Annotated in this window: 51 protein-coding genes (1 of these 51 only partly in view); 22 read left to right on the top strand and 29 right to left on the bottom strand. The window is 64.9% G+C overall.

Annotated features, from left to right (window positions below; genetic code table 11):
* Window positions 1-213, bottom strand: partial view of a DUF1285 domain-containing protein gene (locus tag HZZ16_RS15615; RefSeq protein WP_197949334.1) — the 5' end (the start) only. The gene continues 399 nt to the left of window position 1, outside the view; the window shows 213 of its 612 coding nt (coding positions 1-213); the start codon lies at window positions 211-213; its stop codon lies beyond the left edge, outside the window.
* Window positions 214-479: 266 nt separating this feature from the next.
* Between HZZ16_RS15615 and HZZ16_RS15610 the strand changes: the two genes are divergently transcribed.
* The 10 genes from HZZ16_RS15610 (at window position 480) to HZZ16_RS38145 (ending at window position 13,893) form a co-directional block, all read left to right on the top strand.
* A complete protein-coding gene (locus tag HZZ16_RS15610; RefSeq protein WP_197949333.1) occupies window positions 480-1,478 on the top strand; it encodes an AAA family ATPase in 999 nt (332 codons plus the stop codon).
* Window positions 1,478-2,422: a DUF58 domain-containing protein gene (locus HZZ16_RS15605; protein WP_197949332.1), complete on the top strand. Its 945-nt coding sequence runs from the start codon at window positions 1,478-1,480 to the stop codon at window positions 2,420-2,422. The genes HZZ16_RS15610 and HZZ16_RS15605 overlap by 1 nt, the downstream gene beginning before the upstream one ends.
* The gene (locus tag HZZ16_RS15600; protein ID WP_197949331.1) at window positions 2,419-5,229 is read left to right on the top strand and encodes a DUF4159 domain-containing protein; all 2,811 of its coding nucleotides are present in this window, start codon (window positions 2,419-2,421) and stop codon (window positions 5,227-5,229) included. The genes HZZ16_RS15605 and HZZ16_RS15600 overlap by 4 nt, the downstream gene beginning before the upstream one ends.
* Window positions 5,230-5,236: 7 nt before the next feature.
* Window positions 5,237-7,300, top strand: a complete 2,064-nt coding sequence (locus HZZ16_RS15595; protein ID WP_197949330.1) for a hypothetical protein — start codon at window positions 5,237-5,239, stop codon at window positions 7,298-7,300.
* Window positions 7,301-7,568: 268 nt separating this feature from the next.
* Window positions 7,569-8,018: a globin family protein gene (locus tag HZZ16_RS15590; protein ID WP_197949329.1), complete on the top strand. Its 450-nt coding sequence runs from the start codon at window positions 7,569-7,571 to the stop codon at window positions 8,016-8,018.
* A gap of 151 nt (window positions 8,019-8,169) precedes the next feature.
* Window positions 8,170-8,574 (top strand): DUF2946 domain-containing protein, encoded by a 405-nt coding sequence (locus tag HZZ16_RS15585; protein WP_197949328.1) that lies wholly within the window; start codon window positions 8,170-8,172, stop codon window positions 8,572-8,574.
* Between the two features lie 142 nt (window positions 8,575-8,716).
* Window positions 8,717-11,107, top strand: coding sequence for a TonB-dependent receptor (locus tag HZZ16_RS15580; RefSeq protein WP_197949327.1), 2,391 nt, complete (start codon window positions 8,717-8,719; stop codon window positions 11,105-11,107).
* 622 nt (window positions 11,108-11,729) lie between these two features.
* Entirely contained in the window at window positions 11,730-12,560 is an 831-nt protein-coding gene (locus tag HZZ16_RS15575) for a sulfite exporter TauE/SafE family protein (RefSeq protein ID WP_197949326.1), read from the top strand.
* 16 nt (window positions 12,561-12,576) lie between these two features.
* On the top strand, window positions 12,577-12,756 hold the full coding sequence (locus tag HZZ16_RS15570) for a hypothetical protein (protein WP_197949325.1): 180 nt from the start codon (window positions 12,577-12,579) through the stop codon (window positions 12,754-12,756).
* A gap of 24 nt (window positions 12,757-12,780) precedes the next feature.
* A complete protein-coding gene (locus HZZ16_RS38145) occupies window positions 12,781-13,893 on the top strand; it encodes a helix-turn-helix transcriptional regulator (RefSeq protein WP_197949324.1) in 1,113 nt (370 codons plus the stop codon).
* A 116-nt stretch (window positions 13,894-14,009) separates the two neighbouring features.
* Here the strand turns inward: HZZ16_RS38145 and HZZ16_RS15560 are convergent, their stop codons facing one another.
* The 3 genes from HZZ16_RS15560 to HZZ16_RS15550 form a co-directional block, all read right to left on the bottom strand.
* Window positions 14,010-14,525, bottom strand: coding sequence for a GNAT family N-acetyltransferase (locus tag HZZ16_RS15560; RefSeq protein ID WP_197949323.1), 516 nt, complete (start codon window positions 14,523-14,525; stop codon window positions 14,010-14,012).
* A gap of 96 nt (window positions 14,526-14,621) precedes the next feature.
* The gene (locus HZZ16_RS15555; RefSeq protein ID WP_197949322.1) at window positions 14,622-15,563 is read right to left on the bottom strand and encodes a glycosyltransferase family 2 protein; all 942 of its coding nucleotides are present in this window, start codon (window positions 15,561-15,563) and stop codon (window positions 14,622-14,624) included.
* A 187-nt stretch (window positions 15,564-15,750) separates the two neighbouring features.
* Window positions 15,751-16,242 (bottom strand): NUDIX domain-containing protein, encoded by a 492-nt coding sequence (locus tag HZZ16_RS15550; protein ID WP_197949321.1) that lies wholly within the window; start codon window positions 16,240-16,242, stop codon window positions 15,751-15,753.
* Window positions 16,243-16,351: 109 nt separating this feature from the next.
* Here HZZ16_RS15550 and HZZ16_RS15545 point away from each other — a divergent pair, with 109 nt between their 5' ends.
* A complete protein-coding gene (locus tag HZZ16_RS15545; protein ID WP_197949473.1) occupies window positions 16,352-17,236 on the top strand; it encodes a metallophosphoesterase family protein in 885 nt (294 codons plus the stop codon).
* A gap of 111 nt (window positions 17,237-17,347) precedes the next feature.
* Here HZZ16_RS15545 and HZZ16_RS15540 read toward each other — a convergent pair whose 3' ends face one another.
* The 3 genes from HZZ16_RS15540 to HZZ16_RS15530 form a co-directional block, all read right to left on the bottom strand.
* On the bottom strand, window positions 17,348-17,902 hold the full coding sequence (locus HZZ16_RS15540) for a hypothetical protein (protein WP_197949320.1): 555 nt from the start codon (window positions 17,900-17,902) through the stop codon (window positions 17,348-17,350).
* A gap of 194 nt (window positions 17,903-18,096) precedes the next feature.
* On the bottom strand, window positions 18,097-18,309 hold the full coding sequence (locus tag HZZ16_RS15535) for a DUF4170 domain-containing protein (RefSeq protein WP_197949319.1): 213 nt from the start codon (window positions 18,307-18,309) through the stop codon (window positions 18,097-18,099).
* Between the two features lie 31 nt (window positions 18,310-18,340).
* Complete coding sequence (locus HZZ16_RS15530; RefSeq protein ID WP_197949318.1) at window positions 18,341-19,975, bottom strand: isocitrate lyase; 1,635 nt, start codon at window positions 19,973-19,975, stop codon at window positions 18,341-18,343.
* A gap of 229 nt (window positions 19,976-20,204) precedes the next feature.
* Between HZZ16_RS15530 and HZZ16_RS15525 the strand changes: the two genes are divergently transcribed.
* A complete protein-coding gene (locus HZZ16_RS15525; RefSeq protein WP_197949317.1) occupies window positions 20,205-21,650 on the top strand; it encodes a helix-turn-helix domain-containing protein in 1,446 nt (481 codons plus the stop codon).
* 145 nt (window positions 21,651-21,795) lie between these two features.
* On the opposite strand, the gene HZZ16_RS15520 is transcribed toward HZZ16_RS15525, so the two are convergent.
* Window positions 21,796-22,089, bottom strand: a complete 294-nt coding sequence (locus HZZ16_RS15520) for an antibiotic biosynthesis monooxygenase (protein WP_018648871.1) — start codon at window positions 22,087-22,089, stop codon at window positions 21,796-21,798.
* Between the two features lie 234 nt (window positions 22,090-22,323).
* Between HZZ16_RS15520 and HZZ16_RS15515 the strand changes: the two genes are divergently transcribed.
* Window positions 22,324-23,124, top strand: a complete 801-nt coding sequence (locus HZZ16_RS15515) for a hypothetical protein (RefSeq protein ID WP_197949316.1) — start codon at window positions 22,324-22,326, stop codon at window positions 23,122-23,124.
* Window positions 23,125-23,287: 163 nt separating this feature from the next.
* On the top strand, window positions 23,288-23,632 hold the full coding sequence (locus HZZ16_RS15510) for a hypothetical protein (protein WP_197949315.1): 345 nt from the start codon (window positions 23,288-23,290) through the stop codon (window positions 23,630-23,632).
* Between the two features lie 39 nt (window positions 23,633-23,671).
* Here HZZ16_RS15510 and HZZ16_RS37925 read toward each other — a convergent pair whose 3' ends face one another.
* The 3 genes from HZZ16_RS37925 to htpX form a co-directional block, all read right to left on the bottom strand.
* Window positions 23,672-24,046, bottom strand: coding sequence for a DUF3551 domain-containing protein (locus HZZ16_RS37925; RefSeq protein WP_311974142.1), 375 nt, complete (start codon window positions 24,044-24,046; stop codon window positions 23,672-23,674).
* Between the two features lie 226 nt (window positions 24,047-24,272).
* A complete protein-coding gene (locus HZZ16_RS15500) occupies window positions 24,273-24,914 on the bottom strand; it encodes a tetratricopeptide repeat protein (protein WP_197949313.1) in 642 nt (213 codons plus the stop codon).
* Between the two features lie 134 nt (window positions 24,915-25,048).
* A complete protein-coding gene (gene htpX / locus HZZ16_RS15495) occupies window positions 25,049-25,987 on the bottom strand; it encodes a zinc metalloprotease HtpX (RefSeq protein WP_197949312.1) in 939 nt (312 codons plus the stop codon).
* Between the two features lie 286 nt (window positions 25,988-26,273).
* On the opposite strand from htpX, the gene HZZ16_RS15490 reads away from it, so the two are divergent.
* From HZZ16_RS15490 to HZZ16_RS15470, 5 genes are all read left to right on the top strand, one after another.
* Window positions 26,274-27,614, top strand: coding sequence for an HlyD family secretion protein (locus HZZ16_RS15490; protein ID WP_197949311.1), 1,341 nt, complete (start codon window positions 26,274-26,276; stop codon window positions 27,612-27,614).
* Window positions 27,611-29,551 carry a glycosyltransferase gene (locus HZZ16_RS15485; protein ID WP_197949310.1) on the top strand — a complete coding sequence of 647 codons (1,941 nt, stop codon included), beginning with the start codon at window positions 27,611-27,613 and terminating at the stop codon, window positions 29,549-29,551. The genes HZZ16_RS15490 and HZZ16_RS15485 overlap by 4 nt, the downstream gene beginning before the upstream one ends.
* Window positions 29,552-29,643: 92 nt before the next feature.
* Window positions 29,644-30,945, top strand: a complete 1,302-nt coding sequence (locus tag HZZ16_RS15480; RefSeq protein WP_197949309.1) for a lytic murein transglycosylase — start codon at window positions 29,644-29,646, stop codon at window positions 30,943-30,945.
* Between the two features lie 111 nt (window positions 30,946-31,056).
* On the top strand, window positions 31,057-31,560 hold the full coding sequence (locus HZZ16_RS15475) for a DUF1993 domain-containing protein (RefSeq protein ID WP_197949308.1): 504 nt from the start codon (window positions 31,057-31,059) through the stop codon (window positions 31,558-31,560).
* Window positions 31,561-31,739: 179 nt separating this feature from the next.
* Entirely contained in the window at window positions 31,740-32,840 is a 1,101-nt protein-coding gene (locus HZZ16_RS15470) for an alkene reductase (RefSeq protein ID WP_197949307.1), read from the top strand.
* 176 nt (window positions 32,841-33,016) lie between these two features.
* On the opposite strand, the gene HZZ16_RS15465 is transcribed toward HZZ16_RS15470, so the two are convergent.
* From HZZ16_RS15465 to glpD, 7 genes are all read right to left on the bottom strand, one after another.
* Window positions 33,017-34,759, bottom strand: coding sequence for an ABC transporter substrate-binding protein (locus HZZ16_RS15465; protein ID WP_197949471.1), 1,743 nt, complete (start codon window positions 34,757-34,759; stop codon window positions 33,017-33,019).
* 130 nt (window positions 34,760-34,889) lie between these two features.
* Window positions 34,890-35,219, bottom strand: a complete 330-nt coding sequence (locus HZZ16_RS15460; RefSeq protein WP_197949306.1) for a DUF2160 domain-containing protein — start codon at window positions 35,217-35,219, stop codon at window positions 34,890-34,892.
* A gap of 10 nt (window positions 35,220-35,229) precedes the next feature.
* Entirely contained in the window at window positions 35,230-36,036 is an 807-nt protein-coding gene (locus HZZ16_RS15455; protein WP_197949305.1) for a carbohydrate ABC transporter permease, read from the bottom strand.
* On the bottom strand, window positions 36,036-37,010 hold the full coding sequence (locus HZZ16_RS15450) for a carbohydrate ABC transporter permease (RefSeq protein WP_197949304.1): 975 nt from the start codon (window positions 37,008-37,010) through the stop codon (window positions 36,036-36,038). Before HZZ16_RS15450 ends, HZZ16_RS15455 begins: the two co-directional genes overlap by 1 nt.
* Window positions 37,010-38,095 (bottom strand): ABC transporter ATP-binding protein, encoded by a 1,086-nt coding sequence (locus tag HZZ16_RS15445; RefSeq protein WP_197949303.1) that lies wholly within the window; start codon window positions 38,093-38,095, stop codon window positions 37,010-37,012. Before HZZ16_RS15445 ends, HZZ16_RS15450 begins: the two co-directional genes overlap by 1 nt.
* A gap of 12 nt (window positions 38,096-38,107) precedes the next feature.
* Window positions 38,108-39,247: an ABC transporter ATP-binding protein gene (locus tag HZZ16_RS15440; RefSeq protein WP_197949302.1), complete on the bottom strand. Its 1,140-nt coding sequence runs from the start codon at window positions 39,245-39,247 to the stop codon at window positions 38,108-38,110.
* A complete protein-coding gene (gene glpD, locus HZZ16_RS15435) occupies window positions 39,244-40,794 on the bottom strand; it encodes a glycerol-3-phosphate dehydrogenase (RefSeq protein WP_197949301.1) in 1,551 nt (516 codons plus the stop codon). The genes HZZ16_RS15440 and glpD overlap by 4 nt, the downstream gene beginning before the upstream one ends.
* 277 nt (window positions 40,795-41,071) lie before the next feature.
* Between glpD and HZZ16_RS15430 the strand changes: the two genes are divergently transcribed.
* Both HZZ16_RS15430 and HZZ16_RS15425 read left to right on the top strand, forming a co-directional pair.
* Entirely contained in the window at window positions 41,072-41,323 is a 252-nt protein-coding gene (locus tag HZZ16_RS15430) for a type II toxin-antitoxin system prevent-host-death family antitoxin (protein ID WP_197949300.1), read from the top strand.
* Window positions 41,323-41,739 (top strand): type II toxin-antitoxin system VapC family toxin, encoded by a 417-nt coding sequence (locus HZZ16_RS15425; protein WP_197949299.1) that lies wholly within the window; start codon window positions 41,323-41,325, stop codon window positions 41,737-41,739. The genes HZZ16_RS15430 and HZZ16_RS15425 overlap by 1 nt, the downstream gene beginning before the upstream one ends.
* A 3-nt stretch (window positions 41,740-41,742) precedes the next feature.
* Here the strand turns inward: HZZ16_RS15425 and HZZ16_RS15420 are convergent, their stop codons facing one another.
* Both HZZ16_RS15420 and HZZ16_RS15415 read right to left on the bottom strand, forming a co-directional pair.
* Complete coding sequence (locus HZZ16_RS15420) at window positions 41,743-42,588, bottom strand: DeoR/GlpR family DNA-binding transcription regulator (RefSeq protein ID WP_145667733.1); 846 nt, start codon at window positions 42,586-42,588, stop codon at window positions 41,743-41,745.
* Between the two features lie 90 nt (window positions 42,589-42,678).
* Entirely contained in the window at window positions 42,679-43,365 is a 687-nt protein-coding gene (locus HZZ16_RS15415; RefSeq protein WP_197949298.1) for an HAD family hydrolase, read from the bottom strand.
* 154 nt (window positions 43,366-43,519) lie between these two features.
* Between HZZ16_RS15415 and HZZ16_RS15410 the strand changes: the two genes are divergently transcribed.
* Entirely contained in the window at window positions 43,520-43,972 is a 453-nt protein-coding gene (locus HZZ16_RS15410) for a nuclear transport factor 2 family protein (RefSeq protein WP_197949297.1), read from the top strand.
* Window positions 43,973-44,283: 311 nt separating this feature from the next.
* Here HZZ16_RS15410 and HZZ16_RS15405 read toward each other — a convergent pair whose 3' ends face one another.
* From HZZ16_RS15405 to HZZ16_RS15365, 9 genes are all read right to left on the bottom strand, one after another.
* Window positions 44,284-44,475, bottom strand: a complete 192-nt coding sequence (locus HZZ16_RS15405; RefSeq protein WP_197949296.1) for a hypothetical protein — start codon at window positions 44,473-44,475, stop codon at window positions 44,284-44,286.
* A gap of 223 nt (window positions 44,476-44,698) precedes the next feature.
* Window positions 44,699-45,109: an acyl-CoA thioesterase gene (locus HZZ16_RS15400; protein ID WP_197949295.1), complete on the bottom strand. Its 411-nt coding sequence runs from the start codon at window positions 45,107-45,109 to the stop codon at window positions 44,699-44,701.
* Window positions 45,110-45,128: 19 nt separating this feature from the next.
* Window positions 45,129-47,225, bottom strand: a complete 2,097-nt coding sequence (locus tag HZZ16_RS15395) for a 3-hydroxyacyl-CoA dehydrogenase NAD-binding domain-containing protein (protein ID WP_197949294.1) — start codon at window positions 47,223-47,225, stop codon at window positions 45,129-45,131.
* A gap of 2 nt (window positions 47,226-47,227) precedes the next feature.
* Entirely contained in the window at window positions 47,228-48,511 is a 1,284-nt protein-coding gene (locus HZZ16_RS15390; protein WP_197949293.1) for an acetyl-CoA C-acetyltransferase, read from the bottom strand.
* On the bottom strand, window positions 48,511-50,778 hold the full coding sequence (locus HZZ16_RS15385) for an acyl-CoA dehydrogenase (RefSeq protein ID WP_197949292.1): 2,268 nt from the start codon (window positions 50,776-50,778) through the stop codon (window positions 48,511-48,513). Before HZZ16_RS15385 ends, HZZ16_RS15390 begins: the two co-directional genes overlap by 1 nt.
* Before the next feature lie 311 nt (window positions 50,779-51,089).
* On the bottom strand, window positions 51,090-51,713 hold the full coding sequence (locus HZZ16_RS15380) for a flavin reductase family protein (protein WP_197949291.1): 624 nt from the start codon (window positions 51,711-51,713) through the stop codon (window positions 51,090-51,092).
* Window positions 51,714-51,895: 182 nt separating this feature from the next.
* The gene (locus HZZ16_RS15375) at window positions 51,896-52,495 is read right to left on the bottom strand and encodes a TetR/AcrR family transcriptional regulator (RefSeq protein ID WP_197949290.1); all 600 of its coding nucleotides are present in this window, start codon (window positions 52,493-52,495) and stop codon (window positions 51,896-51,898) included.
* 33 nt (window positions 52,496-52,528) lie between these two features.
* On the bottom strand, window positions 52,529-55,666 hold the full coding sequence (locus tag HZZ16_RS15370) for an efflux RND transporter permease subunit (RefSeq protein WP_197949289.1): 3,138 nt from the start codon (window positions 55,664-55,666) through the stop codon (window positions 52,529-52,531).
* 259 nt (window positions 55,667-55,925) lie between these two features.
* Window positions 55,926-56,775, bottom strand: an 850-nt coding sequence (locus HZZ16_RS15365; protein WP_197949288.1) for an efflux RND transporter periplasmic adaptor subunit, incomplete at its 5' end; no start/stop codon positions are given.

The following is a 56,775-nucleotide window of genomic DNA, read 5'->3' as shown; positions in this document are numbered from 1 at the left end:
CAGCCGCACCAGGGCGGGACGCCCGATTGGCGTCCCCATGTAGAACCAAGTACCATCGGAGGCGATTCGGATGTCGAGATCGCCGCAAAACGGCGGATTCCACAGATGCACCGGAGGCAGGCCCTTTTTGGCGCCTTCGGTACTGGCAGCGCTTTTGGCGGCGGCAGTCAGCCCCTCAAGACCGCGATCGGCGCTCTGCCCTTGGTTCGCCATGGTTTGCCCTGACTTTGTGATTGGCACGATTGGTGCAGGTCTACGTTGTACTTAGGTGCGCGGTTCCATCCGGAAAAGTCCGGTGTGGAGGTCGCCACTTCGTGATGCCGTACATAACCCGAAGCCGATAAGGTGGGGATAGGTTAATTCAACGAATACATGGCCTTCCTGCAAGTCTAGCATGGGGCCCATGATCTGGCGTGATGACCTGACGTGACGTGCTGACGATGCAAGCAAGCCGCGTGGCAGGCTGAAGGAGCAAGCGAATGGCGGAGAGTGTCGAGAAACTCGAGGACGGGATCGTCCGTTCGGCCGAGCAGGTGTCGAGCCAGGTTCGCGCAGCCAAGGACGCGATCGCCTCGGTCATCTTCGGCCAGGATCGCGTGATCGAGAACACGCTGGTCACCATCCTCTCCGGCGGCCATGCGCTCCTGATCGGCGTACCGGGCCTTGCCAAGACCAAGCTGGTCGAGACGCTCGGCGTCACGCTCGGTCTCGACGCCAAGCGCATCCAGTTCACGCCCGATTTGATGCCGTCGGACATTCTCGGCGCCGAAGTGCTGGACGAGAGCACCGCGGGAAAGCGCGCCTTTCGCTTCATTGCCGGTCCCGTGTTCGCGCAGCTGTTGATGGCCGACGAGATCAACCGCGCCAGCCCGCGCACGCAATCGGCGCTGTTGCAGGCGATGCAGGAGCAGCACATCACCGTCGCCGGCGCGCGTCATGATCTGCCGAAACCCTTCCACGTGCTCGCGACGCAAAACCCGCTGGAGCAGGAAGGCACCTATCCGCTGCCCGAAGCCCAGCTCGACCGCTTCCTGATGGAAATCGACGTCGACTATCCCGATCGCGATGCCGAGCGCCGCATCCTGTTCGAGACCACGGGCGCGGAGGAGACGCTGGCCAAGGGCGCGATGACGCCCGATGCGCTGATCACCGCGCAGCGCCTGATCCGGCGCCTGCCGGTCGGCGATTCCGTGGTGGAGGCGATCCTGTCGCTGGTGCGCTCGGCCCGCCCGGGTCCCGACGCCGGCGAAGCCGGCAAGTTCATCGCCTGGGGCCCCGGCCCGCGCGCCAGCCAATCGCTGATGCTGGCGGTGCGCGCGCGTGCGCTGATCGACGGGCGCCTGGCGCCCTCGATCGACGACGTGCTCGACCTTGCCGAGCCCGTGCTGAAGCACCGCATGGCGCTGACGTTCCAGGCGCGCGCCGAAGGCCGCACGATTCCGGACGTGATCCGGCAATTGAAGACACGGATCGGTTGATGGCAGCGGAGAACGGGCGGGCAGCGAAGGAGATATTGGCGATCCGACGTGCCGATGGCGAAAGCCGCACGCTCGCCGCTTCGTTGCCGCGCCTAGTGTTGGAAGCCCGCCGCATCGCCGCCAACGTCATCCACGGCTTGCATGGACGGCGCCGCGCCGGCTCGGGCGAAAATTTCTGGCAGTACCGCCGCTTCGTGTCGGGCGAACCGTCGCAGAACGTCGATTGGCGCCGCTCGGCGCGCGACGACCATCTGTATGTGCGCGAGCTGGAATGGGAAGCCGCGCACACGGTCTGGATCTGGCCGGACCGCTCGCCCTCCATGGCGTTCGCCTCGAAGACCGCGCGCGAGTCCAAGCTCGAGCGGACGCTGATCGTCGCCTTCGCACTGGCCGAGCTGCTCGTCGCCGGCGGCGAACGCGTCGGCATTCCCGGGCTGATGGCGCCGACCGCAAGCCGCAGCGTCATCGACAGGATGGCGCAGGCGATGCTGCATGACGATGCCGACCGCCTCAGCCTGCCGCCGTCCTTCGTTCCGGCCGCGCTCGCCGAGATCATCGTGCTGTCGGATTTCTGGTCGCCGATCGCCGAGATCAGGACGATGCTCGCCGGGCTCTCCAGTTCCGGCGCGCACGGCACGCTGGTGCAGGTGGTCGATCCGGCCGAGGAGTCCTTTCCCTATTCGGGCCGCGTCGAGTTCGTCGAGCCCGAAGGCTTCGGCGTGATCACCGCCGGTCGCGCCGAGAGCTGGGCGCAGGACTACACCGCGCGGCTCGCGCTGCACCGCGACCAGATCCGCGCCGAGACCAACAAGCTCGACTGGCTTTTCACGACGCACGCGACCGACCGCTCCGCCGCCGAGCTCTTGCTGTTCCTGCATGCGGGCATGCAGGTGAGCAAGTCGGGCGCGCGCACCACGACGATCAAGGCGGGGCCGGCCGCATGATGGGATTGCCGCTCGCCTTCACGCAACCGCTGCTCCTGATCGGCCTCGTCAGCCTGCCCGTGCTGTGGTGGCTCTTGCGCGTGATGCCGCCGCGGCCGCGCCGCATCGAGTTTCCGCCGACGCGGCTGTTGTTCGACATCACGCCGCGCGAAGAGACGCCCTCGCGGACGCCTTGGTGGCTGACCGCGCTCCGCCTGCTCGCCGCCGCGCTGGTGATCTTCGCCGCCGCCGGCCCGATCTGGAATCCGCAAACGGGCGTCGCCGGCAGCAAGGCGCCGCTGATGATCATGTTCGACGACGGCTGGAGCGCCGCATCGCACTGGGACGTCAGGATCAGGACCGCCGACGAGCTGATCGCCAATGCCGATAATGACGGCCGCGGCATCGCATTGGTGCCGCTGTCCGAGCCGAACCGCGACATCACCCTGATGCCGGCGGGCGCCGCGCGCGTCGCGCTGCGGCAGCTGGCGCCCAAGCCCTATTCGATCGACCGCGTCGAGACGCTCGCCGCAATCGACCGTTTCCTCAAAGTGACCGGCGACTGCGAGATCGCCTGGCTCTCGGACGGCGTCGACACCGGCCGCGGCGAGGACTTCGTGGCCGGCCTCGGCAAGACCATCGGCGATCGCAGCCTGACCGTGTTCGACGGCGGCACCGCCTCGCCGCTGGCCCTGGCCGCCGCCGAGAACGCCGCGGCGAAGATGACGGTGAAGGTGCTGCGCACCGACAGTGGGATCGCGGTCGGCACCGTGCGCGCGCTGGACCAGAAGGCCTCGCCGATCGGGGAAGCCCGCTATACGTTCGGTCCGCAGGACAAGGAAACCGAGGCGGCGTTCGAGCTGCCGGTCGAGCTGCGCAACGACATCACGCGACTGGAAATCTCCGGCGAGCGCTCCGCCGGCGCGGTGCAGCTGCTCGACAAGCGCTGGCGCCGCCGTGCCATCGGCATCGTCTCGGGCGCGACCAGCGAGACCGCGCAGCCGCTGCTGGCGCCGACCTTCTATCTCACCCGCGCGCTGGCGCCGTTCGCCGACGTCAGGCTCGCCGACAAAGGCTCGCCGCAGCAGGGAATCACGCAGTTCCTGGACCAGAAGCTGCCGATGATCATCCTCGCCGACGTCGGCACCATCGCCCCCGAGCTGCGCGAACGCCTCAATGCCTGGGTCGACCAGGGCGGCGTGCTGGTGCGGTTCGCTGGGCCCCGGCTGGCACAGGCGGAGGACGACCTCGTGCCGGTCAAGCTGCGCAAGGGTGGCCGCACGCTCGGCGGCAGCCTGACCTGGGAGAAGCCGCAGCATCTCGCCTCTTTCGCAGCCGATGGTCCGTTCACCGGCGTCGCAGTGCCGAAGGACGTCACCGTGAGCCGCCAGGTGCTGGCCGAGCCCGACGCCGTGCTCGCCACCAAGAGCTGGGCCTCGCTGGAAGACGGCACGCCGCTCGTCACCGGCGAGCATCGCGGCAAGGGCCTCGTCAGCCTGTTCCACGTCAGCGCCGACATGCGCTGGTCGGATCTGCCGATGTCGGGCACCTTCGTCGAAATGCTGCGGCGGGTGGTCGACATGTCCGGCTACACCTCGAAGCCCGGCGCTGGCGTTGCCGGCGAAGCGACCGCCGAGACGGTGGCACCGCTGCACATCCTCGACGGATTTGGCGCGTTCGGTCCGCCGCCCGCGACTGCAAAGCCGCTTCCTGCGGATTACCGCGACCGCGCCACATCAGATCATCCGCCCGGCTTCTACGGCCCGGCAGAAGGACCGCTCGCCGTGAACACGCTTGCCAGCGCCGACCGCATCGCCGCACTGAACACCGCGAGCCTGCGCGCCCGGCACGCCACCTATACTAACGCCGAGCCGCGCGATTTGCGCGGCTGGCTGCTGTCGACGGCGCTCGCGCTGTTCCTGATCGATGCCATCATCGTCGCGGTGCTCGGCGGCGGCATTGCCGCGCTGCTACGCCGCCGCGCCGCGCCCGCGATGATCGTGCTCGCCCTGCTCGCGGGATTCGCGACGCTCTCGCCGGCGCCGTCGCGCGCCGACGGCGTCACGGACGAGTTCGCGATGAAGTCGGTGTCACAGACCCGCCTCGCCTATGTCGTCACGGGCAATGCGGACGTCGATTCGATCGTCAAGGCGGGGATGAACGGGCTGACGCTGTTCCTGGCCCAGCGCACAGCGCTCGAGGCCGGCGATCCCGTCGGCGTCGATCCCGCACGCGACGAGCTCGCCTTCTTCCCGCTGATCTACTGGCCGATCGTGCCGGGCGCGCCGAAGCCGCCGCAGGAGGCCATCAACAAGATCGACGCCTACATGAAGCAGGGCGGCACCGTGCTGTTCGACACCCGCGACGCGATCGAGGCACCGCCCGGCGCCAACGGCGCGGCGCAGACCCCGGCCATGCAGACGCTGCGCGATATCCTGTCCTCGCTCGACGTGCCCGAGCTCGAGCCGGTGCCGCGCGAGCACGTACTGACCAAGACCTTCTACCTGCTGCGCGACTTCCCCGGCCGCTTCACCGCCGGCCAGACCTGGGTCGAGACCTTGCCGCGCGAAGACGACGATGAGAGCGCGCAGCGGCCGGCCCGCGGCGGCGACGGCGTCTCGCCGATCATCATCACCTCGAACGACCTCGCCGGTGCCTGGGCGGTGCGGCCCGACGGACAGGCCATGCTGCCGGTGACCGGCGGCGACCCCCGCCAGCGCGAATTCGCCTACCGCGCCGGCGCCAACATCGTGATGTACACGCTGACCGGCAATTACAAGGCCGACCAGGTGCACGCTCCGGCGCTGATCGAACGGCTGGGGCAATAGGATCGACATGAATTACGGCATCGCGTTCACACCGCTTGTTCCCGCGATCGTGCTGTGGCTCGCGCTCGCCGCGATCGTCGTCATCGCGCTTGTGCTGCTGCTGGCGCGTGCGCGCGGCGCCGCGGTGCGCGTGGCCGCGCTGGCGCTGTTCCTGCTGGCGCTGGCCAATCCCTCCTTCACACGCGAGGACCGCGATCCCCTCACCTCGGTGGCCGCAATCGTCGTCGACAAGAGCCCCAGCCAGAATTTCGGCAGCCGCAATCGCGAAGCTGCGCAAGCGCAGGAGGCGCTGGTCGACAGCCTGAAGAAGATTAAGGGCCTCGAGGTCCGCCTCGTCGAGGCCGGCCAGGCCGACGGCGAGACCGACGGCACGAAATTGTTCGGGGCGCTGGCCTCGGCCTTGGCGGACGTCCCGGTCGACCGCGTCGCCGGCGCGTTCCTGATCACCGACGGCCGCGTCCACGACATTCCCGCGAACACCGCCGCGCTCGGCTTCCAGGCGCCGGTGCACGCGCTGATCACCGGCCAGAAGGACGAGCGCGACCGCCGCATCGCAATCACCGCCGCGCCGCGCTTCGGCATCGTCGGACAGCCCCAGACCATCTCCTACCGCCTCGACGACCAAGGCGTCTCCGGCGAGCGCGCCAGGATCACGGTGCGCCGCGACGGCGAGGTCATCAACGAGCGCACGCTCTCCAGCGGCCAGGCCGCGAGCGTCGACGTCGACATCAAGCATGCCGGGCCGAACATCGTCGAGATCGAGGCCTCGCCGCTGGAGAAGGAACTGACGCCGGTCAACAACCGCGCCGTGGTGGCGATCGACGGGGTGCGCGACAGACTGCGCGTGCTCCTGGTCTCTGGCGAGCCGCATTCCGGCGAGCGCACCTGGCGCAACCTCCTGAAGTCCGACGCCAGCGTCGACCTCGTGCATTTCACCATTCTGCGCCCGCCGGAGAAGCAGGACGGCACGCCGATCAACGAATTGTCGCTGATCGCGTTTCCGACCCGCGAATTGTTCCAGCAGAGGATCAACGACTTCCAGCTGATTATCTTCGATCGCTATGCCCGCCAGGGCGTGCTGCCGATCCCCTATTTCGAGAACATGGCGCGTTACGTGCGCGCAGGCGGCGCCGTGCTGGTCTCGGCCGGGCCCGACTATGCCTCGAACAGCAGCATCTGGCGCACGCCGCTCGATTCGGTGCTGCCGGCCGAACCCGTCGGCGTCACCGAGAAGCCGTTCTATGCGCATCTGTCCGATATCGGCAAACGTCATCCCGTCACGCGCGGGCTGGAAGGCTCCGCCAGCGAGCCGCCGCGCTGGAGCCGGTTTTTCCGCACCGTCGATACCCGCAATGCGGTCAACCCGCCCGTGATGACCGGCGTCGACGGCAAGCCGCTGCTGTTCCTGTCGCGCTTCGGCGAGGGCCGTGTTGCGCTCCTGCTGTCCGACCACATCTGGCTGTGGGCGCGCGGCTATGAGGGCGGCGGTCCGCATCTCGACCTGCTTCGTCGGATGTCGCACTGGCTGATGAAGCAGCCCGATCTCGACGAAGAGGCGCTGCGCCTCCAGGTGCAGGGCAAGGACCTCGTCGTGGTGCGTCAGACCATGGCGGACAGCGTCCAGCCTGTCAGCGTGACCTCGCCGTCTGGTGTATCGCAGGATCTGACGCTGAGCGCCGGCGATCCCGGCGAGTGGCGCGCCAGCCTGCCGGCGAACGAGCTCGGCCTGTGGCAGGCCACCGACGGCACGCTGAAGGCGCTGATCAATGTCGGCCCGACCAATCCGAAGGAATTTTCGGAAGTGACCTCCACGGTCGATACGTTGAAGCCGCTGACACAGGCGACCGGCGGCGATGCCGTGCGCGTGGCCACGGGCTCGAGCGTCGAGCTGCCGCGCATCCTGCCGGTGCGCTCGGTCGGCATGTTCCACGGCGACGGCTGGATGGGCGTGCGGATGCGCGACGCCAGCGTGGTCAAGGGCGTCGGCGTGCTGCCGATCTTCTCCGGCCTGATCGGTCTTCTGCTGCTGCTCGGCGCATTCGCGGCGACTTGGGTGCGCGAGGGGCGGTGAACGCTGCTGACGGAAGCTCTCTGAATCCGCCCGCCGTCGGATGACAATCTCATGAACATTAGTGGTGCGCGCGGTCGAGATGATCGACTGCGCGGCCCAAACTTCGTGCGCTTCGCTGCCGGTCACCCCAGCTTGCGGAATTCGGGGAATTCTCTAAAATTTCAGGCCGGTGTCATACGGACCGAATGTTGAGCTCTACGGGCAAGTGCCGTTGCCACTCAGCATCTGCGCAGCCCCTGTCGGCTAGTTTTTAAAAATGGGAATTGAGATGTTGACCGCAGAGGAGATCGTTCGCGTCAGGTCTTCCTTCGACAGGGTATTCGCGAACGCGACGGACATGACGACGACGTTCTACGATCGGATGTTTGAACTTGCGCCGGAAATCCGACCGATGTTTCCGGCCGACATGACCGACCTCAAGCATGATTTCATCTCGAAGCTCGCGGTGTTGGTTGGCAGCCTCGATGAGACGACTGGCCTATTGCCGGGTGCCGACATCCTCGGCCGCAATCACCTGCGTTATGGCGTGAGACCTGAGCACTACCCGGTCGTCGGCGAAGCTCTGATCTGGAGCTTTGCGCGCGGTCTTGGCGCGCATTGGACCGATGACGTGGAGCAGGCCTGGCGCAAGGTTTACGGCATCATTGCTCAGCGTATGATCGCTGTTGACAGCAGTTCGTCGTCGTCACCGATCACAAGCCCTCTACGGCGCACGTAACTGTCGCTAGTTGCATGGACGACACACCGTGTGACTGGCCCGCCTGCGCAGATCGGCGGCTGTTGACATCTGCCATCCGGTCGGGCGATGTTATATTATAACGTCGCGCGAACGACGGCTGATCTCTCGCGATGTTGGGGCGCGTTTTTCAATGAAGTGGTTCCGGTCGAATATCAGGCACGGTGCCCGGCTCGCGTTGTTCGCGATGCTGGTGCAGCTCGCGCTGACATTCGGCCACAGCCATTGGTTCGCGCAGGCCGCACCCCTTGCTCAATCCTCATCCCAGCAGACGGACGGCACCAAGGGCATTGCTGCGATCGACCGCGCCGCGGTGCAGAAGCAATCGCCCGGAAGCCCTGACCGCGAGCATTCGGGCGAAGACAATTGCGCCATCTGCGCCATCATTGCGATGGCGGGCACAATCGTGTCGGCGACGCCGCCCGTGCTGCTGCTGCCGCAGGCAATCGAGCTACTCCGGCGCAGCCTCGACGCCGAGTTCGCTCATCTTACATCGGCAGGCACGGCGTTCCAGCCGCGCGCCCCTCCTGCGTCCTGATCTCCAACGCTTGATCACGCCCGGCCTCGCCACACATCGGCAAGTGCCTGGGAGAAGTTGAAGTCGAATTTCGTCGCATTGCGACGGCAGGCCGCCGATCAGCAGAGCTTCATCCGGACGGCGCCTGAGTGGAACCAGGACCATGTCATTTCAATTGCGACGCGCGCAGCGCCTTGGCGGAGCAAGCCTGCTCCTGCTCGGCGCCGCCGCTACATCCGCGTTCGCCCAGGACTCGGCACAACAGCCGTCACAGGACAAATCGTCGACCGAGCTTCCCGCCGTCACCGTGACCGCGCCGAGTCCAATTGTGCGTCGAGCGGTGGTGCCGTCGCGCAACGCCGGCCGCGGCACGCGGACCGCGCGGGTGCGCAGCCGCGAGCAGACGGCGGAAGCGGCGCCGGCAGCTCCCGTGCCCGCCGCGCCCCAACAGGGCATGCTGCCTGTTGTCACCGATCAGTTCGCCACCGTCACCGTGGTGCCGAACGAGGAGATTCGGCGCAACGGCGGCGGCACGCTCGGCGATCTCCTGTTCTCGAAGCCCGGCATCACCGGCTCTGAATACGCACCCGGCGCATCCAGCCGGCCGATCATCAGGGGTCTCGACGTCAACCGCGTCGGCATTGTCGAGAACGGAACGGGCAGCAACGGCGCATCCGATCTCGGCGAGGATCACTTCGTGCCGATCGATCCGCTGGCAACCAGCCAGGTCGAGGTCATCCGCGGACCGGCGACGCTGCGCTACGGCTCCACCGCGATCGGCGGCGTGGTCAGCGCAACCAACAATCGAATTCCGGATGCCTTGCCGTCCTGCACGGCGCCGTTTCCGACCTACGGACTCCCGACCAAGGCGCCGCTGGCAAACGTGGGATCGCCGGGCTGCATCACCGCGGAAACACGGACGGCCGTAACGTCGGTCGATCGCGGGGCCGAAGGTGCCGTGCTGCTCGACGCCGGCGGCGGTAACTTTGCCTTCCACGCCGATGCCTTTGGCCGCAAGGCCGGCGACTACAACATCCCGAGCTATCCGTACTTGACCGACCCGACGCTGCCGTTCAACGGACGCCAGGCGAATTCGGCATCGCAGGCCTACGGCGGATCTGTCGGCGGCTCCTACATCTTCGACGGCGGCTACGTGGGCGCGGCGATCACGCAGCACAACGCGCTCTACCACATTCCCGGTATCGAGGGCAGCGAGTTCCTGACGCGGATCGACGGACGGCAAACAAAGTTCACGACAAAGGGCGAATATCGGCCGGACGCTGCGGCGATCGATGCGATCCGGTTCTGGGCTAGCGCCACCGACTATAAGCACGATGAGGTCGGGCTCGCCGACTCTGCCGACCTCGCCTCCCTCGGCGTGAGACAAACCTTCACCAACAAGGAACAGGAAGGCCGCGTCGAGGTGCAGCTTGCACCATTCGACGTCCGCTTTGCTGCGCTGACCACCGCTGTGGGCGTTCAGGCGTCGCACCAGAAGCTGACCGCGCCGAGTCCGGATGATCCAGGCAGCCCGATCAACGGACTGTTCGATCCGAACAAGAACACGAAGGTCGCCGGGTACGTCTTCAACGAGTTCAAGTTCAGCGAAGCGACCAAGGCCCAGATCGCCGGGCGCGTCGAGAGCGCAAGGTTGAGCGGCACGCCGCCAGCCTTCGTCCCCGATGTGTTCGACCTCGCGGTCGACCCGGCCGCGATCGGCCCCGCAACGGCGGTCAACCGCAACTTCACGCCGGTGAGCGGGAGCATCGGCCTGATCCACAACCTTCCTTGGGATCTGGTCGCGAGCATCACCGGCCAATATGTCGAGCGTGCGCCGAAACCGGCGGAGTTGTTTTCGCGCGGCGGCCACGATGCCACCACCACTTTCGACATCGGCAATCCCAATCTTGGCATCGAGACCGCCAAGTCGGTCGAAGCGGGACTGCGACGGGCAGTCGGGCCGCTTCGCTTCGAACTCACCGGCTACTACACCAAGTTCAACGGCTTCATCTACCGGCGCCTGACCGGCAACACGTGTGAGGACGGCGTTTGCCAGCTTGGCCCGGGCCTCGAACTCAATCAGGCGGTCTATTCGCAGCGCGACGCGACATTCCGTGGCGGCGAATTCCAGTTCCAGTACGACGTGATGCCGGTCTGGAACGGAATCTGGGGCATCGAGGGTCAATACGACATCGTGCGCGCGACCTTCGACGACGGCACCAACGTGCCACGCATTCCGCCCCAGCGCGTGGGCGGTGGCGTGTACTATCGCGACGCCGAGTGGTTTGCCCGGATCAACCTGCTGCACGCGTTCGCGCAAAACGACGTCGCACCGATCGCGGAGACGCCGACGCCTGGCTACAACCTGCTCAGGGCCGAGGTCAGCTACAAGACCAAGCTCGATCGAAGCTGGTTCGGCGCGCGCGAGATGCATGTTGGGCTCCTCGGCAACAACCTGCTGAACGAGAACATCCGCAACGCCGTCTCCTTCAACAAGGACCAGGTGCTGTTGCCCGGCATCGGCGTGCGGGCGTTCGCGAACTTCAAGTTCTGAGCGAGATTGGTCGACATCGAACAAGAGGTGTGCCGCGCTTTGCGGGGCTTCGGGTCTGATTGAATCTGACCCGAAGCTTGCCGCTGCACATTTTGCGGATCATTCGCCAATTCGCAACCAGATGCCTGTTGCGCATTCCCTTATGATGGCTATCGGCCGGTGGCTTTCCTGCAATCAATGCAATGCCAACGGCCAGACTGATGATCGTTGCCAAAGGTTCAGCTGGAGAAGGACGCATCTCGCTGTGGCAGCCAACAATTGCAGAGAGCATGATGTCATTTGCCAAACCTGCAACGAAACTATGACCGCCTCGATAGCTAACGCATTAGTTGCAATTTCATATAATGCATTCGGCGAACATACCTGGTTTTTGCGGTCAGACGCACAATTTCCGTGCACCGAAGTTCTGATCGACATGCGCGTGATTGATTGCCCGAGTTCCCAGATTTCTCACCCGGTCGGGTGACGCAGCGTTGCCTCGCAATCGTTAGCATCACGACAACGAGCCGAATTTTGGCTCGACGTCGTGAATTGTTTCACACGCTTTATGCGGCAGCGCGAGTAGGCTCACTTTTGGATTGATACCGCGATTGCCGCCAAAGTCTTGCTATCGGAGGTATTCATGCAGCCTGTCGATCGAAAGGCAGCTTCGGCCTTCTCCGTCGTCAGATCAGTTCAGGCCATTCCAGCGATCTGCCTGGTCATTTTCACAATCGCACTTCTCATTACGTCGGGAACAACCAAAGCAGCGTTCTGGACCGTTCTGATTTCGGCACTCGTTTCGAGCATCGCAGGCTTCGCTTTCTCGCCGATCGCCGGCGCCTTTCTCTTCCATACCTTGAGCGAACCGCTCATGATCGTCCAGATTCTCTTGGTCGCTTCGATCGCTCAGCAGATCTACTGTGTCTGGCGCTTGCGGGAATCGATCGAGATGCGCCGATGCGCGCCTTACCTCTTCGGAAGCATCTTGACCTTGCCCATCGGGCTTCATCTTCTCTTCAACAGTTCGGTGTCGACGTTGCTGCCGATGCTGGGCGTGCTGCTGATTACCTACGGCGCCTTCACGGCCCTCAAGCCGAAGCTGCAGTCCGGGACCAATCCTTTGTGGGGCCGCATCACCGTGGGAGCGCTGGGAGGCGTTACCGGAGGTCTCGCGGCATTTCCCGCCGCATTCGTTTCCATATGGTGCCATATCCAAGGATTCGACAAGCACCGCGCCCGCTCGATCGTACAGCCGTTCATACTGGTCAATCAGCTCGTGTCGCTGTCGCTGCTGACGGCCTTGAAGCCGTCACAGTCGATGTCTCTCGGACTTCTGGCCTATGCAGCGCCCGCAGTGCTCGGCGCCTATGGCGGACTGATCATCTTCGATCGCCTCGACACGTCCACGTTCAACCGCATCGTGGGGGTGCTGCTGATGTTTGCCGGAATTGGTTTCGTCAGCCCCCTCTGAGCGCTCGGAGCATCCCATGCAGAAAGTCCCGCACGACTTCAACCAATCCGAACGCCGCCTGGTGCGCAAGTGGCGGCTCGCGGTGGTCGGCTTCTACGGTTCGCTACTGGCCATCATGCTCGCGCTCGCAGTGGCGACCAGCCACGATCTGCAAATTGCAAGCACGGGGATGCATTCTTCATCCCTGAAGAAATAGCGGGCAGCTTCCTTGACTGCACCAGTGGAACGCATCCTCGATTTGATCTACGACGCCGCAGGGCGGCAGGATCTCTGGCCGGCGGCTCTCGCCGGTATCGCCGATCTCACGGGAAGCGAAGGCGGGGTACTGTTTGGGCAATCGGTCGCCGCTCAGCAGGTCTACTTCGACTTCAACGGCCGCTTGAGCCAGGAATGCAATCAGGTCTATCAGGATCGCCACATGCAGAACCTCTGGTCGATGGCGATGGAGGACAAACCGGTCGGACGAGTCGTCGTGTCGGACGACGTGGTGCCACTGCGCGAACTCGAAAGATCGGGCTTTTACGACGAGGTGCTCAGGCCGCAAGGCATCGGCCACAACGCAATGATTGCACTCGCTGCGCGAGATGACTTCCGCGTAGCCTTCAATATCTGCCGCAGCAGAAATCGCGGAGAGTTCGAGGCCAGCGATCAGAAAACCATCGAAATGTTGGCCCCCCATCTGCGGAGATCCGTGACATTGGGATTTCGCCTGACCGGATATCACGCCCTGCGGAATGCCGCGTTCGACGTGATCGATCAATTGGCGGACGGCGTCGTCGTCATGGGCCCCAGAGCACATGTCCTCTTTGCGAACCAGACGTCTTGCTCTCTCGAAGCCGAAGGAACGCTCAGGCTCAAGCCTTCGATGGCCACTTGGTCGTCACCACATTCAAGACGCCTCGGAGACCTCGTCCGGTCGGCATTGGCCGGCGGAGCCGGTGGAACGATGAGCCTGCCGGCGGTCGATGGGACGCGGCTTCTGACCATCATCATCGTCGGGCTGCGCAGCCAAGAAGTTGCCATGCTCGGCGGGGCCTTCATCCGTAACGCTGCCTGCGCCGCTTTCGTGATCGACCCACCACGAAGAGCAAGGGCGAGTTCGCATCAGCTGATGAATGCTTATGGCTTGACCAAGGCGGAAGCGCGCGTGGCAGTTGCGGCATCGTCTGGCGGTACGACGTCGGAAGCGGCCACTATGCTGGGGCTGTCGGCAAATACGGTCAAGACTCATCTCAGGCGGGTCTTTGCCAAGACCGATACGAGAGGTCAGGCTGAACTTGCTGCTCTCCTTGCAACGATTGGTGTGGTCAAGTCTCCAGGCGAAGCCTCTTAGCCTCGAAGGCGAAGTCAGCGATCTCTAACGTGGGGCAATCGGCTCGGACTGCGCCCCCCTCCGCCTCCGCTCTCGGACTGCGGCGGACGCTCCGCCAGAACTGCGGACCGTCGCTCCTAGCCCCGCGCCTTGCTCCAGTCGGGGCCGACCGCGCCCGACACGCCCTCGAAGGCGCCGTCGACCAGCTCGAACATCAGGATGCGCGCGGCATCGACCGGGCCGGGCATGGTGACGCGGCCCTTGGCGACCTGCTTGAAGCCGATGCGGCCGTAATAGGGCTCGTCGCCGACCAGCAGCACCAGACGGTGACCCTGCGCCCTGGCGTCCTTCAGCGCGCGCTCCATCAAAAGACGGCCGATGCCGCGGTCGCGGAACGGCGGTTCGACGGTGAGCGGCCCGAGCAGCAGCGCCGGCGTGTCGCCGATCAGGATCGGCAATTGCCTGACGGAGCCGACCAGGAGCGTGCCGATGCGGGCCGTGAAGGACAATTCGAGCAGATGGTCGACGTGCTCGCGGATCCGGTAGGCGCTCAGCACGAAGCGGCCGGGGCCGAAGGTGCGTTCGTGCAGCCGCTCGATGGCCTGGGCGTCGCCGGCGGCTTCGGGAAGGATGGTCAGTGAGAGATCGTTCATGTCAAGTCGCGGAGTAGCACTTGCGCCTGCGAAGGTCCATGGGCGGTGTCCGTGCCGGGCCACGCCTCTCGCCAGCGGGTGAGCTGCGGGCCTGGCTCAACCTGCGTCCCGTTTCGACGCCGGCTGGGACAGATAGGCCAGCATCTTCATCTCCCGCCGCCCTCGCGTCACCGTATCGAGCACGAGCCCTGATGACACCGACAGCAGGGCCATGATCATTAGGCCCATCGACAGCACCGCGGTGGGCAGGCGCGGCACGAGGCCGGTTTCGATGAAGGTGATCACGATCGGAATCGCGAAGATGATCGACGCCAGCGCCAGCAGGATTCCGATCACCGTGAAGAAGCGCAACGGCCGCTCGGCGCGATAGAGCTTCAGCATGGTGCCGAAGATGCGAAAGCCGTCGCGCCAGGTGTTGAGCTTCGAGAATGAGCCTTCGGGGCGCGCGTAATAGGGCGTCTCGACCTCGGCGACCGGCAGCGACAATTCCAGCGCGTAGACCGCGAGCTCGGTCTCGATCTCGAAACCGTCGGAGAGGACGGGAAAGGACTTGACGAAGCGGCGCGAGAACACCCGGTAGCCGGACAGGATGTCCTTGAAGGCGTGGCCGAAGGTGTCGGACAGGAAGCCGGTCAGCATGCGGTTGCCGGTGCGATGGCCGAGCCGGTAGGCGGCCTGGACCTGATCGACGCGAAGGCCGACCACCATGTCGAGATGCTCGTCGAGCAGCTTGTCGATCATGATTGGTGCGCTCGGCGCATCGTAGGTGGCGTCGCCATCGACCAGCACATAGACGTCGGCCTCGACGTCCGCGAACATGCGGCGCACGACGTGACCCTTGCCCTGCCGGCGCTCGCTGCGCACGATGGCGCCGGCTTCGCGCGCGACCGCGGCGGTCCGGTCGCGCGAATTGTTGTCGTAGACGTAGATCTCCGCCGAGGGCAGCGCCTTGCGGAAATCGGCGACCACGGTCGCGACCGCAGCCTCCTCGTTGTAGCAGGGCACCAGCACCGCGATACGAAGTTGCATTGTGGTCATCAGGGCAGCACTCCGGGCTTATCGACTCGCGCCCGAGCGGCGTGGCCTGCCGTGCGCATCGAGCGGGTTACTAAAGCGCGATGAGACTAGAACGAATCATCATCGCGCTTTAGGTTTTTGTTTGAGCATGATCTTCTCGGAAAACCGCTGCACACTTTTCCGGATCATGCTCTAACACAAGCCGCCCTCAGCGCCACGTCGCAATTACGGGTTTGCCATCGAGCACTTCGGCGATCCGCAGCCGCGTGCCGGGCGTGGTACCCTCGGGCAACGCGGCATTGTCGAAGAACCCGCATTCGACGATCTCGCGGTTGGGCTCGGGGACGCGGTCCTGCCTGAATTGCCTGACCACGTAGACCGCGACGTGATCGCGGCGGGAGACGTGGCTGTTGAGGAAGACGCCGTGCAGGATCGCCTCGCCGGTCAGATCGATGTCGCCCTCCTCCTTGAGCTCGCGCCGCAACGCCTGTTCCATGGTCTCGCCGAAATCGACGCCGCCGCCAGGCAAATACCAGCCGCTGACGTAGCTGTGCCTGACCAGGAACACGCGATTGTCGGCATCCAGCACCACGGCGCGGACGCCGAGCGTCATGCCGCGGACGAGCAGGAAATAGACGTGGAAGAACCGCCGCAGCAGCGGCTCGGCTTTCCGTCGGGCTCGGTTCAGACGTTCTCCCATCAGCCTTTCTTGACGCTCCCCGGTTCAGGCCCTGCTTGCGCGGCGCGCGCGACCTTGCCATTACAGCGGAGCAATAGCGAGGCATTCGCGCGCCATGACTCCCTTCACGCTGGCCCCCTTCACGCTCGCCCACCTGTCCGATCCGCATCTGGCGCCTTTGCCGAAGCCGCGGCTGATCGAGCTCACGGGCAAGCGCGCGCTCGGCTATGTCAACTGGACGCGCAACCGCCACAAATACCAGCGCCGCGAGGTTCTCGACACGCTCGTCGCCGACATGAAGGCGCAGGCGCCGGACCACATCGCAGTGACGGGCGATCTCGTCAACCTGGCGCTGGAGGCGGAGTTCGCGCCGGCGCTGGCCTGGCTCGAAAGCGTCGGCCCGCCCGACCGCGTGACCGCGATTCCCGGCAATCACGACGCCTATGTCAGCGCGACGCGTCATCGCTTCGGCGAGACGTTCCTGCACTACATCGCCGCGGACACACCCGGCGGTGCAGCCTTCCCCGCGGTGCGCCGGCGCGGGCCGCTGGCGCTGATCAGCCTGTCCACGGCGGTGCCGACCCTGCCGCTGATGGCGACCGGCACGCTCGGGCGCGATCAGCTCGCTGCGCTTGCGCAGGTGCTCGAGCAGCTCGCGGCGGAAGACGTCTTCCGCGTGCTGCTGGTGCATCATCCGTTGAAATCCAGCGCGCGCCAGAAGCGGATGACGGACGCGCCAGAACTGCTGGCGCTCCTGAAGCGCCACGGCGTCGAGCTGGTCCTGCACGGGCACGATCACGTTCATTCGACGATCTGGGTGGAAGGCCCCAACGGCAGGATTCCCGTGCTCGGCGTGCCGTCGGCCTCCGCGCTCGCGCACGGACGCTATCCGGCGGCGGCGTACAATCTTTTCAGAATTGAGAAGGACAATGCCGGCTGGCGCTGTGAGCAGACGGTGCGAAGTCTCGGGGCCGGATTTCAGATCGGGCAGATCAAGCATGTGCGGTTGATTTAGTTGGATGTCATTCCGGGGCATGCGAAGCATGAACCCGGAATCCATCGGGCTGCAGCGCGTGCTGATGAATGGATCCCGGGTTCGCGCTGCGCGCGCCCCGGGATGACGGCCTCACCAGCTTCGCAACGCCGCAACCAACGCTACCCCGAACAACGCGGCAGCGCCGAGCACGAAGCCGAACACGAACGGCCACAGGCGCGAGCGGCGCGGCAGCGCGGTGGCCGGGGCCTGCGGTTCGGGCGCGACCACCATCGCACGCTCGCGCTCGACCATGCGGCGCGCGACATAGTCGGTGACGGCATCGACGATCACGGCGGTGTCGTGCGATTCGGCGAGCACGATACGGCCGAAGCGGGTGTCCTGCACGAAGCGGTACATCCGCTTGTCGCGGCCCATCACGATGTGAGCCACGACGTCGATCCACAGCCGCGGCGTATCGCCCTGGCTGATGCCGCGGTCGAACAGATCGATCTGATCGGGCACCTGCGCGAACAGGGGATCGAGCGCATCGTTGAGGATCTCCAGCCGCGCCACCTCGGCGTCGCGCAAATCGACGACGACGCCGGTGCGGTCGGCCGCCTCGATCCGCGCGCGCAGCAGCGCATCGCGCAGCCGCACCGGGCGCGGCTGGCCGGGATGGGTCCCGCTGGTTTCGGGCTCTGACATTGTCGGCCTCGTCCTCGACTTATCCCCATTAACCTATCAGCAACCAAACCCTCCGCAAAGGCCCACAATTCCAGAGACTTACGGCACCCACAGCCCTTTCACCTGTGCCAAAAACAGACGATCCCACCCAGGCTAGGCCTGGATGGGACCATCCGTCCTTGGACGTCTTCTTGTTTCAGCTCGGCAGCGGCCGATCAGGCTGCCGGGGCGCGCTGCGGCTCTTCCACGATCGAGAAGCGGACGCCGGCCATGTGACGGCTCTGTTCCGACACCTCGCGCCAGCAGTCCTCGGCTTCCTTGCGGGTCTTGAACGGACCTTTGACCTGGGCCGAGCCTTCGACGAGCTTGTGGAAGTTCATCGAACCGAACTCGCCGCCGATCACCCAGAAATTGCTGCCTTTGGTCATTGTCAGTCTCCTCTCGAACTTGCGCGATGCGTTAGCCGAACTGGTTCATCGTGTTGTGGACGCCACCCGCCTTGAGGGCAGCTTCGCCCGCGAAGTACTCCTTGTGGTCGTCGCCGATGTCGGAGCCGGCCATGTTCTGGTGCTTCACGCAGGCGATGCCCTGACGGATCTCGGCGCGCTGGACGTTCTTGACGTAGCCCAGCATGCCCTGCTCGCCGAAATACTCGCGCGCGAGATTGTCGGTCGAGAGCGCGGCCGTGTGATAGGTCGGCAGCGTGATCAGGTGGTGGAAGATGCCGGCGCGCTTGGCCGAATCCGCCTGGAAGGTGCGGATGCGCTCGTCGGCTTCCTTCGCCAGTGGCGTGTCGTCGTATTCCGCCTTCATCAGATCGGCACGGTTGTACTTGCTGACGTCCTGGCCCGCTTCCTTCCAGGCATCGTAGACCTGCCAACGGAAGTTGAGGGTCCAGTTGAACGACGGCGAGTTGTTGTAGGCGAGCTTGGCGTTCGGCACCACCTTGCGGATGCGGTCGACCATGCTCGCGATCTGCTCGATATGCGGCTTCTCGGTCTCGATCCAGAGCAGGTCAGCGCCGTTCTGCAGCGAGGTGATGCAATCGAGCACGCAGCGGTCTGCACCGGTGCCGGGGCGGAACTGGTAGAGGTTCGACGGCAGCCGCTTCGGACGCATCAGCTTGCCGTTGCGGTTGATGATGACGTCGCCGTTGCGGGCGTTCTCCGCGGTGATTTCCTCGCAATCGAGGAAGCTGTTGTACTGGTCGCCGATGTCGCCGGGCTTGTGGCTGACGGCGATCTGCTGCGTCAGGCCGGCGCCGAGCGAGTCGGTGCGGGTCACGACGATGCCGTCTTCGACACCGAGCTCGAGGAAGGCGTGGCGGCAAGCGCGGATCTTCGCCAGGAAGACGTCATGCGGCACGGTGACCTTGCCGTCCTGGTGGCCGCACTGCTTCTCGTCGGAGACCTGGTTCTCGATCTGCAGCGCGCAGGCGCCCGCCTCGATCATCTTCTTGGCGAGCAGATAGGTCGCCTCCGCGTTGCCGAAGCCGGCATCGATGTCGGCGATGACGGGGACGACGTGGGTCTGGAAGTTGTCGATCTTCTCGATCAGCTCCTTCTCGCGGGTCTTGTCGCCTTCCTTGCGCGCCTTGTCGAGCAGGCGGAAGATGTCGTTGAGCTCGCGCGAGTCGGCCTGACGCAGGAAGGTGTAGAGCTCCTCGATCAGCGCCGGCACCGCGGTCTTCTCGTGCATGGACTGGTCGGGCAGCGGACCAAATTCGGAGCGCAGCGCCGCGATCATCCAACCGGAGAGATAGAGGTAGGTGCGGTCGGTCTTGCCGCCGAAGTGCTTCTTCACCGAGATCAGCTTCTGCTGGGCGATGAAACCGTGCCAGCAGCCCAGCGACTGGGTGTACTTGGTGGGATCCTTGTCATAAGCGGCCATGTCGGCGCGCATCACGGCCGCGGTGTAGCGGGCGATGTCGAGGCCGGTCTTGAAACGGTTCTGCAGGCGCATGCGCGCGACGGCCTCGGCCGACACGCCATTCCAGGTCGGCTGGGTCTCAAGGAGAGCCTGAGCCGCCTTGACCTCGTCCTGATACGAGGACGGACCCTGGAAGGTGCTGATACCGCGGGGCTGGTAATTCATGTGCCTGATCCTTTCGCTGACGACGGCGATGGCAGCCATCGACATTCTTGACAATGCATTGCGAGATGCGTGTCAGGAGCTAAACGCGAAAAGGCAAAGTTCGTATAGATGGCTTGTTTTTTATTGGTGATGTCATGTAACATCTGAACGTGTAATAGATGTCACTTTGTAAATCTTGTAAATAATAGGTTAGCTGTTCTGACCTTGATTGAGTCCGGAGACCAGAGAAATGCCCGCCGATTCCGGCAAGAAACTCTTCGTCGGCCCGCGCTTCCGGCGGATCCGGCAGCAATTGGGGCTGTCGCAGACCCAGATCGCCGAGGGGCTCGGGATCTCGCCGAGCTATGTCAACCTGATCGAGCGCAACCAGCGCCCGGTCACAGCGCAGATCCTGCTGCGGCTCGCCGAGACCTATGACCTGGACCTGCGCGACCTCGCCACCGCGGACGAGGACCGCTTCTTCGCCGAGCTGAATGAGATCTTCTCCGATCCCCTGTTCCGGCAGATCGACGTGCCCAAGCAGGAGCTGCGCGACCTCGCCGAGCTCTGCCCGGGCGTCACCCATGCGCTGCAGCGGCTCTACGCGGCCTATACCGAGGCGCGCCAGGGCGAGACGCTGGCGGCGGCGCAGATGGCCGACCGCGACGTCGGCACGCGCTATGAGGCCAATCCGGTCGAGCGCGTGCGCGAGCTGATCGAGGCCAACCGCAACTATTTTCCGGAGCTGGAGCAGGCGGCGGAAAATCTGCGCGACGAGTTGAACGTGCCCGCCGAGGGGCTCTATGCCGCGCTGGCCGCGCGCCTGCGTGAGAAGCATTCGATCCAGACCCGCATCATGCCGGTCGACGTCATGCGCGAGACGCTCCGCCGCTTCGACCGCCACCGCCGCCAACTGCTGATCTCGGAGCTGGTCGATCCGCCCGGCCGGGCATTCCAGCTCGCTTTCCAGCTGGGCCTCGGGGAATGCGCGCAAGCGCTGGAGACCATCATCGGCCGGGCCGGCCCGCTCGACGATGCGCCGCGCCGGCTGTTCCGGATCACCCTCGGCAATTATTTCGCGGCCGCCGTGATGATGCCCTACCCGGCGTTCCTCGCGGCCGCCGAAGCGCTGAACTACGACATCCACGTGCTGGCACAGCGCTTCAATTCCGGCTTCGAGCAGGTCTGCCATCGCCTCACCACGCTGCAGCGGCCGAACGCGCGCGGGATTCCGTTCTTCCTCTTGCGCGTCGACAATGCCGGCAACGTCTCCAAGCGCTTCTCCTCCGGCACCTTCCCGTTCTCGAAATTCGGCGGCACATGTCCGCTCTGGAACGTGCATTCGACCTTCGACACGCCGGATCGTCTGCTCAAGCAGGTGATCGAGCTGCCGGACGGCACGCGCTATTTCTCGATCGCGCAGATGGTGCGCCGCCCCGTGGCGCCGCATCCGCTGCCACAGCCGCGCTTTGCCATTGGCCTCGGCTGCGAGATCCGCCACGCCGCCCGCCTGACCTACGCCACCGGCATGGACCTGGAGAAGGCCGAGGGCACCCCGATCGGCGTCAACTGCCGCCTCTGCGAGCGCGAGAACTGCGCCCAGCGCGCCGAGCCGCCGATTACGCGAACGTTGATCTTGGACGAGACGACGAGAAGGGTGAGTTCGTTTGCGTTTTCGAACGCTCGGGAATTGTGAGGCACACACTCTCTTCCGTCATGGCCGGGCTTGACCCGGCCATCCACGCGCCTCCACGCACGAAGAAAGACGTGGATGCCCGGGTCAAGCCCGGGCATGACGACCGAGTGCGTGGTCGCCGCTCCGGTCATCAAGAGCGCGCTCCTCACGCCAGCGTATGCACGATCACCGGCCCCGCCACGGCGCGGGCATCGCCTGCGAGCAGCGGGCCGAGATCCTTCTCGATCCAGGCGATGGCGCGCTTGTTCGCTTCCTCGGCCTGCTCGAACTTGTCGAAGATCGAGATCGCGGTGACCGTGTCGTCGCCGGCATAGACGACGTAATAGGCGCGGAAACCCTCGACGTCGCTGATGATGGGAACGGCGCCGTCCTTGATGCGGCGCGTCAGCTCTTCCGCGCTCCCGCTTTTCGCCTTGGCCTGACGGATGGCGGCATACATGGCATCCTCCCCTTTCCGGCTGTCTGGACTTCCGGGCCTGTTTGCCCGAAGCGAATGTTACGCCGAACCGTGCCGCCGATCCACGCTTGGTTAACCCGGCCCTAATCCGTCTCCGCGATCTGCAACCAACGGTTAAGCACGCCTCAACATCGGTGCCTTAGTCTCGCCGCACTCACTTTTCGCAAAACAAGGGCGGCCTAATCTGCCGGGCGAAGTGACATCAGGGGGTTCATCATGCGCATTGCGTTGCTGCTGACCGCGACCATTGTCGGCGCGCTCTTTGCCAATCCGTCCAATGCCGGTTCGCTCGATGCCGACGCGGCGCAGCCGCTGCCGCCGGGCTTCCAGGGCTATCGCGGCTACATGTTCGACATCTCCGAGAACCGCGACCGCAAGGACGTCGACAAACTCACCCAGAACCTGAAGAGCCAGATCGATGTCGTCGAAGGCGTCGGCCTCTCTCCGCGCGTGCTGCGCTTCTTCCACACCGTTCCGATCGTCGCGAGCGAGCTCGCCTGCCTCGACGAAGGCGCCGCCACCGCCTGCTACGGCCGGGTCACGCCGGACATGCAGCGCACCGCGCCCCGGACCCTGACGGTCTGGGACCCCGCCAAGCAGCGCTGGACCAATCCCAATGCCGTCGACCTCGCCGTTGATTCGGGCCTCGGCGTGATCATGCTGCGGCCGGACATGATGCGCTATGAGAAGGAGGCCGTGCTGCTGCACGAGATGCTGCACGCCTTCCACGCGCGGCTGCTGCCGGACGGCTACGCCAACAAGGGCGTGATCGCCTATTACGCCCTCGCCAAGTCCAAGGACCTCTTGCCCAAGGAATCCTATGCGATGAAGAATCCCATGGAATTCTTTGCGGTGACCGCCAGCATCTTCCTGGCCGGCAAAAGCGAATTCCACGATCCGAAGTCGCGCGAAGCGCTCAAGGAGAAGATGCCGGACTATTACAAATATCTGGTCGGCGTGTTCGGCTTCGATCCCGAGCCGGCAGCCTCGAACGGCCCGGTCGCCTCGCTGAAGTGAGCGGACGGCCTCAAGCCAAGCCAAGGAGCCGCGCGAACAGCGCGGCTTTTTTGTTCCGCACGCCGGAAGCTGCGGATGACGCACAGCCGGGAATTGCCAAGCCGGGGTCCGATCTGCATAGTCCCGCCCGCATCGATACCGTTTTCGAAGGGGATGAGAGAACATGGCGGACGCCGACCTGGATGTCGTGATCCGGCAACTGGCCAGACAGCTGCATGCGGGCCTTATGACCCGTGCCAAGGAGCGGCGGGATCGCTTCAACAGCCTTGCGGCCAAGGCCAAGGGCAAGGAGACCGGCGAGCGCTTCAAGATGATGGCCAAGGCCACCATGGAGCAGGCCAATGCGGCCGCAAAGCGCCTGCAGATGTCCGCCGACAACGTCGCCGACAGCTACGCGCGATCGATGCGCCTGGCCGCCAGCACGCCTGTTACGGTGAAGGCTGAGAAGGAGGCAAAGGACGAGAAGCCGGCGAAGAAGGCCGCAAAGAAAGCGAAAAAGAAGACGTAGTCGTTGTTGCGCTGCTAGAACATTGTCGAGCGACATCCCTCACATGGGTCGCCTCACGCTTTCGAGAAATCGCTCTTTCTCGCCGGGCGCGTAACCTTGGGACGCCCCATAATAGGGTTCATTGAACTGATTGTATGGTGCAGCACGGTAGTGGATCGGCGGCCTCGGTGGGACGTAGGTCTGGCGATGATGACGCCGAGAGTTTCCTCTGGGCGCCGCACCGGCGTAATAGGGATTGAGGACGCACATCTGGCCGTTTGCCGACGCCCTGCATTGGTCCATCGTCGTGAAGCTGCATCGATAGTAAGGGGTCATTCCGCGAGAAACGACGTACAGGCAAACGGGAAAAGCCGGATCATAAGTTTGGGCCCGAGCCTGCCCCGCTGTCAGCGCGACAGTCACGGTCAGAATCATCAAAGCCCATTTCCACATTGGAAGCTCCTCCAGGGGCGCACGACATGGATGCACTCTGGGCCCGGCCAGTCTTGATCCAACTCAATACTAGTTGAATTTGTTCATACGCGCAGCGGGCAGCCGCGACCGTCTCGCTTTGCGCATCTCCCACCCGTCTCGCCGCCATGCGACAAGCCACCTTTCCTAAGCCGTGAGAGGCTGCCGCCGCGAATGCCGCGCCAAATCCTCATCTTTGCGGCGCGGCAACCAGTGTCGCCTCGGCGCTGGCGAGTTCCGCGAGCTTGGCGCGCGCGGCCTCTCGCGCGTGACCATCCTTGCCGCCGGGCATCGCCAGCACGGCCTCGAAATCGGCGCGGGCGTCGTCCGTCTGGCCACGGGCGAGGAACGCAAGGCCGCGGTCGAGACGGACCTGCGCATCGGAGGGGTCGAGGCGGACCGCCGTGCTGTAGCTCAGGATGGCGCGGTCGAGATCGCCCATTGCGGCGAGCGCGAGACCGCGCTGGTGATAAGGTGCCGCGCGCTTGGGATCGTGCGCGATCGCCTCGTCATAATCCGCAATGGCAAGCTCGAGGTCGCCGTTCTGCCGGCGCGCGACCGCCCGGTCGCGATAGAGCGAGGCGCGGTTGGGATTGAGGTGAATGGCCTCGTCGAAATCGGCGATCGCCCGCCTGAAGTCGCCGTGACGCAACGCGATCCGCCCGCGCCCCTCATAGGCGAAGGCGATCAGCGAGCCGCGGAGCGGCGAGAAGCCGATCACGGCCGAGCAGATGTCGGGATCGTCCTCGTCGCCGCAATTGACGACCATGTGCGTGGACAAGCCGACGAGCACGCAAAGGACGATCAGCAATGGTACGGCAATTCTGGTCATCTTCGACGGTGGCCGGCAGCGGGCCGGCCACGCATCTCCTTTCGAAGGAATGGTCACGCCGAGGTGTTAACACTGGTCGGGAGGACCCTGTGTGCGCCAGATCACAAAGCCGGACGCAATCCTTGCCGGCTCCGTCAGCCCCAAGGACTGCGACGAGCGGAGGAGCGGCCCCACGGTCCGCGCGGCGGATAGTTCTCGTTGGCGCCGACCGACGGCGCCGCGCGCGTGCCAAGCTCGGCCGCCAGTTGCTGGAGCGCAGCGACGCGGTTCTGCGTCGAGGGGTGGGTGGCGAACAGATTGTCCATCCCGTGGCCCGACAGCGGATTGATGATGAACATGTGCGCGGTCGCAGGGTTTCGCTCGGCCTCGTAGTTCGGAACCTGGTGCGCGGCGCCCTCGATCTTCACCAGCGCAGAGGCCAGCCACATCGGCTGTCCCACGATGCGCGCGCCGAGATTGTCGGCGGCATATTCGCGGGTGCGGCTGATCGCCATCTGCACCAGCATGGCACCGAGCGGAGCGAGGATCATCAACAGGATCGAGCCGACGATGCCCGGACCGTTGTTGTTGTCGCGATTGCCACCGAAGAACATGCCGAACTGCGCCAGCATCGAGATCGCGCCGGCAATGGTCGCGGTAATCGTCATCAGCAGCGTGTCGTGATGCTTGATGTGCGCGAGCTCGTGCGCGATGACGCCGGCGAGCTCCTCGCGGCTGAGCTGGTTCATCAGACCGGCGGTGACGGCGACAGCGGCGTTTTCCGGATTGCGGCCGGTGGCGAACGCGTTGGGCTGGATCTCATCCATCACGAACACGCGCGGCATCGGCAGGCCGGCACGGCCCGCAAGCTCGGCGACGAGGCCGACCAACTCCGGCGCGGTTGAGCGATCGACCTCATGGGCGCCGTACATGGACAGCACCATGCGGTCGGAGTTCCAGTAGGTGAAGAGGTTGGTTGCAGCGGCAATGACGAGCGCGATCATGGCGCCCGAGGCGCCGCCGATCAGATAGCCGACGCCCATGAACAGGGCGGTCAGGCCTGCGAGCAGCATTGCGGTACGAAAATAGTTCATGGCCGTCTCTCCTGGCCGGCCGCGGGCAAGCCTCCGGCCGCGCCTTCGAGGTATGAATGCACGAGACCACCGCAAGGTTCGTGCGTCGCCGGGCCGCAGATGCGTCACCGCAACCGGCAGCCTTTCCTGCCGGGCTAAAGCTTGATGGAGATTTGCGCAAAAACACTCGCGGAGGGTTAGCAACCTGGAAAGTGCACGTCCGGCTTAATCCGCGGTAACCGGGCACGCTGCACGGTCCTTGCGCATTGACCGGTTCCGTTGACCTCCCGTCAGCAAGGTGACCGTCATGGCAGACCGCTCGCGCGCCGTTTCCGCCGACCAACCATCCGCCCTCTCCGCTCAGGACACGAAGACCGACGCGAAGGGATTGCAGGAGACGCTGCACGAGCAGCTGTTCGCCAATGACGAGCCCGGCGACGCGCCCGAGGTACAAGCGGAATCCCGGTATCGCTGGCCCCATCTGCGCCGCGGCGCCAAGATCGCAATCGGACTTGCGATCATCGCGATATTCGGCTGGCTGCCGCTGCGCGCGATCTGGGAATACTCGAGCGTCGAGGCCGTGCTGAATTCCAGGCTGGTCACCCTGCGCACGCCGATCGGGGGCCGCGTCGCCGCCGCCCAACGCATCACCGATCAGGCCAGGCTGGAGGCGGGAACCGTGGTCCTGCGCGTCGTCAATTCGCGCAGCGACCGCACCCGGCTCGACGATCTCCGGCGGCAGAAGTCGCGCCTGGAGAACGAGCGACCGAGCCTCGCGGCCAAGCTTGCCTCGGCCCAGGCGGCGCAAAAGGACCTGGCGCGGCAGGCCGCCCAATTCCGCGACGGACGGGTGCTGCAGCTCGAAGCCCGCATCGCCGAGATCCAGACTTCGATCGAAGCGGCGGCGGCGCGGCGGGACGAGGCCAGCGCCGCCGTCGAGCGCGCTTCGTCGCTGGCGAAGTCCGGCAATGTCTCGACCGTGGAGCTGGCCCGTCTGACGCGCGAGCTTTCGGTGTCACAGCAGACCGAGCTCGGCGCGCGCAAGCGGCTGGACGCCGCCAAGGTCGAGCTTGCCGCGGCCCGGAACGGCTCCTTCCTCGGCGACAGCTACAACGACCGACCGAGTTCGGTTCAGCGCGAAGAGGAGATGCGCCAGCGCGCCGCCGACCTCGAGGCCGATCTCGCACGCACCGACACCGAGATCGCCTGGCTCGCCAACGAGATCATCGTCGAGGAGGTCCGCTTCGCCGATCTTTCCGAGGCCAACATCACGACACCCGTCGCAGGCCGCGTCTGGGAGATGATGACCTCGCCGGGCGAGGACGTGCAGGCGGGCCAGCCACTGCTCAAGGTGCTGGATTGCAGCAGCGCCGTCATCACCGCCAATGTCACCGAGAACGTCTACAACCGCCTGCAGCTCGGAGACCACGCCACCTTCGAGCCGAATGACGGCGGCGCGGCGATCTCAGGCACCGTGGTCAACCTGACCGGCGCCGCGGGCGCGCCCGCCAATCTCGCCATCAATCCCGACGCGCTGAGCAAGGAACCGTATCGCGTGACCGTCGCGCTTGCCGATGCCGCCGCCCACGGCTGCACGGTCGGCCGCACCGGCCGCGTCGTGTTTGCAAGGCAAGAGACCGCGCCGTGACGGCGGCGCTGACGCCTGGCCTGATCGCGCTCGGCGCCTTCTTGGCGATCGTGCCGCTGCTGCGGCGCGAGAGCACGACGGGCCGCTCGTTTCTGGCCGTCACATCGTTCTTTCTGCTGCTGCGCTATCTCCACTGGCGAGTCACTGCAACGCTCCCGCCGGCGCACCTGACAGCGGATGCCGTGATCGGCTATCCCTTCATGCTGCTGGAGGCGGCCTCGCTGGTTGCGGTTTCGCTGTCTCTGCTGTTCCTGAGCCGCACGCTCGACCGTTCCAAGGCGGCCAAGGTCGATGGCCGCACCGGAGATCCGCGCGCACCGCTGATCGACGTCTTCATCTGCACCTACAACGAGGAGCGATCGATCCTCGAGCGTACCATCATCGGCGCAACCGGCATGGCGTACGGCAACTATCGCGTCTGGGTGCTCGACGACGGAAGACGGCCCTGGCTTCGGCGGCTCGCCGGCGAACTCGGCTGCCACTATCTGACGCGGCCCGACAATCGCCACGCCAAGGCCGGCAACATCAATCATGCGCTCCGGCACGTTGGCGCGCTGCCGGATCCGCCGCAATTCATCGCCGTTCTCGATGCGGATTTCGTGCCGCGGCCCGACTTCCTCGCCCGGACCATCTCGCTCATGGACGATGCCTCGGTCGGCGTGGTGCAGACGCCGCAGCACTTCATCAATCCCGACCCGATCCAGACCAACCTCGCCGCGACCGACGTGTGGCCGGACGAGCAACGCTTCTTCTTCGACATCCTGATGCCGGCGAAGGATGCCTGGGGTGTCGCCTTCTGCTGCGGCACCTCGTCACTCGTTCGCTATGCCGGCCTGGCGCGGATCGGCGGCTTTCCGACCGACTCGGTGACGGAAGACTATCTCGTCACGCTGCGCCTGAAGGAATGCGGCCTCAAAACGATCTATCTCAACGAGCGATTGACGATCGGGCTCGCGCCGGAAGGGCTGAAGGAATACATCACCCAGCGCGCCCGCTGGTGCCTCGGCCTGATGCAGATCGTGCGAGGCCGCAGCGGGCCGTTGTCGCGGACATCGAAGCTTTCTTTCATTGATCGGCTCTCGCTGGCCGAGGCCTTCATGAGCTGGGCCGCGGTTTACACATCGAAGGCGGCCGGCCTCGTGGTGCCCTGGCTGTTCCTGCTGTTCGGCATCAAGGCCGTCCGCGCCGACCTGACCGAGCTGCTGCGCTATTTTCTGCCGTTCTATGTCTGGCACGGTCTCACGATGGCGTGGCTGTCGCGCGGCCGCTCGCTCGCGATGATGACGGACGTGTCGCAACTCATCGCCGCGCCGGCGGTGCTCAAGGCGGTGGCAACCGGTCTCTTGAAGCCGAAAGGGCACAAGTTCAAGGTCACCGCAAAAGGCGGCGACCGTGACAGACGCTTCGTCGAATGGCCGCTGCTGCGGCTCTATGGCAGCGCGCTTCTCATCACGCTCGCGGCGATCGCCTATGCCTTCATCCTGAATCTGCGCGGCGAGAGCATCGCCTATGGCGGACTGGCGCTGGCCTGGAGTCTCTACAACGCGTTCATCCTCGCCGTGGTTTGCTTCGTCTGCATCGAGCAGCCGCGCAAGCGCAAGGCGGAGCGCTTCAACCGCAACGAACCGGTGCTGCTGCGCCAGGATGGCAGATCGCATCTGGCGCGGCTCGCCGACATCTCGATCACCGGCGCGCGGCTGATTGACTCCGATCCGCCGGCTCCCGGCAGCACGATCGAGTGCCGGATCTATGGCCGCTCGATCGCCGCGATCGTGGTGCGGCGGACGACAGACGGATTCGCGGTGCGCTTCGAAGAGGGCATGGACACGCGCGTACACGCGATCAGAGCGTTCTATGCCGGCGAGTATGTGCGTGCCTACCAGGGCGTCAAGGCGCTCCCGGTCGGCAAGGCGCTGCTGATGCGGCTGTTTGGATAGGCCTGGACTTTTCGGAAAACGCTTCCCGCTTTTCCGGATCATGATTTAGACTTCGGGCGAATCCACGCCTGTCCTCCTCCGCCGGAACCCCTATGCTCCAGACCCGATTTGCGATCGCGGCCGTCGCGCTCCTCGCATGCTCCGCCGCCGCCTCCGCCCAGTTTGCGCCGCTGCCCGCCAAGCCTGCCACGCCGAAAGCCGCCGCCCCCTCGCCGCGCGCCGCCTCGTGCCACAATGGTGCGAGCTTCGATCGCTTCCTCGCCGACGTGAAGCAACAGGCCATGGCCGCCGGCGTGTCGCAGCGCACGATCGCGGAGGCCTCGCCCTATCTCGTCTACGACCAGGGCATCGTCAACCGCGACCGCGGCCAGCGCGTATTCGGTCAGCTCTTCACCGAATTCGCCGGCCGCATGGCCGCGCCCTATCGCATGCAGAAAGGGCAGCAGCACATCAAGCAATACGCCGCGGCATTTGCACGCGCGGAAAAGGAATACGGCGTGCCGCCCGCCGTGATCGCCGCGTTCTGGGGCCTCGAGAGCGATTTCGGCGCCAACATGGGCAACCTGCCGACGCTGAAATCGCTGGTGTCGCTGGCCTATGATTGCCGCCGTTCAGAGATGTTCGTGAACGAGAGCATCGCGGCGCTGAAGATCATCGACCGCGGCGATCTGCATCCCGACGAGATGATCGGCTCCTGGGCCGGCGAGCTCGGCCAGACCCAATTCTTGCCCGTGCACTACGTCAACTACGCCGTCGACTACGACGGCGACGGACGGCGCGACCTGTTGCGCTCGCCGGCCGACGTGATCGGCTCGACGGCGAACTACATCGCAAATGGACTGAAATGGCGGCGCGGCGAGCCGTGGCTGGAGGAGATCAAGGTGCCACCGAACCTGCCGTGGGAGAAGACCGATCTCACCGTGCGCGAGCCGCGCTCGACCTGGGCGCAACTCGGCGTCACCTATCCCGACGGCCGGCCCTTGCCGAACGACAATCTCGCAGCGTCCGTGCTGCTGCCGATGGGACGCTTCGGGCCGGCCTTCATGGCCTATCCGAATTTCGCGGCCTACACCGAGTGGAACAACTCGCTGATCTATTCGACCACCGCGGGCTATCTCGCCTCGCGCATCGCCGGAGCCGCGCCGATGCGCAAGCCGACGGCGCCGGTCGCGCAATTGCCCTTCAACGAGCTCAAGGAATTGCAGCAGCTGCTGGTGCGTGCCGGCTTCAACGTCGGCAAGGTCGACGGTGTGCTGGGACAGCAGAGCCGCGCCGCGGTGAAGGCGACGCAGATCAAGTACGGCCTGCCGGCGGATTCCTGGCCGACCGCCGAGCTGCTTGCGCGCATGCGCGGCGGCACCGCACAGGCACAGCCCCAGGCGGCGGTGCGGTAGAATTTTCGCATCGCACAAGCCGCTTTCCGCGATTGCATTTTTCCATGAGGCTCCCATGTGAGTGACTCAGGTATTCTCCTGAGATTTCCCACCAATTTGAGCGAGCATCACATGTCATTCTACGACGCCGTCGTCCCCGCCTATTTGCAGATGCTGAACAGCGTGACCGGGCTGCTCACCAAAGCTGAGGCACATTGCGCGGCCAGGAAGATCGATCCCAGCGTCCTGCTCGGCTCGCGCCTGTTCCCGGACATGCTGCCGCTGTCGCGGCAAATCCAGCTGGTCAGCGACTATCCGACCAGAGGCTGTGCGCGGCTGACGCAAAGCGAGGTCCCCTCGACGCCCGACACCGAAACGAGCTTTGCGGAGTTGAAGCAGCGGCTGGCGAAGACGATCGACTATGTGAAATCCTTCAAGCCCGAGCAGTTTGAGGGCGCCGACGTCAGGGACGTCACCTTTCCGGTCGGCCCCGGCAAGACCATCACCATGACGGGACAGCAATTCCTGAGCTCGTTCTCGCTGCCGAACCTCTATTTCCACGCGGCGACAGCCCACGGCATCTTGCGTCACAACGGCGTCGAGATCGGCAAGCGCGATTTCCTCGGCGCGAACTGATTTGTGAAATCGCACGGCCGCGACAGTGGGATTTCGCTGTCGCAGCCGAAATTGCACATGAATTATGCTACGCGCGCCTTGCCGCGTAGCTCGCTTGCACTTTCCGTATGGCTCATCCCTTGCGCCCGATGTCGCGATGCACAATTGTTCGAGACCTCTCACCGCCTGGAAGCATTCCCATGAGCCGTTCGACCAAATTGTTTGAGACCTACAGGCTCGGCCCGATCACGCTGGCCAACCGTCTCGTCATGGCGCCGCTGACGCGCAACCGCGCCGTACCCGGTACCTTCGTGCCCGGTCCGCTCGCCGCTGATTATTACGCCCAGCGCGCGTCCGCAGGCCTCCTGATCACCGAGGCGAGCCAGGTCTCGCAACAAGGTCAGGGCTACCAGGACACGCCCGGCATCTATAGCAAGGATCAGGTCGCCGGCTGGCGCAAGGTCACCGACAAGGTGCATGAACGCGGCGGCAAGATCTTCATCCAGCTCTGGCATGTCGGCCGCATCTCGCATGTCGATCTGCAGGCGAACGGCGCAGCCCCGGTGGCACCGAGCGCGATCCGCGCCAAGGGCAAGACCTTCGTCAACGGCGGCTTCGCCGACGTCTCCGAGCCACGCGCGCTGGAGCTCTCCGAAATCCCTGCAATCATCGACGACTTCAAGCGCGCCACGAAGAACGCGCTGGAAGCCGGCTTCGACGGCGTCGAGATCCACGGCGCCAACGGCTATCTGCTCGAGCAGTTCGCCAAGGACGGCGCCAACAAGCGCACCGATGCCTATGGCGGCTCGATCGAGAACCGCGCGAAGCTGATGCTGGAGGTCTCCAAGGCCGTCGTCGCCGAGGCCGGTGCCGAGCGCACCGGCATCCGCATCTCGCCGGTGACGCCGGCCAACGACATCTCGGATTCCAATCCGCAGGCCCTGTACGATCACATCGTCGACGGCCTCAGCGCGCTGAAGCTGGTCTATCTTCACGTGATCGAAGGTGCCACCGGCGGGCCGCGCGACATCGCGCCGTTCGACTATGCCTCGTTGCGCAAGCGCTTCTCGGGCGCCTACGTCGCCAACAACGGCTACGATTTCGACCTCGCCAGCAAGGTGCTGGACGCGAACGCCGCCGACCTCATCGCCTTCGGCAAGCCGTTCATCTCCAACCCCGACCTCGTCGAGCGGCTGAAGCAGGGAGCGGCGCTGAACGACTGGGACAAGAACACCTTCTACGGCGGCGGCGCCAAGGGTTACACGGATTACCCGACGCTCGCGGCCGAGCCGGCGGAGTAAAGTCCCGCTCTCTCCGCCGTCATTGCGAGGAGCTCTTGCGACGAAGCAATCCAGTCTGCCTCCAGGGAAAGACTCTGGATAGCTTCGCTTCGCTCGCAATGACGAAGTGGTGACAGCTGCGCAAAAAGGCCGGGATCGCTCCCGGCCTTTGTGTTTGATGTCGCTCTAAGCGCCGCTTACTTCACTTCCGCGCGCTTGGGCGGAGTGGCGGGCCACGACTTGATCAGCGTGTCGTAGTCCACCGTCTCGCCCTTCGGCTTCTCGTTGGCGAGCTTGCGCTGCGGCGCGATGGTGCCGTCCTTCTGGGCCTTGGCGAACCAGTACTCGGCGGTTTCCTTCTTGTGCAGCTTCGGACCGCAGGCGCCCTGCACGCCGGACTTCTCCAGACGCTCCAACACGGAGTCCTGGGCCGCCGCGAGAGCATCCATCGCCTGCTGCGGCGTCTTCGCACCGGACGACGCATCGCCGATATTCTGCCACCACAGCTGCGCGAGCTTCGGATAGTCGGGCACGTTGTTGCCGGTCGGGGTCCACTGCACGCGCGCGGGCGAGCGGTAGAACTCGATCAGGCCGCCGAGCTTCGGCGCACGCTCGGTGAACGACTTGTCCCAGATGTCGGACTCACGGATGAAGGTGAGACCGACATGGCTCTTCTTCAAGCTCACCGTCTTGGAGACGATGAACTGGAGATAGAGCCATGCTGCCTTGCGGCGATCCGGCGGGGTCGACTTCAGCAGCGTGGCGGAGCCGGCGTCCTGGTAGCCGAGCTTCATGCCTTCCTTCCAGTAGGAGCCGTGCGGCGACGGAGCCATACGCCACTTCGGCGTACCGTCCGCATTCACCACCGGCAGACCCGGCTTCACCATGTCGGCAGTGAAGGCGGTGTACCAGAACATCTGCTGGGCGATGTTACCCTGCGACGGCACGGGGCCGGACTCGGAGAAGGTCATGCCCTGCGCCTGGGGCGGCGCATACTTCTTCATCCAGTCGAGATACTTCGTGATCGAGTAGACTGCGGCCGGACCATTGGTGTCGCCGCCACGCTCCACCGACGAGCCGACCGGGCGGCAGCCCTCCATGCGGATGCCCCATTCGTCGACCGGCAGACCGTTCGGAATGCCCTTGTCACCGTTGCCGGCCATCGACAGCCAGGCGTCGGTGAAGCGCCATCCGAGCGAGGGGTCCTTCTTGCCATAATCCATATGGCCGTAGACCTTGACGCCGTTGATCTCCTTGATGTCGTTGGTGAAGAACTCGGCGATGTCTTCATAAGCCGACCAGTTCACGGGCACGCCGAGCTCGTAGCCATACTTGGCCTTGAACTTGGCCTTGTAGTCCGGATTGGTGAACCAGTCGTAGCGGAACCAGTAGAGGTTCGCGAACTGCTGGTCGGGCAGCTGGTAGAGCTTGCCGTCCGGCCCGGTGCCGAACGACTTGCCGATGAAGTCGTTGACGTCGAGCATGGGATTGGTGACGTCCTTGCCCTCGCCGGTCATGTAGTCCGACAGCGCAATGGTCTGGCCGTAGCGGAAATGCGTGCCGATCAGGTCGGAGTCGTTGATCCAGCCGTCATAGACGTTCTTGCCCGACTGCATCTGGGTCTGGAGCTTCTCGACGACGTCACCTTCCTGGATGAGATCGTGCTTGAGCTTGATGCCGGTGAGCTCGGAGAATGCCTTGGCGAGCGTCTGCGCCTCGTATTCGTGAGTCGTGATCGTCTCGGAGACGACGTTGATCTCCATGCCCTTGAACGGCTCGGCGGCCTTGGCGAACCACTCCAGCTCCTTCTTCTGGTCCTCCTTCGACAGCGTCGAAGGCGTGAATTCCGCGATCCACTTCTGGATCACGGCCTCGTCGGCGGCGCGAACCGGCGCCGAGACGGCGAGCGACACTGCGATGATTGCAGCGGCGCTGGACATGGTCAGAAAACTATTCTTCGTCAATGGACCTTTCCTTCTCCTAAACTGTCGCATGTTGTTCCTCCGTTGCAGCGACAAACTTTTATACAGGCCCGGGTTGGTCCCGGATCTGGCCGTCCCTTCGCAAGCTTCAGACCGTGCGGAAAATGAGCGCGGCCGTGACCAGCGAAATTCCTGATGCGAGCCACAGGCTCGAGATTTCAAACCCCTCCTCGCCGACCGGCAGCGTGGCGATCACGTCGGTGCCGACCAGGCCAATCCACGCGAGGTGAATGACGGCGGCCGCGATCAGCGAGATGAACAGGCGGTCGCCGCGCGTGGTCGGGATGCGCAGCACGCCGACGCGCTCGGCCTCGGGATAGACCGCGGCGAGCCAGGTCATCACGAGAAGCGTAGAGGCGAGCGCGACGAAGAAGATCGCGGTCGGCAGCGTCCAGGCCATCCATGCGATGGATTCCATTGATGCCTCCCTAGACCCGGCCGAGCGCGAAACCGCGCGCGATGTAGTTGCGGACGAACCAGATCACCAGCGCGCCCGGAATGATGGTGAGCACGCCGGCAGCGGCGAGCAGGCCCCAATCCATGCCGGCGGCCGAGACCGTGCGCGTCATGATCGCGGCAATGGGCTTTGCGTGCACCGAGGTCAGCGTGCGCGCCAGCAACAGCTCGACCCAGGAGAACATGAAGCAGAAGAAGGCGGCGACGCCGATGCCGCTCGCGATCAGCGGCACCAGGATCTTGATGAAGAAGCGCGGGAAGGAATAGCCGTCGAGGAAGGCGGTCTCGTCGATCTCGCGCGGCACGCCGGAGACGAAGCCTTCGAGGATCCACACCGCGAGCGGCACGTTGAAGATGCAGTGCGCGAGCGCAACGGCCCAGGGCGTGTCGAACAGGCCAATCGCCGAATAGAGGTTAAAGAACGGCAGCGCATAGACCGCCGCCGGCGCCATGCGGTTCGACAACAACCAGAAGAACAAATGCTTGTCGCCGAGGAAGCGGTAGCGCGAGAAGGCGTAAGCCGCCGGCAGCGCCACGGCGATCGAGATGATGGTGTTGAGGACGACGTATTCCAGCGAATTGATGTAGCCCGAATACCAGCTCTCGTCGGTGAAGATGCGCTTGTAGTGCTGCAGCGTCGGGGTGTGCGGCCACAGCGTCATCGTCGAGACGATCTCGCTGTTGGTCTTGAAGCTCATGTTGACGAGCCAATAGATCGGCAGCAGCAGGAAGATCAGGAACAGCCCCATGATGAGGCGGCGGCCGGGGACCGAATGCATCAGGCCACTCCTTCCCTGGGCTTGAGTGCGGGCACGGGCTTGAGCGCGGCCGAAGGTTTTGGCTCCACCGCCGGCTCGCTTTCCGCCTGGACTTTGCGTTCCACGCCGGCATTGGTCATGACGGTGTAGAAGATCCAGCACACGATCAGGATGATGAGGTTGTAGACCAGCGACAGCGCGGCGGCCTTGCCGAGATCGAACTGGCCGAGCGCGATCTTGACCAGCTCGACCGACACGAAAGTTGTGGAATTGCCGGGTCCGCCGCCGGTGACGACGAACGGCTCGGTGTAGATCATGAAGCTGTCCATGAAGCGCAGCAGCACGGCGATCAACAGCACGCGGTTCATCTTCGGCAGCTGGATCGCCTTGAACACGGCCCAGCGCGAGGCGCCGTCGATCTGCGCGGCCTGGTAATAGGCTTCGGGAATCGACTTCAGGCCGGCGTAGCACAGCAGCGCGACCAGGCTGGTCCAGTGCCAGACGTCCATCACGATGACGGTGACCCAGGCATCGACGTCGTTGGAGACGTAATTGTAGTCGAAGCCCATGGCGTTGAGGACGTAGCCGAGCAGGCCGATGTCGGGACGCCCGAAGATCTGCCAGATGGTGCCGACCACGTTCCAGGGGATCAGCAGCGGCAGCGCGAGAATCACGAGGCAAGCTGCGACCGTCCAGCCCTCGCGCGGCATCGACAACGCGACGACGATGCCGAGCGGCACCTCGATGGCGAGGATGACGAGCGAGAAGAACAGGTTGCGGCCGAGCGAGGCGAGGAAGCGGCCGCCGAGGTCGGTGGAGGGATCGAGCAGCTCCTTGAACCAGCCGACGCCGTTCCAGAAGAACTGGTTGTTGCCGAAGGTGTCCTGCATCGAATAGTTCACCACCGTCATCAGCGGCAGCACCGCCGAGAAGGCGACGACCAGGAACACCGGCAGTACCAGGAACCAGGCTTTTTGGTTGACGGTCTTGTCCATCAGGCGGCTCCCTCCACCAGAAGGCTGTCGGCATAGACGTGGACGTGCGACGGATCGAATTTCAGCCCGGCGCTGCCGTCCGCGCTGGTGAAGCCGCCAGGGGCGCGCGCGGCGAGCTTGGCGTCGCCGACGCGCACGCGCGCGAAGCGGATGCGGCCGAGATCGTCGATGCGTTCGATCCTGGCGGTGAGCAGGCTAGGTGCGGGCGCAACCACCTCGACGAATTCGGGACGGACACCGATCTCGATCTTCGCCCCGGCAGGCAGGTTGTCGTAAGCGCGGTTCAGCGCGATGACGTGGCCGTCGATCCTGGCCTCGCGCCCCCTCACCTCGGCCGGCAGGATGTTCATGCCGGGCGAACCGATGAAATAGCCGACAAACGTATGCGCCGGCTTGTCGAACAGCTCGGCCGGCGTGCCGCTCTGCACCACACGCCCGTCATGCATGACGACGACGGTGTCGGCGAAGGTCAGCGCCTCGGTCTGGTCGTGGGTGACATAGATCATCGTGAGGTCAAGCTCGCGATGCAGCGCCTTCAGCTTGGAGCGGAGCTGCCATTTCAGCTCGGGATCGATCACCGTCAGCGGCTCGTCGAACAGCACGGCGGCAACGTCGTTGCGCACGAGACCGCGGCCGAGCGAGATCTTCTGCTTGGCGTCGGCGGTGAGCCGCGTGGCCTTGCGGTTCAAATAGGGTTCGAGATCGAGCAGGCGGCCGATCTCGGCGACGCGCCTGTCGATGTCGGCCTTCGGCACGCCGCGGTTCTTCAGCGGAAACGCCAAATTCTCCCCAACTGTCATGGTGTCGTAGATCACCGGAAACTGGAACACCTGCGCGATGTTGCGCTTCTGGGTTGACAGCGGTGTGATGTCCTTGCCGTCGAACAGGATTTTCCCCCGCGACGGCGTGATGATGCCGGAGATGACGTTCAGAAGCGTAGTCTTGCCGCAGCCCGACGGGCCAAGCAGCGCATAGGCCCCGCCCTGGCGCCAGGTCATGGTCACCGGCTTGAGCGCAAAGCTCTCCTGCGGCGCATCGTTGCCGCCGTAGGAATGGGCGAGATCGACGAGGTCAATGCGGGCCATGGCGCATCTCCCTCAAGAGCTTTTTCTGTTTGACGCGTTTTCTTCACGCGAACCGCTACGCACTTCGCTTGAAAACGCTATGCCTGGCGCGGCGACCAGACGGTCCGCCGCGTCAAATACGAAAACATCATTGGGATCGAGCACGGCGTCGAGCATCTGGCCAGGCTCGAACTCGTGCACGCCGTGCAGCACCGCCACCCAGTTCGATCCGTCGCGGGTCAAATGCACGAAGCTCTCCGAACCGGTGATCTCGGTCACCGTGACAGTGGCGTGGAAGGCGTGGCGATCGGTCTCGCCATTGGCAAGCCCGAGCTGATGGGCGCGGAAGCCCACGCGATAGGTGCCGTCGGCGAGCGAGGCGTAGAGACCCGAGGCCGGCGAGGACGTGCCGCCGGCATATTGCACGAAGCCGTTCTTCTTCTCGATGCCGACGAGGTTGAGCGGCGGATCAGAGAACACCTGGGCGACGCGAAGCGTCTGCGGCCGGCGATAGACGTTGGTGGTCTCGCCCATCTGCAGCGCCTGCCCCTCCCACATGCACACCGTGTTGCCGCCGAGCAGCAGCGCCTCGGTCGGTTCGGTGGTGGCATAGACGAAGATAGCGCCCGAGGCCTCGAAGATGCGCGGCAGCTCCGCCCGCAGCTCCTCGCGCAGCTTGTAGTCGAGATTGGCGAGCGGCTCGTCGAGCAGCACGAGGTCGGCGCCCTTGACCAACGCGCGTGCGATCGCGGTGCGCTGCTGCTGGCCGCCGGAGAGCTGGAGCGGCGTTCGCTTCAGGAACGGCTCGAGCCGCAACAGCTTTGCCGCCTCCGCCACGCGCGCCTCGATCTCGTCGCGCGGCTTGCCCTGTACGCGCAGGGGAGAGGCGATGTTCTCGTAGACCGTCAGCGACGGGTAGTTGATGAACTGCTGATAGACCATCGCGACCGAGCGCTGGCGCACGTCGGCGCCGGTGACGTCCTTGCCGTTGACGAACACCTTGCCGGTGGTCGGCTTGTCGAGCCCGGCGAGCAACCGCATGATCGAGGTCTTGCCGGACAGCGTCGGCCCGAGCAGCACATTGAGCGTACCGCTTTCGAGCGTCAGTGAGACGTCACGGATGTGCGGCACGCCTTCCACCGTCCGGGTCACGTGATCGAGTGTCACGGTCATGAGCGTCCTCCCGCTTCCAGCAGGGGACTTTGCGACACGGCGTGGCTCCTGATCCAGTCGTCGAGGGCCGAGATCTCGTCGGCAGATAGTCGCAGGCCGAGCTTGGAACGGCGCCAGACCACGTCCTCGGCGGTGACGGCCCATTCATTGGCCATGAGATAGCGGACCTCGCGCTCGGTCAGCGTGGCGCCAAAGGCCTGGCCGAGATCCGCGGCCGATCTGGCATCGCCGAGCAGCTTGACGGCGCGGGTGCCATAGGCGCGCGCCAGGCGCCGCGCATGCTCATGGCTGAGGAAGGGATAGCCGCGCTGCAGCTCGGCGATCAGGCCATCGATGTCGGATACGTTCATGTCGCCGCCCGGCAGGGGCCATTTGCCGGTCCAGCCCTCGCGCGCTTTCGCACTGCGCAGATAGGGCGCAAGGCGCTCCAGCGCCTCCTCGGCGAGCCTGCGATAGGTCGTGATCTTGCCGCCATAGATCGACAGCAGCGGCACGCCGCCGGGCGTGTCGAGCTCGAACACGTAGTCGCGCGTCGCGGCCTTGGCCTCGCTGGCGCCGTCGTCATAGAGCGGACGCACGCCGGAATAGGTCCAGACCACGTCGTCGAGCGTGATGGGCTTGGCCAGATACTCGCTGGCCGCCTTACAGAGATATTCGATCTCTTCGGTCGTCGCCTTCACCTTGGCGGGATCGCCGTCATAGTCGCGGTCGGTGGTGCCGATCAGCGTGAAGTCGTCCTGGTACGGGATCACGAAGATGATGCGGCCGTCGGCATTCTGGAACATGTAGGCGCGGTCGTGGTCGTAGAGCTTCTTCACGACGATGTGCGAGCCTTGGACAAGGCGCACCTTGGCTTTCGCATTCACGCCGGCGCCGCGGCCGAGCACGTCCTCGACCCAGGGCCCGCCGGCATTGATCAGCGCCTTGGCCTGGATCTGCGAGCGCGCGCCAGTCAGCGTATCGACCATGCTGACGGTCCAGAGGCCGTCCGACTGGCGAATCTCGGTGGCCCGGGTGCGGGTGCGGATTTCGGCGCCCTTGTCGGCGGCATCGCGCGCGTTGAGCACGACGAGGCGGGCGTCGTCCACGAAGCAGTCCGAATATTCGAAGGCGCGGCTGTAGCGCTTCGGGATCAGCGGCTTGCCGACCTCATCGCGCCTGAGATCGACCGAGCGGGTCGCCGGCAACAGGTGACGGCCGCCGATGTGATCATAGAGGAAGAGGCCGAGGCGCAGCAGCCAGGCCGGGCGCAGGCCGGAATGATGCGGCAAAACGAAACGCAGGGGGCGGATGATGTGGGGCGCGATGCCCCAGAGGATCTCGCGCTCGATCAGCGCCTCGCGGACCAGCCGAAATTCGTAATATTCGAGATAGCGAAGGCCGCCATGCACGAGCTTGGTCGACCAGGACGATGTCCCGCTCGCCAGATCGTTCATTTCGCACAGGAAAACCGTGTTGCCGCGGCCCACCGCGTCGCGCGCGATCCCGCAGCCGTTAACACCGCCTCCGATGATGGCGAGATCGAAAATACGCTCCAACAGACGCATCCCCCGGCGACCGCCCGTTCCATCGAGCGGCTACTTTCGCTTTTGATTAGATCACACCGAAAAACGAAAGCAAGATGAAAGAGAGGCGGCAGGAAGCGAAAGAGGAACTTTTTTAGTGGGCAATGAGGGGCGAAATCGGCAGGTGGATGGATGGAGTTGCGTGGAGCCGCACGTTTGAACGACAGCCCGCATGGGCCAGTCAGCTAGCTTGTATGTAGCAACATTTCTACATAAATTCCTCAAACGGAGCATGGCCACGGCTTTGGAGGCTCAGACGATGGTGACCACCCTGACCAGCCGAGAATTCAATCAAGACACCAGCGGCGCCAAGAAAGCGGCATCGCAAGGACCCGTTTTCATTACGGACCGCGGCCGTCCAGCCCATGTCCTGCTGACCATCGAGGATTACTTGCGCCTGACCGGCGGACACATGAGCCTTGCGGAAGCTCTGGCGCAGACGAACGCGGATTTTGATTTCGATCCGCCCCGCGTGGATGAAGGCATCTTCAGGGCTGCTGATCTCGACTGATGTTCTTGCTGGACACCAATGTCATTTCCGAATTGAGGCGACCGGACAAGGCCGATCGCCGCGTTGTTGCCTGGGCAGGCGCAATTCCAGCAGCAAGCTTCTTCATCTCAGTCATTTCAATTCTCGAGATCGAACTTGGCGCACGCCTGATCGAACGCAAGGACGCAGCGCAAGGTGCCATCTTGCGCAGCTGGATCAACAGCCAGATTCTGGCTCGCTTCGAGGGCCGGATCCTGGCCATCGATACGGCTGTCGCGCAACGTTGCGCGCAACTTCACGTTCCCAACCCACGCGCTGAACGCGACGCGCTCATTGCTGCAACCGCGCTGGTTCATGGTTTGACGGTTGTTACGCGCAATGTAGAGGATTTCAAACCGACGGGCGTTCCGCTGCTCAACCCTTGGGACGAGGCTTAGCCCCTATCTCAGCCGCACCACTGGCGCGGCTTCCGGTGCGGCATCCTGGGCGTCGGCCGGCGCATCATCGATATCCGCCCCCTTCGGCATCGCTTCGACCACCTCGATGCCCTTGCTGTGGCAGATGGTGGCGAGGCGCTCGGGGAGCTCCTGGTCGGTGACGAAGGTCTGGATCTGGGTGATGTGGGCGATGCGCACCGGCGCGCTGCGGCGGAGTTTTGTGGAATCGGCGACCAGCATGACGCTGCGGGCATTGGCGATGATGGCCTGCGCCACCTGCACCTCGCGATAGTCGAAGTCGAGCAGCGCGCCCTCCTCGTCGATCGCCGAGGCGCCGATGATAGCATAGTCGACCTTGAACTGGCCGATCAGCTGCGTCGCGGTCGAGCCGACGACGGCGCCGTCGGCACGCCGCACCGTGCCGCCGGCGACCACCACCTCGATGCGGGGATGGCGGTAGAGCAGCATCGCGACGTTGAGGTTATTGGTGATGACGAGCAGATCCTCATGCGAGGTCAGCGCGCTCGCGACCTCCTCCGTCGTGGTGCCGATATTGATGAACAGCGAGCAGCCGTTCGGGATCAGCGAGGCGGCGGCAGCGCCAATGGCCTTCTTCTCGTCGGCGGCGACGAAGCGGCGCGCCTCATAGGCGAGGTTCTCCACACCCGAGGCGATGATGGCACCGCCATGGATGCGGGTCAGCGAACGCCGCTCACAGAGATCGTTGAGATCTTTGCGGATGGTCTGCGCCGACACCTCGAAGCGGCGCGCGAGCTCCTCGACCATGACACGGCCGGAGGCGCGCGCGATGTTGAGGATTTCGGCTTGGCGATGGGTCAGTCCGGTCACGGCAAAGGCCTCACATCAGAATGATGCATGGTGCGGCGGTTTGCGCCCCCGGTCAATGCGGACGCCGATCACGGTTAACGGATGAAGGCCTTACCACGCCAAGGCACTTGCGAGACGCGCGAGCAGCGTCGGGTCATCGAAGGCGCTCGCAGACGTGACCGCGCCCGCTCCAACCAGGTCAGCATGGCTGAGGCTGGTGCGGATGCCGACGGTTGGAATGCCGGCGGCCGTTGCGGACTGCACGCCGGTGCGGGAGTCCTCGAATGCGATCGAGGCTTGCGGCCTCGCGCCGACGAAACGCAGCCCTTCCTGATAGGGCAGCGGATGCGGCTTGCCGTGCGGCAGCTCGGCGCCGATCACGAGCGCCTTGAAACGATGCGTGATGCCGAGGCCGGAGAGCAGCAGCTCGGCGTTGAGACGCGGCGCGTTGGTCACCGCGACCATGGGAATGCCGGCGTCATCGGCGCGGTCGAGCAGCGCCATCAAGCCCGGCAGCGGCGCGATCTGCCCGGCCACCAGCGTGCGGAAGACCTCCTCCTTCTCTTCGAGGATGAGGGCGCGCCGCTCCGGCGCCTCGTGGGGCAGAAAGCGCTCGCCGATCGCGACATTGGCGAAGCCCTGCAGCTCGAGGGAGAAACGTGCGTGATCAAAGACGTGTCCGTGCGGGCCGAGCACCTGGTTGAAAGCCTTCAAGTGCAACGGGTCGGTGTCGGCGAGCGTGCCGTCGATGTCGAACAACAACGCCCGGCCCGTTCCATCGTGTCTGGTCTCGATCATTTCCGTACTTTCCCAAATGCGCGACGCATCGATACGGAAGGCGTATCAATACGGCCTCCATCGCGCAATGACGCATCCACATGACCAGCAGGCGACACTCGACAAAGCCGCGCGCGACTGCAACACTGGTTGAAAGATCAAAAAGGAGGAAACGATGACGATCAACCGACGCGATCTGGCTCTCTCGACGCTCGCCGCCTCCGCGCTTGCGTTCGCCACGCCGGCGCTCGCGGCTTCGGCAGACGAAGAAGCGGTGGCGAAGAGGGTCGAGGCCTTCCGCCTCGCCCAGATCGCGGCCGATCCCAAGGCGCTGGGCGCGCTGTGCGCGGAGGAACTGAGCTACAGCCATTCCAGCGGCAAGGTCGAAGACAAGGCGACGTTCATCGCCAACGCGACCGACGGCAAGTCGAAGTTTCTGTCGATCGAGTACAAGGACCCCACCATCAAGGTCGTCGGCCCCGCAGCGATCGTACGCTTCCACTGGCTGGGCGAGCAGGAGATGGCGGCCGATGGGAAAAAAGTATCCACCAACCTTCACATCCTGATGAACTGGCAGAAGCAGGGCGACGAGTGGAAACTGTTGTCGCGGGCGGCGACGAAGTTGTGATGCGGGTTAACCCTCTCCCCCTGTGGGAGAGGGTTAACCCTCTCCCCCTGTGGGAGAGGGTGGCTCGCCGCGTAGCGGCGAGACGGGTGAGGGGTATGTCTCCGCGAACGATACTCTCAACCGCCTGGGCATGAGGAGAAATACCCCTCATCCGGCGCGATAGCCGAAGCTTTGCTTCGGCGTTCTTAAGAACGGCTGCCGAAGGCAGCCTATGCCACCTTCTCCCACAAGGGGAGAAGGAAGAAGGCAGCAACATCAAGGGCGGCAAAAAATTCCGACCACGCCTCGCGCATCGCAATCATCGGCGTCAGCTACGCCGCCTCCTTCACATCGCCGTTGAGCAGCCTGCGCGCGGCACGCTCGGCTTCGCGGGCGTTGCGGAAGAGCTGGCCTTCGAGACGGTTGAAGCGGTGGGACGAGGCGAAGAAGCAGTAGCCTCCAGAAGAACGAACGACGATACCTGCGGTCTGCGAATCGACTTCGATGATGTAGCTGTCCGGCATGGTCCGTGAATTCCTCAGTGCGGGCAAACAACGGTGCTCCTGCCCAAAGGTTCCCAAGGGCATTTGAGGCCGTTCACCCCGAATCGACACGCAATTGAGTACGCCGGGACCTCATCCGTTTTATGACTGGTTCTTGGCGAAGCCGCGACGCGGCTGACTTGCTCGTGCCGCGTTTTGCGGCGCTGCAAAGCCTCGCAAGATTGAGGCAGAGCGTCGCGCGCGATTACGTCGCGATCGGCGGATCCTCTCGCTTGATCGCCTGCGGACGGCCGTGGTCATCGATCGAGACGTAGGTGAAATGTCCGTCGGTGACGAGGAACGGGTGCAGCTCCTTGCGCCGCAATGCCCAGGCTTCGAGATGCACGGTCAGCGAGGTGCGCCCGACGCGCACGAGATTGGCATAGACCGAGACGAGATCGCCGACATAGACCGCTTTGCGAAAATTCATCGCCTCGATCGCGACTGTCACGGTGCGCGACCGCGCGACCTTCGAGGCGAACACGCCGCCGCCGACGTCCATTTGGCTGAGCAGCCAGCCGCCGAAGATGTCGCCGTTGGCATTGGTGTCGGCCGGCATCGCCAGCGTGCGGATGCAGAGATCGCCGCTCGGCCCGGTCGTGGCTTGCTCGTTCATGCCCCTCTCTCGAGATTGCTCACTTGAAATTGTCCCAGCCCGGATCCGGCGCGAAACGCGCGCCGAATCGTTCCGCCAGCGCGCGCAGAGTGGATACGATGTTTTCTACGCCGCGCGTGCGCGCGTAATTCAGCGGACCGCCCCGGAACGGTGCATAACCCGTGCCGAAGATCATGGCGCCATCGACCGCATCGGCATCGTCGACGATGCCCTCGCGAAGCGCCGCAACGCAGACATTGGACATCGGCAGCACCAGGCGGTCGATCATCTGGTCGGTGACGCGGGGTCCGGTCTCCGGCAACGATGCTTTCTCCGCCTTGCCGTCCTTCCAGGTGTAAAAGCCCTTGCCGGTCTTGCGGCCGAGCTCGCCCTTGGCGACCTTCTCGCGCAGCCAGGCCGGCGTCGGCGGCAGGAGATCGCCGAACTTGGTGCGCAGCATGTCGCCGACGTCGAGGCAGATGTCGAGCCCGACCTGATCGGCCAGCTCGATCGGACCCATCGGCATGCCGAACTGCACGGCCGCTTCATCGATCAGGCGCTGGTCGATCTTCTCGTCCAGCATCACCATCGCTTCCAGCATGTAGGGCGTCAGCGCGCGGTTGACGAGGAAGCCCGGCGAGCTCTTTACAGGCAAAGGCAGGCGGTCGATCGCTCCGACGAAGGCGAGCGCCTCCTTCAGCACGTGTCCATCGTTGCCGTCATGGCTGACGACCTCGACCAATTGCAGCCGCGACACCGGATTGAAGAAATGCAGGCCGACCAGCCGCTCCGGCCGCGCCAGCGTGGTGCGCAGGTCCTGCAGCGGAATACTGGACGTGTTCGTCGCAAGGATCGCTCCGGGCTTCATCCGCGGCTCGAGCCCGGCATAGACCTTCTGTTTCAGCTCCAGCTTTTCCGGCACCGCCTCAATGATGAGGTCGGCGTTGCGAACGCCCTCGCCGTCCATATCGGGGATCAGGCGATCGAGCGCGTCGCGCACGTCGGTGGGCTTGCGGATGATCTTGCCGTAGAGGTCGGCCGCGCGTTTGACGGCGCCTGCGATCGGCTCCGGCTTCATGTCGGCGAGCGAGACGCGAAGGCCCTGCCCCGCACACCAGGCCGCGATGTCGCCGCCCATCGCGCCGGCGCCGATGACGTGGACATGCTTCACGGTGTTGCCGGCGCCAGCCGCCTTCTTCATCTGCTCGCGCAAAAAGAAGACGCGGATCAGGTTCTGCGCGGTCGGCGTCACCATCAGCCTGGCGAACGAGGCCTGCTCGGCCTTCAGCATCGCGGACTTGCTGCCGCCGTGCGCTTCCCAGAGATCGATCAGCGCATAGGGCGCGGGATAATGCTCGCGCGATGCAGCCTTCGCCGCCTCCGCGCGCATGCGCTTGGCCAGCAGGCCGCGCACCGGTCCGAGATTGGCGGCGCGCGTGAGCAGACCGGGCTTGGCCCGCTTCAGACGGCCGAACAGCGCATCCTTCACCGCGCCCTGGACGTGGCGCTCCTGCGTCACGGTGTCGACGAGGCCGAGCGCACTGGCGCGGCGCGCGTCGATGGTGCGGCCTGTCAGCATCAGCGCCATCGACTGGGTCGGATTGACCAGCGCGGTGAACCGGGCGGTGCCGCCGAGACCAGGATGCAGGCCGAGCATCACCTCCGGGAAACCGAAGCGCGCGCCCTCGATGGCGATGCGCGCCTGGCAGGCCAGCGCCACCTCGAGCCCACCGCCGAGGCAGAAGCCGTGGATGACTGCGACGGTCGGCAGCCTTAGCGCTTCCAGATGATCGACCACCGCATGCGCGGCGCGGATGCGCGTCTCCACCATGCCGGGATCGCTGGCCCCGCGGAATTCGTTGACGTCGGCGCCGGCAATGAAGCCGGACGGCTTTGCCGAGCGGATGACGAGACCGGCGGGACGTTCGGTCTCGATTGCCGCGAGCACCGCGTCGAACTCCTCCATCACCTCGGAGGACAGCGTGTTGGCGCTGGAGCCAGCGCGATCAAACAGCAGCCAGGCGACACTATCCGCATCGCGGGTGAGCTTGAAGTTCTTGTAGGGACCATCCGACGCGGGGCGCGGCCCGAGCTCCAGCACGCGATCGGCGAGCACGGTCATGATCTTGGAATCCATGGTCACACCGCCTCGATCAGCATGGCGCCGCCGAGCCCGCCGCCGATGCATTCGGTGGCCACACCACGGCGCGTGCCGAGCCGCTTCATCGCGTTGACGAGATGCAGCACGATGCGGTTGCCGGAGGTGCCGACGGGGTGGCCGAGCGAAATCGCGCCGCCGTCGACGTTCAGCCTCTCGCGGTCGATCTCGCCGGCCGCGCCGTCGAGCCGCAAAATTTCGCGGCAGAACTTGTCATCGTTCCAGGCGGCGAGACAGCCGAGCACTTGCGTCGCGAAGGCCTCGTTCAGCTCCCAGGTCTCGACGTCCTTGAGGGTGAGGTCGTTGCGCTTCAGCAGCGGCGTCACCGACATCACCGGACCGAGCCCCATGATGGTGGGGTCGAGCGCGGCCCAATGGCTGTCGACGATGACGGCCTTCGGCGTCAACTTGTGCTTTGCAACGGCGGCGTCGGAGGCGAGGATCACCCAGGAGGCACCGTCGGTGATCTGCGAGGAATTGCCGGCAGTGACCTGGCCCCACGGACGCTCGAACACCGGCCGGAGCTTGGCGAGCGTCTCGGCCGTGGAGTCCGGGCGCACGCCATCGTCGTGGTCGAAAAACTTGCCGTCGCGGGAAAACGCAGTCTCGACCTCGCCCTTCAGATAACCCGCGCTTTGCGCATGCGCGAGCCGGCGGTGGCTCTCGGCGGCATAGGCATCGGACTGCGCGCGGGTGATGCTGAAGAGATGGCCGACGACCTCTGCCGTCTGGCCCATGTTCAGCTCGGTGACGGGATCGGTCAGGCCGCGCTCGAGGCCGATGATCGGCTTGAGATCGCGCGGCCTCAGCTTGAACGCCGAGGCGAGCTTCGCGGCCACGCCCTTGGCCGTGGCAAGGCCGGCGAACCAGCGCACGCCGGAATTCGGCCACACCAGCGGCGCGTGGCTGAGCGCCTCGGTGCCGCCGGCGAGGATGATGTCGGCATGGCCTTCGCGGATATAGCGGTAGGCGGTGTCGATCGACTGCATGCCCGAGCCGCAATTGATCTGCACGGTGAAGGCGACCATGTCCTCGCCCATGCCGAGCCGGAGCGCAGCCACACGGGCCGGGTTCATCTCGTCAGCGATCACGTTGACGCAACCGAGGATGACCTGGTCGAAGCTATCGGGCGAGAACGGCTGGCGCGCCAGCAGCGGCCGGCCGCATTGCACGGCGAGATCGACCGGCGTGAACGGCCCGGGCCCCGAACGCGCCTTCAGGAACGGCGTCCGGCTGCCGTCGACGATGAATACCGGTCGTGCCATCAGCTCGCCGCCCTCTGCTCACCGAGTTCCTGGAAGAACTGATGCACATTGACGGTTTTCTTGTAAATCGGCGACAGCGCCTCCGGCGGAAAATCGTCGACCTCTATCGCTTTTGTGACGGCTTCGCGGGCAGCGGCGAGTTGGTCGCCCTCGGCTTGCGTGATCACGCCTTTCGTGACCGCCTCCTTCCAGTCGCGGATATGCGCAGCACGCATGCGCTTGGCGATCGCATCCGTCGCCGCGACCAGCTTGAACGCGCGCTCGAGCCGGGCGAAGCCGCCGTCGTCGTCCACATGAGCGAGATCCGGCGTGAGGCGCTCGCGTGCCGCCGACGGCTCCAGCACGATGGCAGCACATTGGTGCACAACGCGGTCGGACGGGCCGAGCACGCGGGCGCCGAACGGCTGCACTACCAGCTTGAGGAAGCCGGCGACGAAGCGGTTCGGCAGGTTGGCCAGGATTTCGGCGAGCCGGCTTTCGATGGTTTTGAACCCGGTCGCCATGCACCATTCGAGCGCGGCAAAATCCTCGTTCTGCTGCCCCTCGTCCTGCCAGCGCTTCAGCGCGGCCGAGAGCAGATAGAGCTCGGACAGGATGTCGCCGAAGCGGGCCGACAGCATCTCCTTGCGCTTGAGCGCGCCGCCGAGCATCAGCAGCGCCAGGTCGGCGCAGAGCGCAAATGCCGCCGAGTAGCGCGAGAGCTGGCGGTAGAAGGGCGTGGCATCGCCCGCATCGGGCACTGGGGCGAATGCGCCAAAGGTCCAGCTGCGACCCATGGCGCGAAATAGTGTCCGGACGCTGTGGCCGACATGCTTCCAGAACGCCTTGTCGAACGCGCTGAGACCGCGCTCGCGATCGCTATCTGCGAGCGCATTCATCTCGTCGAGCAGGTAAGGATGGGCGCGGATCGCTCCTTGCCCGAACACGATGAGATTGCGCGTCAGGATGTTGGCACCCTCGACCGTGATGCCGACCGGAACGGCGCGATGCAGATTGCCGAGATAGTTTTGCGGACCGTCGATCACGGCCTTGCCGCCATGGATGTCCATGGCGTCATCGATCGCAGTGCGCATCCGCTCGGTCGCGTGCAGCTTCATGATGCCGGAGATGACGGCGGGATGGACTCCGGCATTCAGCGCAGCACAGGTGAGCCGGCGTGCGGCATCGAGCTGGTAGGCGGTCGCGACGATGCGGGCGAGCGGCTCCTCGACGCCTTCGAACTTGGAGATCGAGATGCCGAACTGCTCGCGGATGCGGGCATAGGCGCCGGTGGTGCGCGCGGCATAGGCGGCACCTGCCGCCGACAGCGACGGCAGCGAGATGCCGCGGCCGGCGGCCAGCGCCGTCATCAGCATCTTCCAGCCCTGCCCCAGCCGCTCCTTGCCGCCGATGACGTAGTCGAGCGGAATGAAGACGTCGCGGCCCCAATTCGGGCCGTTCTGAAACACCTGCATCGAGGGTAGATGACGCTGCCCGATCTCGACGCCGGGCAGGTTCGTCGGGATCAGCGCCACGGTGATGCCGAGCTCTTCCTGGCTCCCCACGAGATGAGCGGGATCATAGGCCTTGAAGGCAAGACCAAGCAGCGTCGCGACGGGACCGAGCGTGATGTAGCGCTTGTGCCAGTTGAGGCGGAGGCCGACGACCTCGCGCCCCTCGAATTCGCCTTTGCAGATGATGCCGCTGTCGACCATCGAGGCGGCATCAGAGCCGGCTTCCGGGCTGGTGAGGCCGAAGCAGGGAATCTCGCGGCCGTCGGCGAGGCGCGGCAGCCAGCGCTGCTGCTGCTCAATGGTGCCGAAGCGCATCAGGAGCTCGCCCGGGCCGAGCGAGTTCGGCACCATCACGGTGACCGCGGCCGCGATCGAGCGGGTCGAGATCTTGCGCACCACTTCCGAATGCGCGTAGGGCGAAAAGCCGAGGCCGCCGAACTCCTTCGGAATGATCATGCCGAAGAATTTCTCGCGCTTGACGAAGTGCCAGACGTCCGGCGGCAGGTCGCGCGATTCCCAGAAAATCTTCCATTCGTCGAGCATGGCGCAGAGCTCGTCGACGGGGCCATTGAGGAAGGCCCGCTCCTCGTCCGTCAGCGTCGCCTGCGGGACCTTCAGCAGCTTCGACCAGTCGGGGTTGCCGGTGAAGAGATCGGCATCCCACCAGACGTCGCCCGCCTCCAGCGCCTCCCGCTCGGTGTCGGACATCGCCGGCAGCACGCCGCGCGCCCACGAGAAGATCGGCTTTGTGATGGTGTCGCGGCGGAAGCTCATGGCGGACCTCATGCATCGGCGCGGTTATCGGGCATTTTAGCGGAAATCGGCTGGCGAAGGCGAACATCTCGCCTGCAACATTGCCGCGGCCGGGCGGCCGCCCGACGGCGATAACGGCCGGGCCGTGGGTGCAGTTCCGGGAGGGATTGGGGGGCTGAATGTCTCTCCGCTGTCATTCCGGGGCGACGCGTAGCGTCGAGCTACGGTGTGCAATTGCGCACCTGAGAATCCATACTCCCAATCTGGTTATGGATTCCGGGCTCATGCTTCGCGTGCCCCGGAATGACGTGTGGAGAGAACGGTGCCCCGGACTAGTCCGGCCGGATCATCTCGAACATGTTCTCCGGCTTGATCTCGAAATAATCGCCGCGCCGGCCGGCGCGGACGATGGGGCGGGCAGCGGCGGTCTGGTAGACCCCGTCCTTGATCAAGGCCTTGTCGATGTGGACGGCGACGACTTCGCCGAGAGTCAGCCAAGCGTCGGCCTCCTTGCCGTCGGCGCCCTTGAGGCGAACGATGTCGGACACCTTGCACTCGAAGGCGACCGGGCTCTCCCCGACACGCGGCACGTTGACGAGCTTGCCGGGCACGGCGGTGAGCCCCGCGACCTCGAACTCGTCGACCTCGGGGGCGACATGCGCCGCGGTCGCGTTCATGTGCTTGGCGAGATCCATCGTCGTGAGATTCCAGACGAACTCGCCGGTCTGCTGCATGTTCTTGACCGTGTCCTTCCAGTTGGTCGAGGAGAAGCCGATGATCGGCGGCACGTAGCAGAACGCGTTGAAGAAGCTGTAGGGCGCGAGGTTGACGTGGCCCCTGGCATCGCGCGAGGAGATCCAGCCGATCGGCCGCGGCGCGATGATGGCGTTGAAGGGATCGTGCTTGAGGCCGTGGCCCTTGGAAGGCTCGTAGAAGTACAGGTCTTTGTCGGTCACGCGCTTGCTTCCTTTTCGTCATTGCGAGCGCAGCGAAGCAATCCAGAATCCCTCCGCGGCGACAGTCTGGATTGCTTCGCTGCGCTCGCAATGACGGGAGTTTGTTGATCCGTCCTAGTCCACCGCTAGCCGATCAGCCAGGAGGCGGTAGGACTGCTTATAGGAGGAAACCCGCCGCCCCGTCAGTGGCGCGGCGACAGACCCGCGATGACGAAATCGATCATCTGGTCGATGGTCGGGCCAGGCTTGGTGGCGCACTGGGCGATCATCTGGGGGTGGAAGAAGCGGATCATCGCGGAACATGAGCAGAGCGCAGCCAGCTGCAGGTCCGGCGCCTCGAACTCCCCGGAGGCGACGCCTTGCGCGATCATCTGGCCGATCATTCCGGCGACGCACTCCATATGAGCGACGCAGACGTCCCAGTCCTCCTCCATCGCGATCGCGACCATCTCGTGCAGCTTGTTGTCGCCGACATAGCGCTCGGTGTTCATGCGGTTGATGGTGGTGAGCAGCTCGCGGAAGCGCTCCTTGACCGGACCGGGCTTTGCCACGATCCGCTGCGCCTCCAGCTCGACCTCGCCCATCAGGCCCCGCGCCACCGCCTGATGGATCGCCTTCTTCGATTCGAAGAAGCGATACACGTTGGCGGGGCTCATCCTGAGCTCCTTGGCGATGTCGCCGACGGTCGTTTTCTGGTAGCCGATCTGGCGGAACAGCCGCTCGGCCACCTCGAGGATGCGATCCCGGGTGTCGACTTCGATATGTTCCGAAACAAGGGCCATCAGTCAGGACTCGTTGGTCAGCAGTCTTCTCATCTATTCAGCCGCTTCGGCAAGCGGAATTGCGTGCGGGTCATCGCTCTCATGCTGCGGCGCGGCAGGCTGCTCGGGCGTTCCGGCCTCGTCCAGGCTCTTGCGGAACCACAGGGCGTAGAGGCCCGGCAGGTACAGCAGCGTCAGGAAGGTCGCGACGAACAGGCCGCCCATGATGGTGATCGCCATAGGGCCCCAGAAGGCCGAGCGCGACAGCGGTATCATGGCAAGGATGGCGGCGAGCGCCGTCAGCACCACCGGTCGGGCGCGGCGGACGGTTGCCTCGACGATCGCCTCGCGCCGGGTCAGGCCGTGGGAGACGTCGGTCTCGATCTGGTCGACCAGGATGACCGTGTTGCGCATGATCATGCCGGCGAGCGCGATCAGACCGAGCAGCGCGACGAACCCGAACGGGGCATTGGCGACGTTGAGACCGAGCGAGGCACCGACGATGCCGAGCGGCGCGGTCAGGAACACCAGGATCAGGCGTGAGAAGCTCTGCAGCTGGATCATCAGCAGCGTCAGCATCACCATGACCATCACCGGGAAGAGGATGAAGATCGAGGCGTTGCCCTTTGCGGACTCCTCGAACGCGCCGCCCGGCTCGATCCGGTAGGCCGGCTCGAGGTGATCCTTGATCGCCTTCAGCTTCGGCGTGATCTGGTTGGTGACATCGGGGGCCTGGACGCCGTCGACGACGTCGGAGCGCACGGTGATCGCCATGTCGCGGTTGCGCCGCCAGATGATCGGGTCCTCATGGGCATATTCGATTCTCGCGATCTGCTGCAGCGGCACGGCGACGCCATTGCGCGAGGTGATGGTGAGATCACCGACGCCGCCGAGGTCGAGGCGCTCGGACGGGATCGCGCGGGCGACCACGCCGACCTTCTCGATGCCGTCGCGCACGGTGGTGACCTGCGAGCCCGAGATCAGCATCGCCAGCGCCTGCGAGACGTCCTGCGGGGTCAGGCCCATGGCGCGGGCGCGGTCCTGGTCGACGACGAGCTTGAGGTAGGGCGACTGCTCGTTCCAGTCGAGCTGAACGTCCTTGACGTTCTTGTTCTGCCGCATGACGTCGCGGACCTGATAGGCGATATCGCGCACCTTGTTGGGGTCGGGCCCGATCACGCGGAACTGCACGGGAAAGCCGACCGGCGGACCGAAATTGAAGCGGTCGACGCGCACGCGTGCCTCGGTCAGGAAGCCCTCGGCTGCCGCGGTCTCGATCTTGGCCTTGATGCGCTCGCGCGCCTCGACCCCCTTGGCAACGATGACGATCTCGGCAAAGGCCTCGTTCGGAAGCTGCGGGTTGAGGCCGAGCCAGAAGCGCGGCGAGCCCTGGCCGACATAGGCGGTATAGGTCTCGATGTCCTTGTCGTCCTTGAGCAGCGTCTCGGCCTTCTTCACTGCCTTCTCGGTGACGTTGAAGGCGGTGCCTTCCGGAAGGCGCAGCTGCAGGAACAGCTCGGGCCGCTCCGAGAGCGGGAAGAACTGCTGCTGGACATGGCCGAAGCCGACGATCGAGGCGAAGAAGACGCCGACGGTCGCGGCCACCACGGTAATGCGGTGGTTGACGCACCATTTCACGATGGCGCGCAAGCCGCGGTACATGCGGGTCTCGTAGACCGCATGCGGATCATGGTTGTGGTGCGCCTTCATCTCCGGCAGCAGCTTGACGCCGATATAGGGCGTGAAGATCACCGCCACGAACCAGGAGGCGACCAGCGCGATCGCCACGATCCAGAAGATGCTGCCGGCATATTCGCCGACCGCCGAATTGGCAAAGCCGATGGGGAGGAAGCCAGCGGCCGTGACCAGCGTTCCCGTGAGCATCGGAAACGCAGTAGATTCCCAGGCAAAGGACGCCGCACGAATGCGGTCCCAGCCCTGCTCCATCTTCACCACCATCATCTCGACCGCGATGATGGCGTCGTCGACGAGCAGGCCGAGCGCGATGATCAGCGCGCCGAGCGTGATGCGGTGCAGATCGAGCGACATCGTGTTCATGACGATGAAGACGATGCCGAGCACCAAGGGCACCGACAGCGCGACCACGATGCCGGTGCGCCAGCCGAGCGCCAGGAACGAGACGAACAGCACGATGACGAGCGCTTCCATGAAGGAGTGCACGAACTCGCCGACGGCGTGCTCGACCACCTTGGGCTGGTCGGCGATCAGCTTGACGTCGATGCCCTGCGGCACCGCCATCATGAAGTCGGCCGTCGCCTTCTCGACCTGCTTGCCGAGCTCGAGGATGTTGGCGCCCTTGGCGGTGACGATGCCGATGCCGATGGCGGGCTTGCCTTCCTGGCGCACAACGAAACTCGGCGGATCGACATAGCCGTGGGTGACGGTGGCGATGTCGCCAAGACGGAACACGCGGCCGTTGCTCTCGACCGGCGTTTCGGCGACGGCCTTGGCACCGTCGAGCGCGCCGGTGACGCGCAGCGGCACGCGCTGCGAGGACGTCTCGACCGTGCCGGCCGGCGTCACGTTGTTCTGCTTGGCGAGCGAATCGAACAGGGCCTGCGGCGTGATGCCGAGCGTGGCAAGCTTGGCGTGGCTGAATTCGACGAAGATGCGCTCATCCTGGTTGCCGTAGACGTCGACCTTGGTCACGCCGGGCACCTTGAGCAGGCGCTGGCGAAAACCTTCGGAGACCTTCTTGAGCTGGGCATAATCGGCGCCGTCGCCGGTCATCATGTAGAGGATGGAATCGACGTCGGAGAACTCGTCGTTGACGACGGGCCCAAGAATGCCGGACGGCAGCTGGCCCTGCACGTCGACCAGCTTCTTGCGCAGGAGATAGAAGAGGTAGGGCACGTCCTTCGGCGGCGTGTTGTCGCGGAAAGTGACCTGGAGCGCGGTGAAGCCGGGCTTGGAATAGGTCTGCACCTTCTCGAAATAGGGCAGCTCCTGGATCTTCTTCTCGATCGGGTCGGCAACCTGCGTCTGAATCTCCTGCGCGGTCGCGCCGGGCCACATCACGGAGACGTTGACCACCTTCACGGTGAAGAACGGATCCTCGGCGCGGCCGAGCTTCTCATAGGAGAAGAAGCCGGCGGCGCCGAGCACGATCATCAGGAAGAGCACCAGCGTCGGATGGCTGACGGCCCAGGCCGAAAGGTTGAAGCGCTTCATCGCACTCTCCGAAAGACGATCCAGTTGCAAACAACGACAGCCGCTCTGTTCAAACCGTCGTCGCGAGGCAGCGAAGCAATCCAGGGGGCTGGGCAGGTTCTGGATCGCTTCGCCGCTTCAGCCTTTGCTTAGGGACAAGGGCCGAAACTCGCCTCACACGACGTAACTCACTTCTTTCGTCATTCCGGGGCGCCCACAGGGCGAACCCGGAATCTCGAGATTCCGGGTCTGGTCCTTCGGACCATCCCGGAATGACAAACTAAAAACTCAGGGACGACACGATCCGCACCCGCTGGCCGGGATCGAGCTTCTGCACGCCGAGGGCGACGATCTTGGCGCCCTCGTCGACACCGCCCGTGATGACGACGTCCTTGCTCTCGTAGGACTTCACCGTGACCGGCTTGAGCGTGACCCCACCGTTGTCGTCGACGACGTAGAAGGAGGGCTTGCCGCCTTCGTTGAACAGCGCCGACAGCGGCAACCGCGCGACGCGCTCGGTCGCGGCATCCGACAGCGTCAGGGTCGCGGTCATGCCGAGCGCGACCCTGTCGTCGGCTTCGGGCAGCGAGAACTTTGCCAGATAGGTGCGCGTGGTGGGATCGGCTGCCGGCGCGATCTCGCGCAGCTTGGCTGCGTATTTCTTGTCCGGCTCGGACCAAAGAGTGACGCTGGCGACGCCCGACTTGGCGCGTCCAACCAGCGTCTCAGGGATCGCGACGACCGCTTCCTTCTCGGCAAAGCGGGCGACACGGATCGAAGCCTGGCCCGCGGCAACCACCTGGCCGGGCTCGATCAGCGTTGCGGTGACGACGCCGCGGGCGTCGGCAACGAGCGTCGCGTAGGAAAGGGAATTCTTGGTCAACTCGACCGAGCGCTCGGCCCGGTTCAGGCGGGCGCGCGCTTCATCGGCGGCGGCGCGGCTCTGGTCGAGCTGGGCGTCCGTGGTCCAGCCCTTGGCCTTGAGATCCTTGGCGCGCTGCTCGGCGGCGGCGGCCTGGGCCAGCACGCCGGTCGCGGCGGTCTGCTCGGCAACGGCCTGCTCGGCCTGGAGCTTCAGGTCGACCTCGTCGAGGGTGGCGAGCGGCTGGCCGACTTCGACCGTCTGGCCG

It is taken from the genome of Bradyrhizobium glycinis (genome assembly GCF_016031655.1).
In the GTDB taxonomy this organism is placed as follows: domain Bacteria; phylum Pseudomonadota; class Alphaproteobacteria; order Rhizobiales; family Xanthobacteraceae; genus Bradyrhizobium; species Bradyrhizobium glycinis.
Note: the sequence above shows the minus strand (reverse complement) of the source record. Positions and strands in the feature narration are given on the sequence as shown.

Coding starts and splice junctions, on each gene's coding strand:
- HZZ16_RS15610 (WP_197949333.1), top strand. CDS start 480: ATGGCGGAGAGTGTCGAGAAACTCGAGGACGGGATCGTCCGTTCGGCC.
- HZZ16_RS15605 (WP_197949332.1), top strand. CDS start 1,478: ATGGCAGCGGAGAACGGGCGGGCAGCGAAGGAGATATTGGCGATCCGA.
- HZZ16_RS15600 (WP_197949331.1), top strand. CDS start 2,419: ATGATGGGATTGCCGCTCGCCTTCACGCAACCGCTGCTCCTGATCGGC.
- HZZ16_RS15595 (WP_197949330.1), top strand. CDS start 5,237: ATGAATTACGGCATCGCGTTCACACCGCTTGTTCCCGCGATCGTGCTG.
- HZZ16_RS15590 (WP_197949329.1), top strand. CDS start 7,569: ATGTTGACCGCAGAGGAGATCGTTCGCGTCAGGTCTTCCTTCGACAGG.
- HZZ16_RS15585 (WP_197949328.1), top strand. CDS start 8,170: ATGAAGTGGTTCCGGTCGAATATCAGGCACGGTGCCCGGCTCGCGTTG.
- HZZ16_RS15580 (WP_197949327.1), top strand. CDS start 8,717: ATGTCATTTCAATTGCGACGCGCGCAGCGCCTTGGCGGAGCAAGCCTG.
- HZZ16_RS15575 (WP_197949326.1), top strand. CDS start 11,730: ATGCAGCCTGTCGATCGAAAGGCAGCTTCGGCCTTCTCCGTCGTCAGA.
- HZZ16_RS15570 (WP_197949325.1), top strand. CDS start 12,577: ATGCAGAAAGTCCCGCACGACTTCAACCAATCCGAACGCCGCCTGGTG.
- HZZ16_RS15560 (WP_197949323.1), bottom strand. CDS start 14,525: ATGAACGATCTCTCACTGACCATCCTTCCCGAAGCCGCCGGCGACGCC.
- HZZ16_RS15555 (WP_197949322.1), bottom strand. CDS start 15,563: ATGACCACAATGCAACTTCGTATCGCGGTGCTGGTGCCCTGCTACAAC.
- HZZ16_RS15550 (WP_197949321.1), bottom strand. CDS start 16,242: ATGGGAGAACGTCTGAACCGAGCCCGACGGAAAGCCGAGCCGCTGCTG.
- HZZ16_RS15540 (WP_197949320.1), bottom strand. CDS start 17,902: ATGTCAGAGCCCGAAACCAGCGGGACCCATCCCGGCCAGCCGCGCCCG.
- HZZ16_RS15535 (WP_197949319.1), bottom strand. CDS start 18,309: ATGACCAAAGGCAGCAATTTCTGGGTGATCGGCGGCGAGTTCGGTTCG.
- HZZ16_RS15530 (WP_197949318.1), bottom strand. CDS start 19,975: ATGAATTACCAGCCCCGCGGTATCAGCACCTTCCAGGGTCCGTCCTCG.
- HZZ16_RS15525 (WP_197949317.1), top strand. CDS start 20,205: ATGCCCGCCGATTCCGGCAAGAAACTCTTCGTCGGCCCGCGCTTCCGG.
- HZZ16_RS15520 (WP_018648871.1), bottom strand. CDS start 22,089: ATGTATGCCGCCATCCGTCAGGCCAAGGCGAAAAGCGGGAGCGCGGAA.
- HZZ16_RS15515 (WP_197949316.1), top strand. CDS start 22,324: ATGCGCATTGCGTTGCTGCTGACCGCGACCATTGTCGGCGCGCTCTTT.
- HZZ16_RS15510 (WP_197949315.1), top strand. CDS start 23,288: ATGGCGGACGCCGACCTGGATGTCGTGATCCGGCAACTGGCCAGACAG.
- HZZ16_RS37925 (WP_311974142.1), bottom strand. CDS start 24,046: ATGATTCTGACCGTGACTGTCGCGCTGACAGCGGGGCAGGCTCGGGCC.
- HZZ16_RS15500 (WP_197949313.1), bottom strand. CDS start 24,914: ATGACCAGAATTGCCGTACCATTGCTGATCGTCCTTTGCGTGCTCGTC.
- htpX (WP_197949312.1), bottom strand. CDS start 25,987: ATGAACTATTTTCGTACCGCAATGCTGCTCGCAGGCCTGACCGCCCTG.
- HZZ16_RS15490 (WP_197949311.1), top strand. CDS start 26,274: ATGGCAGACCGCTCGCGCGCCGTTTCCGCCGACCAACCATCCGCCCTC.
- HZZ16_RS15480 (WP_197949309.1), top strand. CDS start 29,644: ATGCTCCAGACCCGATTTGCGATCGCGGCCGTCGCGCTCCTCGCATGC.
- HZZ16_RS15475 (WP_197949308.1), top strand. CDS start 31,057: ATGTCATTCTACGACGCCGTCGTCCCCGCCTATTTGCAGATGCTGAAC.
- HZZ16_RS15470 (WP_197949307.1), top strand. CDS start 31,740: ATGAGCCGTTCGACCAAATTGTTTGAGACCTACAGGCTCGGCCCGATC.
- HZZ16_RS15465 (WP_197949471.1), bottom strand. CDS start 34,759: ATGTCCAGCGCCGCTGCAATCATCGCAGTGTCGCTCGCCGTCTCGGCG.
- HZZ16_RS15460 (WP_197949306.1), bottom strand. CDS start 35,219: ATGGAATCCATCGCATGGATGGCCTGGACGCTGCCGACCGCGATCTTC.
- HZZ16_RS15455 (WP_197949305.1), bottom strand. CDS start 36,036: ATGCATTCGGTCCCCGGCCGCCGCCTCATCATGGGGCTGTTCCTGATC.
- HZZ16_RS15450 (WP_197949304.1), bottom strand. CDS start 37,010: ATGGACAAGACCGTCAACCAAAAAGCCTGGTTCCTGGTACTGCCGGTG.
- HZZ16_RS15445 (WP_197949303.1), bottom strand. CDS start 38,095: ATGGCCCGCATTGACCTCGTCGATCTCGCCCATTCCTACGGCGGCAAC.
- HZZ16_RS15440 (WP_197949302.1), bottom strand. CDS start 39,247: ATGACCGTGACACTCGATCACGTGACCCGGACGGTGGAAGGCGTGCCG.
- glpD (WP_197949301.1), bottom strand. CDS start 40,794: ATGCGTCTGTTGGAGCGTATTTTCGATCTCGCCATCATCGGAGGCGGT.
- HZZ16_RS15430 (WP_197949300.1), top strand. CDS start 41,072: ATGGTGACCACCCTGACCAGCCGAGAATTCAATCAAGACACCAGCGGC.
- HZZ16_RS15425 (WP_197949299.1), top strand. CDS start 41,323: ATGTTCTTGCTGGACACCAATGTCATTTCCGAATTGAGGCGACCGGAC.
- HZZ16_RS15415 (WP_197949298.1), bottom strand. CDS start 43,365: ATGATCGAGACCAGACACGATGGAACGGGCCGGGCGTTGTTGTTCGAC.
- HZZ16_RS15410 (WP_197949297.1), top strand. CDS start 43,520: ATGACGATCAACCGACGCGATCTGGCTCTCTCGACGCTCGCCGCCTCC.
- HZZ16_RS15405 (WP_197949296.1), bottom strand. CDS start 44,475: ATGCCGGACAGCTACATCATCGAAGTCGATTCGCAGACCGCAGGTATC.
- HZZ16_RS15400 (WP_197949295.1), bottom strand. CDS start 45,109: ATGAACGAGCAAGCCACGACCGGGCCGAGCGGCGATCTCTGCATCCGC.
- HZZ16_RS15395 (WP_197949294.1), bottom strand. CDS start 47,225: ATGGATTCCAAGATCATGACCGTGCTCGCCGATCGCGTGCTGGAGCTC.
- HZZ16_RS15390 (WP_197949293.1), bottom strand. CDS start 48,511: ATGGCACGACCGGTATTCATCGTCGACGGCAGCCGGACGCCGTTCCTG.
- HZZ16_RS15385 (WP_197949292.1), bottom strand. CDS start 50,778: ATGAGCTTCCGCCGCGACACCATCACAAAGCCGATCTTCTCGTGGGCG.
- HZZ16_RS15375 (WP_197949290.1), bottom strand. CDS start 52,495: ATGGCCCTTGTTTCGGAACATATCGAAGTCGACACCCGGGATCGCATC.
- HZZ16_RS15370 (WP_197949289.1), bottom strand. CDS start 55,666: ATGAAGCGCTTCAACCTTTCGGCCTGGGCCGTCAGCCATCCGACGCTG.